The organism is Rahnella sp. GSA61A, assembly GCF_019969905.1.
GTDB lineage: Bacteria > Pseudomonadota > Gammaproteobacteria > Enterobacterales > Enterobacteriaceae > Rahnella > Rahnella aceris.
Map to the genome: position 1 here is coordinate 1 of NZ_JAHXYO010000013.1, position 57,671 is coordinate 57,671.

General features: G+C 53.4%; 55 protein-coding genes, 1 tRNA gene and 2 pseudogenes (1 of these 58 running past the window's edge). 44 read left to right on the plus strand and 14 right to left on the minus strand.

The features are described 5' to 3' along the window. Positions 1-115: 115 nt before the first annotated feature. The 4 genes and pseudogenes from LC431_RS16505 to LC431_RS16520 form a co-directional block, all read right to left on the minus strand. A pseudogene (locus tag LC431_RS16505) lies at positions 116-235 on the minus strand (transposase); the annotation flags it as partial. 71 nt (positions 236-306) lie between these two features. After that, positions 307-1,272: pseudogene (locus LC431_RS16510) on the minus strand (tyrosine-type recombinase/integrase); the annotation flags it as partial. 179 nt (positions 1,273-1,451) lie between these two features. Then, a tRNA-Arg gene (locus LC431_RS16515) sits at positions 1,452-1,526 on the minus strand. Between the two features lie 90 nt (positions 1,527-1,616). Then, entirely contained in the window at positions 1,617-2,534 is a 918-nt protein-coding gene (locus LC431_RS16520) for a formate/nitrite transporter family protein (protein WP_013574521.1), read from the minus strand. Between the two features lie 248 nt (positions 2,535-2,782). On the opposite strand from LC431_RS16520, the gene ccmA reads away from it, so the two are divergent. From ccmA to mlaA, 10 genes are all read left to right on the plus strand, one after another. Beyond that, a complete protein-coding gene (gene ccmA, locus LC431_RS16525; RefSeq protein ID WP_013574522.1) occupies positions 2,783-3,424 on the plus strand; it encodes a cytochrome c biogenesis heme-transporting ATPase CcmA in 642 nt (213 codons plus the stop codon). Between the two features lie 21 nt (positions 3,425-3,445). After that, positions 3,446-4,105, plus strand: coding sequence for a heme exporter protein CcmB (gene ccmB, locus LC431_RS16530; protein WP_013574523.1), 660 nt, complete (start codon positions 3,446-3,448; stop codon positions 4,103-4,105). Between the two features lie 217 nt (positions 4,106-4,322). Then, a complete protein-coding gene (locus tag LC431_RS16535) occupies positions 4,323-5,060 on the plus strand; it encodes a heme ABC transporter permease (protein ID WP_013574524.1) in 738 nt (245 codons plus the stop codon). Continuing rightward, positions 5,057-5,317 (plus strand): heme exporter protein CcmD, encoded by a 261-nt coding sequence (gene ccmD, locus LC431_RS16540; protein ID WP_013574525.1) that lies wholly within the window; start codon positions 5,057-5,059, stop codon positions 5,315-5,317. Before LC431_RS16535 ends, ccmD begins: the two co-directional genes overlap by 4 nt. Continuing rightward, on the plus strand, positions 5,314-5,808 hold the full coding sequence (gene ccmE / locus LC431_RS16545) for a cytochrome c maturation protein CcmE (protein ID WP_013574526.1): 495 nt from the start codon (positions 5,314-5,316) through the stop codon (positions 5,806-5,808). The genes ccmD and ccmE overlap by 4 nt, the downstream gene beginning before the upstream one ends. Beyond that, on the plus strand, positions 5,805-7,778 hold the full coding sequence (locus LC431_RS16550; RefSeq protein WP_223510099.1) for a heme lyase CcmF/NrfE family subunit: 1,974 nt from the start codon (positions 5,805-5,807) through the stop codon (positions 7,776-7,778). The genes ccmE and LC431_RS16550 overlap by 4 nt, the downstream gene beginning before the upstream one ends. Next, complete coding sequence (locus tag LC431_RS16555; protein WP_223510100.1) at positions 7,775-8,326, plus strand: DsbE family thiol:disulfide interchange protein; 552 nt, start codon at positions 7,775-7,777, stop codon at positions 8,324-8,326. Before LC431_RS16550 ends, LC431_RS16555 begins: the two co-directional genes overlap by 4 nt. Further along, complete coding sequence (locus LC431_RS16560; protein ID WP_013574529.1) at positions 8,323-8,808, plus strand: cytochrome c-type biogenesis protein; 486 nt, start codon at positions 8,323-8,325, stop codon at positions 8,806-8,808. Before LC431_RS16555 ends, LC431_RS16560 begins: the two co-directional genes overlap by 4 nt. Next, complete coding sequence (ccmI, locus tag LC431_RS16565) at positions 8,805-10,019, plus strand: c-type cytochrome biogenesis protein CcmI (protein ID WP_223510101.1); 1,215 nt, start codon at positions 8,805-8,807, stop codon at positions 10,017-10,019. The genes LC431_RS16560 and ccmI overlap by 4 nt, the downstream gene beginning before the upstream one ends. A gap of 34 nt (positions 10,020-10,053) precedes the next feature. Next, positions 10,054-10,821: a phospholipid-binding lipoprotein MlaA gene (mlaA, locus tag LC431_RS16570; RefSeq protein ID WP_013574531.1), complete on the plus strand. Its 768-nt coding sequence runs from the start codon at positions 10,054-10,056 to the stop codon at positions 10,819-10,821. 67 nt (positions 10,822-10,888) lie between these two features. On the opposite strand, the gene fadL is transcribed toward mlaA, so the two are convergent. Further along, the gene (gene fadL, locus LC431_RS16575; RefSeq protein WP_013574532.1) at positions 10,889-12,166 is read right to left on the minus strand and encodes a long-chain fatty acid transporter FadL; all 1,278 of its coding nucleotides are present in this window, start codon (positions 12,164-12,166) and stop codon (positions 10,889-10,891) included. 416 nt (positions 12,167-12,582) lie between these two features. Here fadL and LC431_RS16580 point away from each other — a divergent pair, with 416 nt between their 5' ends. From LC431_RS16580 to sixA, 4 genes are all read left to right on the plus strand, one after another. Then, positions 12,583-12,915, plus strand: a complete 333-nt coding sequence (locus LC431_RS16580; protein WP_013574533.1) for a YfcZ/YiiS family protein — start codon at positions 12,583-12,585, stop codon at positions 12,913-12,915. A 319-nt stretch (positions 12,916-13,234) separates the two neighbouring features. Next, on the plus strand, positions 13,235-14,548 hold the full coding sequence (gene fadI, locus LC431_RS16585; RefSeq protein WP_013574534.1) for an acetyl-CoA C-acyltransferase FadI: 1,314 nt from the start codon (positions 13,235-13,237) through the stop codon (positions 14,546-14,548). After that, a complete protein-coding gene (fadJ, locus tag LC431_RS16590) occupies positions 14,545-16,746 on the plus strand; it encodes a fatty acid oxidation complex subunit alpha FadJ (protein WP_223510102.1) in 2,202 nt (733 codons plus the stop codon). Before fadI ends, fadJ begins: the two co-directional genes overlap by 4 nt. Positions 16,747-17,174: 428 nt before the next feature. After that, positions 17,175-17,663: a phosphohistidine phosphatase SixA gene (gene sixA / locus LC431_RS16595; RefSeq protein ID WP_013574536.1), complete on the plus strand. Its 489-nt coding sequence runs from the start codon at positions 17,175-17,177 to the stop codon at positions 17,661-17,663. 85 nt (positions 17,664-17,748) lie between these two features. On the opposite strand, the gene smrB is transcribed toward sixA, so the two are convergent. Next, a complete protein-coding gene (gene smrB / locus LC431_RS16600) occupies positions 17,749-18,288 on the minus strand; it encodes an endonuclease SmrB (RefSeq protein ID WP_013574537.1) in 540 nt (179 codons plus the stop codon). A gap of 203 nt (positions 18,289-18,491) precedes the next feature. Here smrB and prmB point away from each other — a divergent pair, with 203 nt between their 5' ends. From prmB to LC431_RS16630, 6 genes are all read left to right on the plus strand, one after another. After that, positions 18,492-19,424, plus strand: coding sequence for a 50S ribosomal protein L3 N(5)-glutamine methyltransferase (prmB, locus tag LC431_RS16605; RefSeq protein ID WP_013574538.1), 933 nt, complete (start codon positions 18,492-18,494; stop codon positions 19,422-19,424). A gap of 82 nt (positions 19,425-19,506) precedes the next feature. Then, a complete protein-coding gene (aroC, locus tag LC431_RS16610) occupies positions 19,507-20,592 on the plus strand; it encodes a chorismate synthase (RefSeq protein WP_013574539.1) in 1,086 nt (361 codons plus the stop codon). 8 nt (positions 20,593-20,600) lie between these two features. After that, entirely contained in the window at positions 20,601-21,452 is an 852-nt protein-coding gene (mepA, locus tag LC431_RS16615; protein WP_013574540.1) for a penicillin-insensitive murein endopeptidase, read from the plus strand. A gap of 45 nt (positions 21,453-21,497) precedes the next feature. After that, positions 21,498-22,298, plus strand: a complete 801-nt coding sequence (locus LC431_RS16620; protein WP_013574541.1) for a sulfite exporter TauE/SafE family protein — start codon at positions 21,498-21,500, stop codon at positions 22,296-22,298. A 102-nt stretch (positions 22,299-22,400) separates the two neighbouring features. Further along, positions 22,401-22,958: an elongation factor P hydroxylase gene (locus LC431_RS16625; protein WP_223510103.1), complete on the plus strand. Its 558-nt coding sequence runs from the start codon at positions 22,401-22,403 to the stop codon at positions 22,956-22,958. 24 nt (positions 22,959-22,982) lie between these two features. Then, a complete protein-coding gene (locus LC431_RS16630; protein WP_013574543.1) occupies positions 22,983-23,261 on the plus strand; it encodes a YfcL family protein in 279 nt (92 codons plus the stop codon). Positions 23,262-23,334: 73 nt separating this feature from the next. On the opposite strand, the gene mnmC is transcribed toward LC431_RS16630, so the two are convergent. Then, complete coding sequence (mnmC, locus tag LC431_RS16635) at positions 23,335-25,365, minus strand: bifunctional tRNA (5-methylaminomethyl-2-thiouridine)(34)-methyltransferase MnmD/FAD-dependent 5-carboxymethylaminomethyl-2-thiouridine(34) oxidoreductase MnmC (protein ID WP_223510104.1); 2,031 nt, start codon at positions 25,363-25,365, stop codon at positions 23,335-23,337. 169 nt (positions 25,366-25,534) lie between these two features. Here mnmC and fabB point away from each other — a divergent pair, with 169 nt between their 5' ends. The 4 genes from fabB (at position 25,535) to LC431_RS16655 (ending at position 30,174) form a co-directional block, all read left to right on the plus strand. Continuing rightward, entirely contained in the window at positions 25,535-26,755 is a 1,221-nt protein-coding gene (gene fabB / locus LC431_RS16640; RefSeq protein WP_013574545.1) for a beta-ketoacyl-ACP synthase I, read from the plus strand. 231 nt (positions 26,756-26,986) lie between these two features. Beyond that, a complete protein-coding gene (locus tag LC431_RS16645; protein WP_112151220.1) occupies positions 26,987-27,472 on the plus strand; it encodes a DUF2946 domain-containing protein in 486 nt (161 codons plus the stop codon). 85 nt (positions 27,473-27,557) lie between these two features. Further along, positions 27,558-29,030, plus strand: coding sequence for a PepSY domain-containing protein (locus LC431_RS16650; RefSeq protein ID WP_223510105.1), 1,473 nt, complete (start codon positions 27,558-27,560; stop codon positions 29,028-29,030). Positions 29,031-29,046: 16 nt separating this feature from the next. Continuing rightward, positions 29,047-30,174: an SLC13 family permease gene (locus LC431_RS16655; protein ID WP_121019548.1), complete on the plus strand. Its 1,128-nt coding sequence runs from the start codon at positions 29,047-29,049 to the stop codon at positions 30,172-30,174. Here the strand turns inward: LC431_RS16655 and LC431_RS16660 are convergent. Beyond that, a complete protein-coding gene (locus LC431_RS16660) occupies positions 30,167-31,654 on the minus strand; it encodes a PLP-dependent aminotransferase family protein (protein WP_223510106.1) in 1,488 nt (495 codons plus the stop codon). The two genes, LC431_RS16655 and LC431_RS16660, sit on opposite strands and share 8 nt — an antisense overlap. A 100-nt stretch (positions 31,655-31,754) precedes the next feature. Here LC431_RS16660 and LC431_RS16665 point away from each other — a divergent pair, with 100 nt between their 5' ends. Beyond that, positions 31,755-32,207, plus strand: coding sequence for a rhodanese-like domain-containing protein (locus LC431_RS16665; RefSeq protein WP_013574550.1), 453 nt, complete (start codon positions 31,755-31,757; stop codon positions 32,205-32,207). An 18-nt stretch (positions 32,208-32,225) separates the two neighbouring features. Here LC431_RS16665 and flk read toward each other — a convergent pair whose 3' ends face one another. Together flk and LC431_RS16675 are read right to left on the minus strand one after the other, a co-directional pair. Further along, complete coding sequence (gene flk, locus LC431_RS16670) at positions 32,226-33,275, minus strand: flagella biosynthesis regulator Flk (RefSeq protein WP_112151216.1); 1,050 nt, start codon at positions 33,273-33,275, stop codon at positions 32,226-32,228. 254 nt (positions 33,276-33,529) lie between these two features. Then, complete coding sequence (locus LC431_RS16675; protein WP_134705595.1) at positions 33,530-34,426, minus strand: DMT family transporter; 897 nt, start codon at positions 34,424-34,426, stop codon at positions 33,530-33,532. 128 nt (positions 34,427-34,554) lie between these two features. Between LC431_RS16675 and LC431_RS16680 the strand changes: the two genes are divergently transcribed. From LC431_RS16680 to hisP, 15 genes are all read left to right on the plus strand, one after another. Beyond that, positions 34,555-35,346, plus strand: coding sequence for a helix-turn-helix domain-containing protein (locus LC431_RS16680; RefSeq protein WP_037036224.1), 792 nt, complete (start codon positions 34,555-34,557; stop codon positions 35,344-35,346). A 100-nt stretch (positions 35,347-35,446) separates the two neighbouring features. Then, complete coding sequence (gene pdxB / locus LC431_RS16685; protein ID WP_112151215.1) at positions 35,447-36,580, plus strand: 4-phosphoerythronate dehydrogenase PdxB; 1,134 nt, start codon at positions 35,447-35,449, stop codon at positions 36,578-36,580. A gap of 111 nt (positions 36,581-36,691) precedes the next feature. Then, complete coding sequence (locus LC431_RS16690) at positions 36,692-37,702, plus strand: aspartate-semialdehyde dehydrogenase (RefSeq protein ID WP_013574555.1); 1,011 nt, start codon at positions 36,692-36,694, stop codon at positions 37,700-37,702. Between the two features lie 2 nt (positions 37,703-37,704). After that, the gene (gene truA / locus LC431_RS16695; protein ID WP_013574556.1) at positions 37,705-38,535 is read left to right on the plus strand and encodes a tRNA pseudouridine(38-40) synthase TruA; all 831 of its coding nucleotides are present in this window, start codon (positions 37,705-37,707) and stop codon (positions 38,533-38,535) included. Between the two features lie 59 nt (positions 38,536-38,594). Further along, complete coding sequence (locus LC431_RS16700; RefSeq protein WP_013574557.1) at positions 38,595-39,263, plus strand: DedA family protein; 669 nt, start codon at positions 38,595-38,597, stop codon at positions 39,261-39,263. Between the two features lie 262 nt (positions 39,264-39,525). Further along, on the plus strand, positions 39,526-40,440 hold the full coding sequence (accD, locus tag LC431_RS16705) for an acetyl-CoA carboxylase, carboxyltransferase subunit beta (RefSeq protein WP_013574558.1): 915 nt from the start codon (positions 39,526-39,528) through the stop codon (positions 40,438-40,440). Between the two features lie 188 nt (positions 40,441-40,628). Then, the gene (folC, locus tag LC431_RS16710) at positions 40,629-41,915 is read left to right on the plus strand and encodes a bifunctional tetrahydrofolate synthase/dihydrofolate synthase (protein ID WP_013574559.1); all 1,287 of its coding nucleotides are present in this window, start codon (positions 40,629-40,631) and stop codon (positions 41,913-41,915) included. Continuing rightward, positions 41,905-42,678, plus strand: a complete 774-nt coding sequence (gene dedD / locus LC431_RS16715) for a cell division protein DedD (RefSeq protein ID WP_013574560.1) — start codon at positions 41,905-41,907, stop codon at positions 42,676-42,678. The genes folC and dedD overlap by 11 nt, the downstream gene beginning before the upstream one ends. 346 nt (positions 42,679-43,024) lie before the next feature. Further along, positions 43,025-43,516: a colicin V production protein gene (cvpA, locus tag LC431_RS16720; RefSeq protein WP_013574561.1), complete on the plus strand. Its 492-nt coding sequence runs from the start codon at positions 43,025-43,027 to the stop codon at positions 43,514-43,516. Between the two features lie 30 nt (positions 43,517-43,546). Next, complete coding sequence (gene purF / locus LC431_RS16725; protein ID WP_013574562.1) at positions 43,547-45,064, plus strand: amidophosphoribosyltransferase; 1,518 nt, start codon at positions 43,547-43,549, stop codon at positions 45,062-45,064. 130 nt (positions 45,065-45,194) lie between these two features. Then, entirely contained in the window at positions 45,195-45,767 is a 573-nt protein-coding gene (locus LC431_RS16730) for a UbiX family flavin prenyltransferase (protein ID WP_013574563.1), read from the plus strand. Positions 45,768-46,089: 322 nt separating this feature from the next. Further along, positions 46,090-46,872: a lysine/arginine/ornithine ABC transporter substrate-binding protein ArgT gene (gene argT, locus LC431_RS16735; RefSeq protein ID WP_013574564.1), complete on the plus strand. Its 783-nt coding sequence runs from the start codon at positions 46,090-46,092 to the stop codon at positions 46,870-46,872. A gap of 106 nt (positions 46,873-46,978) precedes the next feature. After that, positions 46,979-47,665, plus strand: a complete 687-nt coding sequence (locus LC431_RS16740; protein WP_013574565.1) for a histidine ABC transporter permease HisQ — start codon at positions 46,979-46,981, stop codon at positions 47,663-47,665. Beyond that, entirely contained in the window at positions 47,662-48,375 is a 714-nt protein-coding gene (locus tag LC431_RS16745) for an ABC transporter permease (protein WP_013574566.1), read from the plus strand. The genes LC431_RS16740 and LC431_RS16745 overlap by 4 nt, the downstream gene beginning before the upstream one ends. Before the next feature lie 27 nt (positions 48,376-48,402). Continuing rightward, a complete protein-coding gene (gene hisP, locus LC431_RS16750) occupies positions 48,403-49,176 on the plus strand; it encodes a histidine ABC transporter ATP-binding protein HisP (RefSeq protein ID WP_013574567.1) in 774 nt (257 codons plus the stop codon). 47 nt (positions 49,177-49,223) lie between these two features. Here hisP and pepT read toward each other — a convergent pair whose 3' ends face one another. Continuing rightward, positions 49,224-50,456, minus strand: a complete 1,233-nt coding sequence (gene pepT, locus LC431_RS16755; protein WP_223510107.1) for a peptidase T — start codon at positions 50,454-50,456, stop codon at positions 49,224-49,226. Between the two features lie 159 nt (positions 50,457-50,615). On the opposite strand from pepT, the gene LC431_RS16760 reads away from it, so the two are divergent. Then, complete coding sequence (locus tag LC431_RS16760) at positions 50,616-52,211, plus strand: ABC transporter substrate-binding protein (protein ID WP_223510108.1); 1,596 nt, start codon at positions 50,616-50,618, stop codon at positions 52,209-52,211. Positions 52,212-52,865: 654 nt separating this feature from the next. Here the strand turns inward: LC431_RS16760 and LC431_RS16765 are convergent. Together LC431_RS16765 and yfcG are read right to left on the minus strand one after the other, a co-directional pair. Continuing rightward, positions 52,866-53,762 carry a TIGR01777 family oxidoreductase gene (locus LC431_RS16765; RefSeq protein ID WP_112197091.1) on the minus strand — a complete coding sequence of 299 codons (897 nt, stop codon included), beginning with the start codon at positions 53,760-53,762 and terminating at the stop codon, positions 52,866-52,868. 142 nt (positions 53,763-53,904) lie between these two features. Then, positions 53,905-54,534, minus strand: a complete 630-nt coding sequence (gene yfcG / locus LC431_RS16770; RefSeq protein ID WP_013574571.1) for a GSH-dependent disulfide bond oxidoreductase — start codon at positions 54,532-54,534, stop codon at positions 53,905-53,907. Positions 54,535-54,850: 316 nt separating this feature from the next. Between yfcG and yfcD the strand changes: the two genes are divergently transcribed. Next, on the plus strand, positions 54,851-55,483 hold the full coding sequence (gene yfcD, locus LC431_RS16775) for an NUDIX hydrolase YfcD (protein WP_112151210.1): 633 nt from the start codon (positions 54,851-54,853) through the stop codon (positions 55,481-55,483). A gap of 38 nt (positions 55,484-55,521) precedes the next feature. Here the strand turns inward: yfcD and LC431_RS16780 are convergent, their stop codons facing one another. After that, a complete protein-coding gene (locus LC431_RS16780) occupies positions 55,522-56,538 on the minus strand; it encodes a LacI family DNA-binding transcriptional regulator (protein WP_223510109.1) in 1,017 nt (338 codons plus the stop codon). A 354-nt stretch (positions 56,539-56,892) separates the two neighbouring features. Between LC431_RS16780 and LC431_RS16785 the strand changes: the two genes are divergently transcribed. Continuing rightward, complete coding sequence (locus tag LC431_RS16785; protein ID WP_223510110.1) at positions 56,893-57,336, plus strand: PTS sugar transporter subunit IIA; 444 nt, start codon at positions 56,893-56,895, stop codon at positions 57,334-57,336. A 137-nt stretch (positions 57,337-57,473) separates the two neighbouring features. After that, positions 57,474-57,671 carry the 5' portion of a PTS sugar transporter subunit IIB gene (locus LC431_RS16790; protein WP_104921260.1) on the plus strand. Its footprint extends 84 nt past the window's final position, so 198 of the gene's 282 nt are visible here — the first part of the coding sequence; the start codon lies at positions 57,474-57,476; its stop codon lies off the right edge, out of view.

The window sequence follows — 57,671 nt, forward strand, 5'->3', positions numbered from 1 at the left end:
GTTGTTGAGGCGATTGTGTGCGGATTACCCATTTGGGCACAGGTATTCCTGATGCCGGATAGATGTAAGCAACAACCTAAAACCTGATTCAGTGCTTGCAAAACGGAGGTAGTCCATAGATGTAAAAGGTGGCGTCGGAAATGGCGTGCTTACGGCAGAGCTCACGGGCAGAAACCCCGGCTTCAGCCTCGCGGAGGATACTGATGATCTGTTCGTCGGAAAAACGCTTCTTCATGGGGATGTCCTCATGTGGCTTATGAAGACATTACTAACATCGTGGTGTATTAATCAACGGGGAGCAGGTCAAGTGTTTTCGCTGATTGGTTTGTCATCACGACTAAAACCTATGAACATAAGTTCTTTATCGCCACTGATAGAATGAAGTTTCTCGAGCAGACTTTTGGCTTGTTTGCTCAATGGCACAAGGTGAGGGTTTTTCATTTTCGAGCCTCTGCCAGAATACTTAACTCCATCCAACTCTTGACGTTGTCCTGGGATCGTCCACAAGGAATTTTCGAAATTCACTTCGGACCAACGTGCGAACCTAAGTTCACTTGAACGGATGAAAGTCAGCAGAGTTAACTGGACTGCGATTTGCGTTATGCCTTTACCTTTATAAGCTTCAATTCGTCTTAGAAGCTCAGGTAGCTGTTCGAAGGGGAGAGCAGGGCGATGAGTGCTTTTAGGTGTTGTCACGGCACCCGAAAGGTCATAGGCGGGATTTTGGTCGATCAAAGCGTTATGGACGGCATATCGCATTATGGCTGTTATGCGTTGTTGTAAACGCGAAGCCACTTCAAGATGTCCGCTTTTCTCAGCGTTTTTTAGCGGAAGCAATAAATCACGGGTTTTGAGTTCAGTGATGTTCCGTTTACCAATAACTGGAAACAGATGAGTGATTAAGCTGTTTAACACTGTTGTTCTGTGACTATCAGACCATGTCCTGTTGCTCGAATGCCAATCTCTGGCAACCGTTTCGAATGTGAGCAAACCTTTTTCTTCAACCTTTTCAGATTTTCGCTTCTCACTAGGATCTATGTTGTTTGCGATTAGCTTTCTTGCTTCGTCTCTTCTAAGACGTGCAGTGGCAAGAGAGATTTCAGGAAAAACACCTAACGCCAACATTTTTTGTTTACCGGCAAAACGGTATTGCAGACGCCAATATTTCGAACCGCTGGGCTGAATCAGAAGGTGCATACCACCACCATCAGTCAGCTTTACCGGCTTCTCAGCAGGTTTAGCATTTCTTACTTTTACCTCAGTGAGTGCCATAGAAAACCTCCCATACTGATGGTATCTGCATTATCGAACTTACCATACCAACTGTTATACCAACAAAATGTGCAGGATGTTGATAAAAGTTATTGGAATTTGGTAGACGAAGTGATGGGGTTAACTTGCTGAATTTAGAGAATAAAATAGACTTGAGTGGACGTTTGTAGACATTAAAATGGTGTCCCCTACAGGAATCGAACCTGTAACTAGCCCTTAGGAGGGGCTTGTTATATCCGTTTAACTAAGGAGACACGGGCGCCTGTGGAAAGCGCCCGCGTAGTATACCCATTTTTCTCGTAATAATAAGGCATCAGGCTGCCGTTTGGTCGTTTCCTCGCCACTCAGGGCTTCGCGGCCTCTTTTTTCGCTGCTTCCTGCTCCTCTTTTTTCGCCTTCGCTTTCTTCTGATTACTCATATCGTTGCGGATCTGCGCGTGGCTTATCAGCGCGAAGATAAAGGTGCCGCCGAAGATGTTGCCGGCCAGTGTCGGCAGGGCGAACGGCCAGATAAATTCGTACCAGGGAATGGCGCCCGAGAACACCAGATACAGCACTTCTACCGATCCGACGACGATGTGCGTCAGGTCGCCAATTGCCACCATGTAGGTCATCAGCATGATCACCCACAGTTTGGCGGTCCCGGCAGAAGGGATCATCCAGACCATGGTGGCAATCAGCCAGCCGGAAACCATACCGCCGACAAACATACCTTCGGGGTCTTTTTTCATGATATCCATGCTGATGGTGCGAAACGCCTCGTCGGTTGCGGTATCGAAAAAGGGCACCAGATGAAACACCAGCGCCGCCAGTCCGCCGCCGATGACGTTACCCGCCAGCACGATGCCCCATAAACGCAGCAACAACAGAATGTTTCTGCCGGTCGGTTTTTGCATGATGGGTAACACGGCAGTAACGGTGTTTTCGGTAAATAACTGCTGGCGCGCCATGATCACAATAATGAACCCGACGGTATAACCGATATTTTCAATGAAGAAACGTTCCGGTGTATCGGGCAGGCGGGCGTGAAGAATGCCTTTTGCCATCAGCGAGGCGCTGATCGACAATCCGGCGGCAATTGCCGACCACAGCAACGCCTGTCCGTCGCGCTCAAGCTCTTTTTCACCTTCCATGCGGATAACTTCGTGAACGGCGGCTGCTTTCGACGGCAAGTTCTCTTCACCGGTCTCGATTTCCTTTCCCTGTGTATGTTCGTCACTGTCAACATCCTTGTCATTGTGATGCTGTTTTTCTCCGGCCATCGTTGTTCCCCAAAAGTAAAGCAAAGTGATTGCAGATATGTTCATGAGTAAGCATAGGCGAGGCAGGTGAATTATGAGCAGGTATACAAAAAAGTTACAAACCGTTAACCCATGAACCTGATGGAACATTTCAGAAGATGTTTGCCGGATTTCAGGCTTTTCAGCCGGGTAAACTGTGCCTCCCTGAGCTGCGTCGCGCCTGACGCCTGTGATATGATGCACACTTGTGAAAAATAAGAGACATCACCATGTTTGAAGCCCTTGATCTGAGCTGTGTTCGTGATGAACGAACCCTGTTTAGCGGCTTAAGTTTCACTATCGAACCGGGCGAAATGGTGCAGATCGAAGGCCGTAACGGTGCCGGTAAAACCAGTTTACTGCGTATTCTTGCCGGGCTGTCCTCTCCGGACGCCGGTGAAGTCCGCTGGCAGGGTGTGAGTACCCGCCGTCAGCGCGATATTTTCCATCAGCAGCTTCTGTACCTCGGCCATCAGCCCGGCGTAAAGTCAGTGCTTACTGCGTTTGAAAACCTTGCCTTTTATCTGTCTGTGAATGGCCCGATGGTCAGAGGTAATGCCAGCGCGGAAGCGATTTATCAGGCGCTGGAAAACGTCGGATTGCTGGGTTATGAAGATGTGACGGTGGGGCAGATGTCCGCCGGGCAGCAACGCCGCGTCGCACTGGCGCGTCTGTGGCTGAGCGATGCGCCGCTATGGATCCTCGATGAACCGCTGACCGCCATTGATAAACAAGGCGTTGCCACACTGATTGCGCTGTTTGAACAGCATGCGCAGCAGGGTGGAATGGTGTTGCTGACAACGCATCAGGATTTGCAGGGTGTTAACCGCGACGTGCGAAAACTTCGTCTGACCAGCGCAGAGCCGGTGTGACGCGAAGGGGATATAAAAGGAATGTTTACGAAAGTCCTGCGCCGCGAGCTGAAAATTGCCTTTCGCAAAAGCGCTGAAATTATCAATCCGCTGTGGTTTTTCCTGATTGTGATTACGCTGTTCCCGTTAGGGATCGGCCCTGAGCCTGAACTGCTGGCGCGCATTGCGCCCGGCATTGTCTGGGTCGCCGCGCTGTTATCTTCCCTGCTGGCGCTGGAAAGATTGTTCCGTGATGACTATCTCGATGGCACGCTCGAGCAGCTTCTGTTATTGCCTTCGCCGCTGGCACTCACGGTTCTGGGGAAAGTATGTGCTCACTGGGTGGTGACGGGGTTGCCGTTACTGATCCTTTCACCGCTGATTGCGCTGCTGCTTTCGCTGGATTTTGAGACCTGGAAAGCCGTCGCACTGACGATTTTACTGGGCACGCCGACGCTGAGTTTTATCGGTGCGATTGGTGTGGCGCTGACCGTCGGGCTGCGCAAAGGTGGCGTTCTGCTCAGTCTGCTGGTATTGCCGCTGTATATTCCGGTGCTGATTTTTGCCACCGGCGCGATTGATGCCGCCTCGATGTCGATGCCGATCGGCGGTTATCTCGCCATTCTTGGCGCGATGCTGGCAGGCAGTGCAACGTTAGCGCCTTTTGCCACCGCCGCCGCTTTGAGAGTGAGTATCCACTGACACTTTTTGCCGGTAAAAGGCGATAGCACAGAATTATTTTACGTGTCGTTACAATAGAGAAGAAAAAACGCAACCTTTGACTAACATCACACTTCTCTATAGTGAACAATAGAGCTGCCAATAATAAGTGCGGGTGATTTAACACTGACCGCGCAAGAACCCACCGAGGTTTCACGGCATATCACACAGTGACATTTTAGAGTGAGCAACGATAACAATGTGGAAATGGTTACATCAACTCGCCAGGCCTGAACGGCTTTACCACGTCTGTGGCCGGTTCATTCCCTGGCTCGGGATTGTGGGGCTTGCCTGCCTGCTGATTGGCTGGGTATGGGGTTTTGGCTATGCGCCGCCGGATTACCAGCAAGGTAACAGTTACCGGATTATGTATATTCATGTCCCGGCGGCCATCTGGTCGATGGGGATTTACAGCGGGATGGCGATCGCCGCGTTTATCGGCCTGGTGTGGCAGATGAAAATGTCCGATCTGGCGGTAGCGGCAATGGCACCGGTTGGCGCTGTTTTCACCTTTATCGCGCTGGTCACCGGCTCGGCATGGGGCAAACCGATGTGGGGCACCTGGTGGGTGTGGGATGCGCGTCTGACCTCCGAACTGGTGTTACTGTTTCTGTATCTCGGTGTGATAGCGCTGTATAACGCCTTCGACGACCGGCGTCTGGCCGGGCGTGCCGCCGGTATTCTGGTACTGGTCGGCGTGGTGAACATTCCTATCATCCATTACTCCGTACAGTGGTGGAATACGCTGCATCAGGGTTCCACCAATATGCAGCAGACCATCGACCCGAGCATGCGTTATCCGCTGCGCTGGGCGATTTTCGGTTACCTGTTCTTCTTTATTACCCTGACGCTGATGCGGTTGCGAAACCTGATTTTGGTGCAGGAACGTCTGCGTCCGTGGGTGGCCGGTCTTGTGAATAAGGAGCGTCGCGGATGAGTCCTGCATTCTCAAGCTGGCATGATTTCTTTGCGATGGGCGGCTACGCCTTTTATGTCTGGCTGTCGGTCGCTGCCACGCTGCTCTCGCTGGTTGTGCTGGTGGCGCATACCCTGATTCAGCACCGGCAAATCCTCGGCGACGTCCGTCGTCGTCAGGCACGCGAAAAACGCATCAGTCAGTCTCAGTCTAAAAAACAGCCAGGCGCACAGACGTCACCGCTGGAACCGGACACTTCCCCGGAGAAGTTATTGTGAATCCACGTCGTAAAAAGCGGCTGTCGCTGGCGCTGGTGGTGCTGATCGGTCTTGGTCTGAGCATTTCACTGGTGATGTACGCGCTGCGCTCCAACATTGATTTGTTTTATACACCCGGTGAAATCCTGCAGGGCAAAGGCGAGGACCACGAAATGCCGACGGTGGGCCAGCGCCTGCGTATCGGCGGCATGGTGATGCCCGGCTCCGTGAAACGTGACCCGAAAAGTTTGCAGGTGAGCTTTAAAATTTATGATGCGCGTGGCGCGATTGCCGTGACCTACAACGGCATCCTTCCCGACCTGTTCCGTGAAGGGCAGGGCGTGGTGGCGCAGGGTGTGATGGAACCGGGGAATGTGGTGAATGCCATTCAGGTTCTGGCAAAACACGACGAAAAATATGTGCCGCCGGAAGTTGCCGACGCCATGAAAGAAAACCACAAAGGACCGGCTTCGGCCTACGTGGGTAACGATAAAGGAAACGACCGCTCATGATGCCGGAACTGGGAACATTTGCACTCTGTCTGGCATTAGGGCTGGCGGTATTGCTGAGTATTTATCCGCAGTGGGGCGCCGCACGTCAGGATGGCCGGATGATGGCGATGGCGCGCCCGTTGTCTTACGGCATGTTTGCCTGCATCGCGCTGGCGTTCATTATTCTGGTGCATGCGTTTGTGGTGAATGATTTCACCGTCGCCTATGTTGCTAATAATTCCAACACCCACCTGCCGGTGTATTACCGCGTGGCGGCGACATGGGGAGCGCACGAAGGTTCGCTGCTGCTGTGGGTGTTATTACTCAGTTGCTGGACGCTTGCCGTGGCGCTGTTCAGCCGCCGTATGCCGCAGGATGCGGTGTCGCGCGTGCTGGCGGTGATGGGCATGATCACCGGCGGTTTCCTGCTGTTTATTCTGCTGACATCCAACCCGTTCATCCGCTCGTTGCCGAATTTCCCGGTGGACGGCAGCGACCTGAATCCGGTGTTACAGGACATCGGCCTGATATTCCATCCGCCATTGCTGTACATGGGGTATGTCGGTTTCTCTGTGGCCTTTGCTTTCGCGATTGCTTCGCTGATGGCAGGACGTCTGGATACCGCGTGGGCGCGCTGGTCGCGTCCGTGGACACAAGCCGCTTGGGTGTTTCTGACCATCGGTATCGTGCTCGGATCGGCGTGGGCATATTACGAATTAGGCTGGGGCGGCTGGTGGTTCTGGGATCCGGTTGAAAACGCCTCCTTTATGCCGTGGCTGGCGGGTACGGCGCTGATCCACTCGCTCGCCGTCACCGAAAAACGCGGGACGTTCAAAGCCTGGACGGTGCTGCTGGCCATCACTGCGTTCTCGCTGTGTCTGCTCGGGACTTTCCTGGTGCGCTCCGGCGTGCTGGTCTCGGTTCACTCGTTTGCCTCTGATCCGGCACGCGGCATGTTTATTCTCGCGTATCTGGTCATTGTGATCGGCGGTTCGCTGCTGCTGTACGCCTTTAAAGGTAACTCGGTGCGTGCTCCGAGCCGTCACGAACTGCATTCCCGCGAAAGTTATTTGCTGGGCAATAACGTATTGCTGGTAGCGGCGATGCTGGTGGTGCTGCTCGGTACGCTGCTGCCGCTTATCCACAAACAGCTCGGGCTGGGCAGTATTTCTATCGGTGAACCCTTCTTTAATACGATGTTTACCTGGCTGATGGCGCCGCTGGCGCTGTTGTTAGGCATCGGACCACTGGTGCGCTGGCGTCGTGATGAGCCCAGCAAACTGTGGCGTCGTCTGGGCGTGGCGCTGATCGTCACGCTGGTCTTGTCGATTCTTCTGCCGTGGTTGTTGCAGGATAAAATCGTCGGTATGACCGTGGTGGGGATGCTGATGTCGGTGTGGGTGATTGTACTGACGCTGATGGAACTGCACGAACGCGCCACCCATCGTCACTCATTCTGGCGCGGTCTGACCAAACTTTCCCGCAGTCACTGGGGCATGGTGCTCGGCCATCTCGGCGTGGCGGTGACGGTGATCGGCATCGCGTTTAGCCAGAATTATAGCGTTGAACGTGATGTGCGCATGAAGTCCGGCGATACCGTGGATATTCATGATTATCACTTTATCTTCCGCGACGTTCGCGACATCACCGGCCCGAACTATACCGGCGGTGAGGCGAATATTGATGTGACGCAGAACGGCAAGCAAGTCACCACGCTGCACGCCGAAAAACGCTTCTACAGCGTGGCGCGCAGCATGATGACCGAAGCGGCTATCGACGGCAATCTGGCGCGTGACCTGTATGCGGCGCTCGGCGAAGAGATGGACGATGGCTCGTGGGCGGTGCGTTTGTACTACAAACCTTTTGTCCGCTGGATCTGGCTCGGTGGCCTGTTTATGGCGGCCGGTGGCGTGCTGTGTATTCTCGACCCGCGTTATCGCATGAGTAAAAAGCTTAAGAAGCAAGGTCTGACGGAGGCTGAAGAAGCATGAACCGTAAACTTCTCTTTATTCCGCTGATTTTGTTCCTGGCGCTGGCCGCGGCTTTTCTGGTGCAACTGACCCGCAATGCCAACGGCGATGCTCCGACGCTGCTGGAATCAGCCCTGATTGGCAAACCGGTGCCGGTGTTCAAACTGGAATCGCTGGCGCAGGCGGGCAAAACCTACGATCAGTCGGTGCTGCGCGATGGCAAACCGATGCTGCTCAACGTCTGGGCGACGTGGTGTCCGACCTGCCGCGCCGAACATGATTATCTCAATACGCTGGCGGCAAAAGGTGTCCGTGTGGTCGGCCTGAACTACAAAGACGACCGGCAGAAAGCGGTCAACTGGCTGAACACACTGGGCAATCCTTACATGCTGAGTCTTTACGACGGCGACGGCATGCTGGGGTTAGATCTGGGTGTTTATGGCGCGCCGGAAACCTTCCTGATCGACGGGCAGGGCATTATCCGCTATCGCCATGCCGGTGACTTAAATGAAAAAGTCTGGCAGACCGAAGTTCTGCCGCTGTACAAAAAATACGGAGGCAATGTATGAGACTGATTTCATCGCTGCCTGCGTTGTTGCTGGGCATGCTGCTGAGTGTCAGCGCGTTCGCCTCCATCGACACGTATCAGTTCAAATCGCCGGAACAGGAACAGGCTTACCGGGACATCACGGCGCAGTTGCGTTGCCCGAAATGTCAGAACACCAATATTGCCGCGTCGGATTCGATCATCGCCGCCGATATGCGTACCAAGGTGTTTCAGTTGCTTAATGAAGGGCAGGACAGACAGCAAATCGTCGCGTATATGGTGGCGCGTTATGGCAATTTCGTGACTTACGAACCGCCGGTCACGCCCTCTACCTTTATTTTGTGGCTCGGGCCGGTGCTGGTCATTGTTATCGGCGCAGGCATGATTTTTATGCGTTCCCGCCGGGGTGCTGCGCGCACTGAAAACACGGCCACATCAATGTCAGAACAAGAGAGACAGCGCCTGGCGCAGTTACTTAAAGACAGCGACAGGAAAGGATCATGAGCATTTTTTGGCTGTGCATTGTAGTGATGCTGGTTATTGCACTGGCGCTGTTTATCGTGCCGGTTATCCGTGGCGACCGCGCGGAACACACTTCCCGCGATGCGCTGAATAAAGCGTTTTATCATCACCGTTTGACTGAGCTGGAAGAAGACGAAGCGCAGGGCGTGGTGGACGAACGTCCGGCGCATATTCAGGAATTGCAGGAAAACTTACTGACTGATATTCCGGTGGGTCAGGTGTCCGCCGCCATTCAGCCGATTGGTCGCTGGACGCTGGTGCCCGGTGCTATTTTGCTGGTGATGATCACGCTCGGTTTGTATCTCTACGCCGGTGGTCTGGGGCAGGTGAGTGCGTGGAATCAGGTCATGCAGCGTATGCCCGATTTACGCCATCGCATTGCTGATGACCACGGCGCGCCGCTGACCGCCACCGACGTGCAGGATTTAGGGCTCGGATTGCGTACCGATTTGCAGGCAAATCCGCATAATATCCAGGACTGGGTGATGCTTGGCCGTGTAGGGATGGCGCTCAATAATGCCGCCACCGCCACGCAGGCTTATGCCCACGCTTATCAGCTCGCGCCGGATGATATGTCAGTCAAACTCGGTTATGCCGAAGTGTTAACCCGTTCGTCCGATCCGCAGGATAACCTTACCGGCGGCAACCTTTTGCGCAGTATGCTGGAAAAATCTCAGGGTGATCTGCGTGTATTAAGTCTGCTGGCCTATAATGAATATGAACAGGGACACTACCCGCAAGCCATTGGCGCGTGGGAAGTTATGCAGAAAATCCTGCCAGCCGGTGACAAACGCCTGGAAATGGTCAACGCCAGCATTGCGCAGGCAAAACAAAAAGCGGGGCTGGATCAGGTTAAACTGGCGGTCAATGTCACGCTTTCTGCTGAGGCTCAGGTGAAACTTCCGCAGAATGGCACGGTCTTTATTTCGGTGACAGATGGCAGCAGTCCGGTGCCGGTTGCGGTGAAAAAGCTGCCGCTGAGTCGCTTCCCGCTGGCGATCACTGTCGATGACAGCAACGCAATGATGCCGGAACGCTTGCTTTCTTCGCTGCATCAATTAAAAGTACGCGTTCGTATTTCACAAAATGGTCTGGCAACGCCAGCCTCAGGTGACTGGTACGGCGACAGTCCGCTGACTGATTTTTCCGGCAACGGTCAGGTCAGCATTGAGATTAATCAGCAGGTTCCTTAATCAGGAACCGACGATCAAAAACAGGGAGATATCCATGAACTTACGCCTGACTGGGCTGGCGTTTGCGACAGTTTTACTGGTCGGTTGTGCCGGCACATCCGGATCATCGGACAGCGAACAGCAGGGACGTTCTGATCCGCTCGAAGGTTTCAACCGGGTGATGTTCGACTTCAACTATAACTATATGGATCCGTATCTTGTGCGCCCTGTCGCGGTGGCGTGGCGTGATTACGTGCCGCAACCGGCGCGTAACGGTACCAGCAACTTCCTGAGCAACCTGGATGAACCGGCCAGCATGGTTAACTCCTTGCTGAAAGGCGATCCGTACCGTGCAGCGATCCACTTTAACCGCTTCTTCCTGAACACCATTTTAGGGATGGGGGGACTGATCGACGTCGCCGGGATGGCGAACCCGAAACTGGCGCGTGAAGAGGCGCAGGGCTTTGGCAGCACGCTTGGCCATTACGGCGTGGGTTACGGCCCGTATGTGGTTCTGCCAGGTTACGGCAGCGCGACAATTCGTGATGAAGGTGGTGATCTGGTTGATGATTTGTATCCGATGCTCAGCTATCTGACATTCTGGATGTCAGCCGGTAAATGGGTACTGGAAGGGGTGGAAACCCGTGCAGAACTGCTCGATTCTGATGGCCTGATCCGTAACTCTTCTGATCCGTATCTGTTTATACGTGAGGCTTACTTCCAGCGTCATGATTTTCTGGCAAGAGGCGGTCAGCTGATGCCGCAGGAAAACCCGAACGCCGCACTGATTCAGGGCGACCTGAAAGATATCGACTCGGAATAACCGTTCCGGACACACAAAAAAAGCGCCTTCTGGCGCTTTTTTTATATCAGGCGTATCACTCAGTTCATCAGAAGCTGTAGTTAAAGTTCGCGCCGTACAGCATGGCGGTCCCTTTGGCCTGGTATTCGTAATTCGGTACACCATCAGCGACTTTCTCACTGATGTTCACCGTCTGGCCATGCATATAGGAGACACCGACGTCCACAGATGCGTCTTTATTGAAGGCGTAAGTGGTACCGGCTGAAATCCAGAAGCGATCCTGATCCGGGATAGAAATGGTGCGGTTATCTGCCGGAACCGGGCTGTCATCAAAGGCGATACCGGTACGGAACGTCCAGTTATCGTCGTAGTAGTAGGTGGTACCCAACGCGATGCGGTAAGCATCATGAAAGCCTTCATCTTTCTGGAACAGCGTCTGGCCGTTAGAACCGGTGGCTTTCAGCTCCTGGAACTGGCTCCAGCTGGTGTAAGCCAGGCTGTAGTGAATCGCCCATTTTGGTGCCACACGGTTATAACCGGACACTTCCCACATTTCTGGCAGGTTCAGGGTCAGGGAACCCGGAACAGTTTGACCGCCAGTCCCGCCTAAGGCTTTTGGAATGCCGTTGCGGTATTCGCCATCGAAGTCAATTTTGACTTCAGAACGGTAGGTGAAGCCGTAGCGGTTATTATCATCCACTTCATACAGGATACCGGCGTTCCAGCCGTAGCCCCACTCATTGCCTTTCAGCTTGGCGGCTTCCGTATCCGCAGGCAGCCGGCCACCGGTTTGAATTGGCACCAGTTCACCGGCGGTACGACGGAATTTAGCTTTCGCGTAAACGGCATCAAAGCCCAGGCCGAAGCTGAAATGCTGGTTCAAACGGTAAGCAACGCTTAAGTTAGTGTTGACGGTAGTGAGGTCAGTTTCGCCGCCGATCGGGCCTGCCGGATAATTATCGCTGAATTCTGTCGCCAGACCATAGTTTGACGTAGCTGATGCACCGACGGCCCATTGATCATTGAGCGGCATAATAAAGTGCAGGTTCGGTACCCACTGATTCGGTGCAATGTTATCCGCATCAGTGCTCTGACCTGTAACCGGCGAGTTGCCCGTCACTTTGACATCCGGGTCGATATAAATCGCGCCCGCGGAGAAGGAAGGACGATCAAACATGGTCATGGTTGCCGGGTTACGGCTCCCGGATGCCGCGGTGTCAGCGATGGCACCTTCACCCGAGAAAGAGCGACCTAAACCCGCAGCGGTATATTCATTTAACTGAAAACCTGCTGCATATACGTTGGAGGAAACAATTGCCACTGCAGCTGCCAGAGCTGATCTTTTAAACAGGTTTTTCTGGTTCATGACCAAAACCTCAATTTTATGTTTTTTATCAAACAATGTTACATGGAGTAACAATGAGCGCGGGATTGTAGGGTCCGTTATCAGTCTGACAAATCAGACCAGTGAGCGAAGTATAGGTCTGACCTGTGGTGAAGTTGCAATAATGTTTCGTTGATATTTCTTATTTGATGCAAGAAATTGGATCTGCTTAACAAAAAACAAACAATAAAAGTTCAATTAAGAAACGTTAAAGTGAGAACAATAACGCTGTAATCATCGATTACTTACATATACGTGATCTGGATCACCTGAAAGGCACATAATAAGTAAGTGCTAGTGTGTTGTCAGAGAGGTGGCGTAAAATACAGGCTGGAAATAAAACTTTATTCGCAAACAGGCCAGACGGTGGATGTTGCCGTTGGTGCCGGGGAGAAATTATGTCTGACGTAACCATGTCCTCTAAATCCACTCAACCTCTGCATTCCATCAACAAATGTGGTGCGGAAGAAACCGCAGCCTGCTGTTGTGTAGATGTGGGTACCATCATGGACAACACTGATTGCACTGCTTCTTACAGCCGCGTTTTCGAAACCGAAGCCCAGGCGAAAGAAACCCTGCAAGCCCTGACCGAACGTGCCCGCGGCGTAGAATCTGAGCCGTGCGAAATCACCAGCCGTATCGAAAAAGTGGCAGGCGGTGTTGAACTGAATATCGATTTTACTTTCAGCTGTCAGGCTGAAACGATGATCTTCCAGCTCGGGCTGCGTTAATCCCCGTCATACTTTGAGCCGCAGATGCGTTGGCTGCACTCAGTAACCCGAATCACTGACTTATGTCAGCTCATCGGGATTACTTCGATTGCCGCCTTCCTGCGACTCAAATTATTTAGGGGAAGTTGTAATACCGCTTAAATAAGCGGTATTTTTTTGTCTGCTATTTCTGCCTGCCGCCTTTCTTCTCATTCTTATTTCAGAAAAATTTGCTGTTGCTCGCACTTCATTGCCTTTCACTTTGCCAAATGTAAATACATAGTTAAAACTGAGTTATCAGGTCTGACCTCTTAGGACCCTATTTTTCTCAGGAGCTCGTATGAATAACGTTATTCCACTGGTGACGCGTGAGGGTGATCGCATTGCGATTGTCGACGGCTTGCGCACGCCGTTTGCCAAACAGGCCACCGCTTATCACGGCATTCCTGCTGTCGATCTCGGCAAAATTGTGGTCAGTGAGCTGCTGGCAAAAAGTGGGATAGACCCGAAGCACATCGACCAGCTGGTTTTCGGCCAGGTAGTCCAGATGCCGGAAGCGCCGAATATCGCCCGCGAAATTGTGCTCGGCACCGGCATGAATGTGTCGACCGATGCGTACAGCGTTTCACGTGCCTGCGCCACCAGTTTTCAGGCGGTCGCCAACGTGGCCGAAAGCATTATGAGCGGCATGGTGCAGGTCGGGATCGCAGGCGGAGCGGATTCTTCTTCAGTACTGCCGATTGGCGTCAGCAAACGTCTCGCCCGCGCCCTGGTGGATGTTAATAAAGCGCGCACTCTGTCGCAGCGCCTTTCCATTTTCAGCAAACTGAAACTGCGTGATTTATTGCCGGTGCCGCCGGCAGTAGCCGAATATTCTACCGGTCTGCGCATGGGGGATACCGCTGAGCAGATGGCGAAAAGCCACAATATCAGCCGTGCGCAGCAGGATGAGCTGGCGCACCGTTCCCATACGCTGGCTGCACAGGCGTGGGAGCAGGGTTATTTAAGCTCGCAGGTGATGGCAGCGCAGATTCCGCCTTACCGCGAAGTGCTGCAAAAAGACAACAACATCCGCCTGAATTCTGAAATCAGCCAGTACGCCAAATTACGTCCGGCGTTTGACCGCAAACACGGCACTGTTACCGCTGCCACCAGCACGCCGCTGACTGACGGTGCGGCGGCGGTATTAATGATGAGTGAATCCCGTGCGCGTGAACTGGGCCTTGAACCTCTCGGCTACCTGAAAAGTTTCGCATTTGCTGCCATCGACGTCTGGGAAGATATGCTTCTCGGGCCTGCTTATGCCACGCCGCTGGCGCTGGACCGCGCAGGGCTGACGCTGGGTGATTTGGATCTTATCGATATGCACGAAGCGTTTGCCGCGCAGACGCTGGCGAATATCAAAATGTTAGCCAGTGATGAATTCGCCCGCGAAAAACTCGGGCGCAGTCAGGCAGTTGGCGAAATAGACTGGGATAAATTCAATGTTCTGGGCGGTTCACTGGCCTACGGACATCCTTTTGCGGCCACCGGCGCACGCATGATTACGCAAACGCTGCACGAATTACGCCGTCGGGGAGGCCGTTACGGGCTGACGACGGCTTGCGCAGCGGGCGGCCTGGGTGCGGCAATGATTCTGGAGGCCGCGCAATGAGAGATAATATGGAAAATCTGAATCCGGCAGATACGGAAGCTGCCGAACCGGCTTCTGCTTTTTCGCTGATGTTTACTGCTGAACACGTGGGGATTATCACTATCGATGTTCCCGGTGAAAAAGTGAATACCTTAAGGGCTGAATTTGCTCAGCAAATCTGTGCCATTTTGCAAAAAGCGCAGCAGTATCCCAATCTGAAAGGTCTGGTGCTGATTTCCGGCAAACCGGACTCGTTCATTGCCGGTGCGGATATCACGATGATTTCCGGTTGCCGGACCGCTGCCGAAGCCAGTGAACTGGCGCAAAAGGGCCAGACGGTGATGTCGCAGATTGCGTCCTTTTCCGTGCCGGTGGTGGCGGCCATTCATGGTAGCTGTCTCGGCGGTGGTCTGGAACTTGCGCTGGCGTGCCATGCCCGCGTGTGTTCGCTGGATGAAAAAACGCAACTCGGCCTGCCGGAAGTACAACTGGGTTTACTGCCGGGTTCCGGGGGTACGCAGCGGCTTCCGCGGCTTATCGGCGCGCCTAAAGCGCTGGAGTTGATGTTAACCGGTCGCAGTGTTCGCGCGAAGCAGGCGCTGAGAATGGGGCTGGTGGATGACGCAGTACCGTATTCTATTTTGCTGCAAACGGCGCTGGAACGTGTGGCAAAAGGACGTAAATCACGTCCGCCATTGCCGTGGCAGGCACGTCTGGCCGGTGGCCCGTTGGGCAAAAGTTTGCTGTTCCATTTTGTGCGCAAACAGACGCGGGCAAAAACGCACGGCAATTATCCTGCCACCGAAAAAATCATAGATGTGGTGAAAACCGGGCTGGATCAGGGCAGTGGTAGCGGCTATCAGGCGGAAGCTAAAGCCTTTGGGGAGCTGGTGATGACGCCGGAATCTGCGGCATTGCGCGGCCTGTTTTTCGCTTCCACCGCGCTGAAAAAAGAAAAGGGTGGCGATGCCGAACCCTTGCCGGTTCGCCGTGCAGGTATTCTCGGTGGTGGCCTGATGGGCGGCGGTATCGCGAATGTGACTGCCACCAAAGCCGGTCTGCCGGTGCGTATTAAAGACATTAATCACGAAGGCATCCGTCATGCCCTGAAATACAGCTGGGATTTGCTGGAGAAAAAGGTGCGAGGCCGCAGGCTGACCCGCAACGAACAGCAACGGCAGATGATGCTGATTTCCGGCACCACGGATTACAGCGGTTTTGCGCAGATTGATATCGTGGTGGAAGCGGTGTTTGAGGATTTATTGCTCAAGCAAGCCATGGTGGCAGAAATCGAGCAAAATGCTGCCCCCCATACGATTTTTGCCTCAAACACTTCTTCTCTGCCCATTCATAAGATTGCAGAGCAGGCTGACAGGCCGGAACAGGTGATCGGACTGCACTATTTCAGCCCGGTGGATAAAATGCCGCTGGTGGAAGTGATCCCGCATGCGGGCACCAGTGCGCAGACGATTTCGACAACGGTCTCGCTGGCCAGGAAACAGGGGAAAACGGCGATTGTGGTGGGCGACAGTGCCGGATTCTACGTAAACCGCATTCTTGCGCCTTACATCAATGAAGCGGCGCGTTGCTTACTGGCTGGTGAACCGGTCGATCACATCGACAAAGCGCTGGTGAATTTTGGTTTCCCGGTCGGGCCCATCCAGTTGCTGGATGAAGTGGGCATTGATGTCGGCACAAAAATTGGTCCGATTCTGGTGGACGCTTTTGGTGAGCGTTTTGCCGCACCCTCCGGTTTTGATGCAGTGCTGAAAGACGACCGAAAAGGGCGTAAGAACGGTAAAGGTTTCTACCTTTACGGGCAGAAAGGGCGGGCGACGAAGAAGAAACAGGTCGATCCGGCGATTTACCGTCTGCTGAATGTCACGCCAAAAGTGCAGCAATCAGAAGATGAGATCGCCCACCGTTGTGTGATGCTGATGCTCAACGAAGCCGTACGTTGTCTGGATGAAAACGTGATCCGCAGTGCGCGGGATGGCGATCTTGGTGCCGTGTTCGGAATTGGCTTCCCGCCATTCCTTGGGGGACCGTTCCGTTACATGGACCAGTTGGGCATCGCCAGTGTGGTGAAGACACTGGAGCGACTGGCGCATCAGTATGGTGAGCGCTTCACCCCATGCGAAGGGCTATTACGTCGGGCGCATCAGGGAGAACTGTTCTGTTCAGATAGCGGGACAGGCGATAAGGTCAGTAAAGTGTGATTGTGGTCACTGCTTATTGCTGAGTTTCGCGAGAATCTGGAACGGATCATGCTTCATGCTTCATGCTTGCAGTCAGACAAATGCCCGCGGGATCTTTTTTATGGTGGGAATGACTTTGTACAGAAACAATCCCAAGCGATTGATCTACAACCTGAGTGGTTAAAAAATCGCCTGAATAGTTTACAAGCGGTAAGGGTTGGTGTAAAAAACAGCGTTTTCTTTACGTGAAGTTTCAGGCAAAATGCCCGACCGCTGATGCTTACCATGCAAAGCATGTGGGCACAGCGCGTTAAGTGGATGTACTGCCTGACAGCTATCTTGTAATGAGAGACATCAATCAGACAGTGATTGAAATGCTGGGCAATGGGTAATACAGCACGCAAGGCGTTTCTGTATGGCGCTATTTTTGTTAACAAAAGCGGTGCAATATGCAAGTTGTAATCATGCGTCACGGTGATGCAGTTCTCGAAGCTGCAAGCGATTCAGTTCGCCCCTTAAGCGAATGCGGATGTGACGAATCAGTACATATGGCTGCCTGGCTGAATGGCCGTGGCGTCAAAATTGACCGCGTTCTGGTCAGTCCGTACCTGCGTGCGCAGCAGACGCTTGAAAAAGTGCGCCAGTGTCTGGCGCTGCCTGAAAACGTTGAGATTGATATTCTGAAAGAACTGACACCGGGCGGAGATCCTGCTGTGGTCGCCAGTGAACTGCAGCATCTGGCGCTGACCGGCGTCAGCGCGGTACTGGTGGTATCTCACCTGCCGCTGGTCGGTTATCTGGTGGCAGAGCTGTGTCCGGGTGTTTGCCCCCCGATGTTCGCCACTTCCGCGATGGCAAGTGTTGAACTGAACGGTGAAACCGGGCAGGGGACTTTCGACTGGCAGTTCAGCCCATGCCAGGTGATGGCTAAGGTTTAGTTTTCCGGGACGGAAAACTAAACAAAGAAAGGCACAGCTTCTGCTGTGCCTTTCTCGTTTCTGGATATCGGTGTTGAGTTCGCGGTCAGCTGATTTTGTCGTCCAGCTCCACCAGCACCAGCAAAGCGGCGTTGCCGCCGAACTCTTTTGGGGCCTGATGGAAGGCTTCGACATCAGGATGCTGTGCCAGCCACAGCGGAGTTTGCTGCTTGAGAATATGTTTGCCGTGACCGTGCATTACGCAGGCGCAATGCACATGCTCGCGGCGGCAGGCGGCGATCAGCGCGCCCAGTTCCTGCTTAGCTTCTTTCTGTGTTAAACCATGTAAATCCAGAAACAGTTCGGGCGAATAATCCCCGCGGCGCAATTTTTTCAATTCGAAATGACTGACGTCAGGCCGGATATGGCGAACCGGGCCTTCTTCCTGCAACATCGGCTGGAATTCATCGGAAAAATAATAACTCGCGTCCACCTGTTCCTGAATCAGCTTTTTAGGCGACAGTTCTGATACCTTTTTCCGTAGCGGGCGGTGAGTAATCGTATCGTTTTTCAGGCGCTTGATGCCCGGAACAGCCTCGCGGAATAACGCCGCTTCCTCGGGGCTGAGCAGGTGTTTTTTCTTCATTTTTTTATCGTCATTTTCGTTCAATACAGACAGTGTACCTTCCGTCCCCCTGCGGTTTAAAGAAAACTCAGGGTTAAATTCTTCGAGACATCGCGCAAGTGCGTTGACTAGCTGCTGATTTGTGGCAGGCTTCGTGGCAAACTATGCGGCAAATAATGGGTTAAACGTCTGTTAAAAACCCGTGCACTGCCTGGAGAATAAAATTGGACAAAATTTTCGTCGACGAAGCTGTCAGTGAACTGCATACCATTCAGGATATGCTGCGCTGGACCGTCAGCCGCCTGAACGCGGCCAATGTCTATTACGGTCACGGCACCGATAATCCGTGGGACGAAGCAGTGCAACTGGTCTTGCCAAGCGTGTTTTTGCCGCTGGACATTCCTGAAGATATGCACACCGCGCGCCTGACATCCAGTGAGCGCCACCGCATTGTTGAACGAGTCATCCGCCGCGTTAATGAGCGTGTTCCGGTTGCCTATCTGACTAACAAAGCCTGGTTCTGTGACATGGAATTCTATGTCGATGAACGCGTACTGGTGCCCCGTTCGCCAATTGGTGAGCTGATCAGCAACCGTTTTTCCGGCATTCTTAGCGAACAGCCCCAACACATTCTGGATATGTGTACCGGCAGCGGCTGCATTGCCATTGCCTGCGCTTACGCGTTCCCTGAAACCGAAGTCGATGCCGTCGACATTTCTGCCGACGCGCTGGCCGTGGCGGAGCGCAATATCGACACGCACGGTATCGAGAACTGGGTCACGCCAATCCGCTCTGACCTGTTCCGCGAATTGCCGCCGCTGCAATACGACCTGATTGTCACCAATCCGCCGTATGTGGACGAAGAAGACATGTCAGATTTGCCGCAGGAATACCGCCACGAGCCGGTTCTGGGTCTGGCTTCCGGCAGCGACGGTCTGAAACTGACCCGCCGCATTCTGGCCTGCGCGCCGGATTACCTGACCGATAACGGCGTACTGATTTGCGAAGTGGGCAACAGCATGGTGCATCTGATGGAACAGTATCCTCAGATCCCGTTCACCTGGCTGGAATTTGAAAACGGCGGCGACGGTGTCTTTATGCTGACTAAACAGCAGCTCGTCGATTGTGCCGAAGAGTTCCGCGCATACCGCGACTGATATACCCGTCATCGCTGACAATCATGACCGGAGTTGTGCCGGTCATTCAGAAAACAATCAACATAATGGTTAAGGAGCCGTGATGGCAGGGAACAGTATTGGGCAGTTTTTCCGCGTCACTACTTTTGGCGAATCCCACGGTGTGGCACTGGGCTGTATTATTGACGGCGTGCCGCCGGGTATTTCGCTGACCGAAGCAGACCTGCAACACGATCTCGACCGTCGTCGTCCGGGCACCTCGCGTTACACCACGCAGCGCCGCGAAGCCGACGAAGTGAAAATTCTTTCGGGCGTGTTTGAAGGCGTGACCACCGGCACCAGCATCGGTCTGATTATCCAGAATACCGATCAGCGTTCGCAGGATTACAGCGCGATCAAAGACGTGTTCCGTCCGGGACATGCCGATTACACCTACGAGCAAAAATACGGCGTGCGCGATTACCGTGGCGGCGGTCGTTCGTCTGCCCGTGAAACCGCGATGCGCGTGGCCGCAGGTGCGGTTGCCAAGAAATATCTGCTGGAAAAATTCGGTGTTAAAGTGCGCGGATATATGTCGCAAATGGGCGATATCACCTGCGAACTGAAAGACTGGGATCTGGTGGAAACCAACCCGTTCTTCTGCCCGGATGAAAGCAAGCTGGAAGCGCTGGATGAACTGATGCGCGCGCTGAAAAAAGAAGGCGATTCGATTGGTGCCAAAATCACCGTCGTGGCGGATCACGTGCCGGTCGGTCTTGGTGAACCGGTGTTTGACCGTCTGGATGCCGATCTGGCGCACGCGCTGATGAGCATTAATGCGGTGAAAGGCGTTGAAATTGGTGACGGTTTTGCGGTTGTCGCAAAACGCGGCAGCGAAAATCGTGACGAAATCACGCCGAAGGGTTTCGAAAGCAACCACGCTGGCGGCATTCTTGGCGGGATCAGCAGCGGCCAGCCGGTCGTAGCGCATCTGGCGCTGAAACCGACTTCCAGCATTACCGTTCCCGGCCGTACGATTAACCGCGAAGGCGAGCAGGTCGAGATGATTACCAAAGGTCGCCATGACCCGTGTGTCGGTATCCGCGCTGTGCCGATTGCCGAAGCAATGATGGCGATTGTGCTGATGGATCATTTACTGCGTCAGCGTGCTCAGAACGGCGACGTCCACTCCACAGTGCCACGCTGGTAATTTATCTGATGAATCCTTTACGCACGCTACCTGCGTTTCGTGCTGTTTGCGTCAGTTTTCTGGCGCTTGCACTTTGCGCACCTGCCATAGCCGTAACGCCGTGGCAGAAAATCACCCAGCCCATTTCCGGCACGCCGCAAGCGATTGGCAGTTATGCCAATGGTTGTCAGGTTGGCGCACAGCCGCTGCCGCTGAACTCTCCGGCCTATCAGGTAATGCGTACCGATCAGCGTCGCTATTTCGGCCAGCCGGATTTACTGGCGTTCATCACCCGTCTGGGCACACAGGCTCAGCAAAAAGGGCTGGGCACCATGCTGGTCGGGGATATGGCGATGCCGGCTGGCGGGCGCTTTAGCAGTGGTCACGCCAGTCATCAGTCCGGGCTGGATGTGGACATCTGGCTGCAACTGCCGCGTCAGCGCTGGAGCGAACAGATGTTGCTCAAGCCGCAGCCTATCGATCTGGTCAGCGCCAACGGTAAATCCATTGTGCCAGCTCAGTGGCAGCCACGGATCGAAACGCTGATAAAAATGGCAGCGCAAGATAAAGACGTGGTACGGATCTTCGTCAATCCGGCCATCAAACAACAGCTTTGTCTGGATGCCGGAACGGATCGTGAATGGCTGCATAAGGTGCGTCCGTGGTTTGGTCATCGCGCGCACATGCACGTTCGTCTGCGTTGTCCGGTCGGTAACCTCGAATGTGAAAATCAGGCACCGCCGCCTCCGGGTGATGGCTGTGGCGCTGAGCTGCAAAGCTGGTTCCTGCCACCCAAGCCGGGCAGCGGAATCCCTGTGAAAAAAGAGCCGCCTCCGTTGCCGCCTTCGTGTCAGGCGCTGCTGGATAAACACGTTCTTTAATACGTTTTACTCACCCTTCGCCACGCATAGCGAGCTGACAGAAAAATGGACTGGTTGATTGTTGCCCCGTGGGTTTTGGTTGTTTTATTTTTCGTTGCACTGTTTGCCGGTTTCATTGATTCCATTGCAGGTGGCGGCGGGCTGATCAGCCTGCCAGCGCTGCTGGCGGCAGGTGTGTCACCGGCGCAGGCCATTGCCACCAATAAGCTGTCATCGATCGGCGGATCTTTCTCTGCCAGTCTTTACTTTGTGCGGCGTGGCGTGGTGGATCTCAACGATCAGAAGCTGAACATTGCCTGTACCTTTACCGGTTCGGTGATCGGCGCGATCCTTATCCAGCATCTGCGCGCCGACATATTGCGTCAGGTTTTACCGCTGCTGATCATCTGCATCGGTTTGTATTTTTTACTGACGCCACGGCTGGGTGAAAGTGACCGGGCAAGGCGCTTAAATGCTCTGCCGTATGCACTGGTAGGCGGCGGTTGCGTGGGTTTCTACGACGGCTTTTTCGGCCCCGGCGCAGGGTCTTTCTACGCACTGGCTTTTGTGACGTTATGCGGGTTTAATCTGGCAAAAGCCACGGCACATGCGAAAGTCCTGAATTTCACCTCAAACCTGGGCGGGCTGATCTTCTTTATACTGGGCGGCAAAGTGATCTGGGTGCTGGGATTTGTCATGGCCGCCGGACAGTTTATCGGCGCACGACTGGGCGCACGTATGGTGCTCAGTAAGGGGCAGAAGATGATCCGCCCGATGGTGGTTATCGTTTCCGTGGTGATGAGCTGCAAGCTGATTTACGACAATCATGGTGCCGAAATTCATCAGTGGTTAAGCCTGCATTTATAATGTCCGGAGCAGCAGAATGCTTGCCCAAAGTCATGAAAACACGCGTTTAAACAGGGGTATATTGTCGCCCCTGATCTTACTTTAACGAGTTTCACTGCAATTATGTCTTATTCGACTGCAACACATAACTATCATCAACTGATCGACATTTTTGATTCCTGCTTCTTTGAGGAATTCAACGTTCGCTTAGTGAAAGGCGACGACGAACCGATCTATCTGCCTGCTGATGAACAAGAACCGTTTAACCGTATTGTGTTCGCACACGGTTATTACGCCAGCGGCATGCATGAAATTTCCCACTGGTGCGTGGCCGGGGCCGAACGCCGTAAACGGGTTGATTTCGGCTACTGGTATTGCCCGGATGGCCGCGATGCGCAAACACAAAGTGAATTCGAGAAAGTGGAAGTCAAACCACAATCTTACGAATGGTTGTTCTGTGCGGCGGCAGGTTTCCGTTTCAACGTTAGCTGTGACAATCTCAGCGGCGATTGCGAGCCGGACCGCGTGGGTTTCCAGAACAAAGTACGCGAAGAAGTGCTGCGTATGCTGGAGCAGGGTATCCCTGAAAGACCGGCGCGCTTTATTAAAGCGTTACAATCGTTTTACAATACGGCCCCGTTGACGCCTGCAGATTTCCCTGCATTGCAGCCGATCGAATAAGAACTGAACACGAGAGGAAGAGTAATGATCGCAGAATTTGAAACGCGAATTTTAACGCTAATCGACGATATGGTCGAAAGCGCCAGCGACGATGAGTTATTTGCCAGTGGCTATCTGCGAGGCCACCTGACCGTCGCGGTGGCGGAAGCGGAAGAGAACGGTGAACACACCGCCGAAGCGTTGAAACTCCGTGTTCAGGACGGTCTGGACAAGGCCATCAAAGCCGGTGAACTGTCGCCGCGCGATCAGCTTCTGGTGCAGGGGATGTGGGAAAATCTGTATCAGGCATCTCTCCCTCAGTAATCTCTTTTCAGTAAAAAAAAGCGCAGCGACGGATTAACCGGCTGCGCTTTTTTATTGCCTGAAAAGTGGCGGGTTAATGCGATTCGACCGGGCGGCCTTTCAGCAGTTTTCTGACCCACATCCGGTTCGGATTCAGTGCCGCCAGCGTGTCACTGTCGAGCGGCAGCGGTTCACCGGCAATCTGCGCCGCCAGAATTTCCGCACCCAGCGGCGCTGAACTCAGACCGCGTGAGCCGAGCGCGCCAAACAGAAACAGATTTTCATACACCGGCGCTTCTGCAACCGGGCGATGACGCTGAATATCCAGATCCAGTTTTTTATAGCTTTCCAGCAATGCGTCGTAATCTGACACCGAGCCGATCATCGGCAGATGATCCCGTGTCGCGCAACGTACGCCGTTTCGCGCTTCGCCTTCACTCACATCCACGTCATGCGGCCATTGCTGATCCGGCAAACAGTTGAGTAAACGCTGGCGGTTTTCCTGCTGATCCTCCTCAAGGTAATCCGTGCATTTGTCGGCGCGGTGATAGCTTGCGCCAATACAATGATGCTGATTCTGCGGGCTGACCGGCGTCATATAGCCGTCGTAACACAGTACCTGTTTAAGCTTGCTCAGCGCCGGTGTGGTCGGAATATGCGAAACCTGACCGCTGACCGCGTAAACCGGCAGTTTTTCGGTCTGGCTGAAATCTGTAATGTCCGCACCGTTCGCCAGGACTACCGCCTGATGACGGGCAACATGGCCATCGGCAAAGGTCAGCGCCCACTGCGAATCTGCGTCAAAATTTAATGCGGTCGCGCGCTGGCGATAATGCACCGTTAAGCCCTGCGTTTCGGCCAGCGCAATCAGCGAAGCCGTCAGTTCTGCCGGACACAGCCACGCGCCGAGCGGATACGTCACGCCGCCGCTGCCGCATGGCAATCCGCACAACGCTTCCACATCTTCTTCACTCAGCCCTTTCGCCAGTGCTTCCGGCCAGCCGCCTGTGAGAATGCCGTCAATTTTGCCCTGACTTTTTTCGTCATAACCCAGTTGCGTGACGCCACTCCAGCCGTGATCGAAAGGCACATCCCGCTTTTCAAGCTGTGCATACTGGCGGCGGGCGAAGGTGAAGGCATGGGCAAAGAAGTTTTCCAGCGTGTCGCCGCGGCCATTGAGCAACGGATAAACCGCGCCCTGGCGGTTACCTGAAGCGCCGAGCGCCGGTTTTTCATCGGCGCAATACAGCGTGACCGCAAAGCCACGGCGAAGTAACGCCAGCGACAATACGGCGCTGGCGACGCCGCCGCCGAGAAGGGCGAATTCAGTGGCATTTTTCGCCGCCGGGCGCACATACCACGGTGCGGGATGAGGTACATCAATTTTTGCCGGCAGCACACCGGCTAACATATGCCGCTTTTCGCCGAATCCCGGCACCTTGCTGATGTCAAAACCTGCGTCCTGCAATCCGCGGCGGACAAAACCGGCCACGGTGAAAGTGGCGAATGTACCCTGCGGGCGGGTCATTTTCGCCATAGAACGGAATAACGCCTCCGTCCACATGTCCGGGTTTTTGGAAGGTGCAAATCCGTCGAGAAACCAGGCGTCGACCTGCTGATTCATACTGGTGTCACATGCCGGAAGCAGGGTAGTCACATCGCCGAACCACAGATCAAGCGTGATGCGCCCGTCCGCCAGCAGCAGCCGGTGACAGCCGGAAAAGGGCATCGGCCATTGTTCGCAAAGCTGTGCGGAATACGCAGCGAGTTCGGGCCACTGCGTGTGCGCAGTCGCGAGATCACGGGCAGACAGCGGGAATTTTTCGTAGCTGATGAAATGCAGGCGTTGCAGCACAGCGTCGGGGTGCGCCTCGCGGAACGCATCGAAGGCTTGCCACAGCGACAGAAAGTTCAGTCCGGTGCCAAAACCGGTCTCGGCGATGATGCACAACTGGCGGGGGTGAGCGGCAAAACGCGCCGGAAAATGATTGCCATTGAGAAAAACATGACGCGTTTCCAGCAGGCCGTTCTGATTGGAAAAATAGACGTCATCAAAATGTCGGGAAACAGGTGTACCCTGTTCGTTCCAGCTTAATTCAGCGGGTGTGATCGGGTTATGGCTCACGTGAAACTCTCTCAGTTCAAGGCGATGCCGGAGTTTAACGCTGCGTTTGCACCCGCGCAAATTTACCACGATTTACACAAGGAATTGCTGATCGGACTTGTTCGGCGTACAACTGTACGCTAGAGTGCGTGACGAAATCCCAAATGGTGAATAGTACAAGAGGTATTAAATGAAACGTGCAGTGATTACTGGCCTGGGTATCATCTCGAGCATCGGTAACAACAAGCAGGAAGTTCTTGCATCTCTGCAGGAAGGTCGCTCTGGGATCACCTTCTCGCAAGAGCTGAAAGATGCCGGGATGCGTAGTCACGTCTGGGGTGATGTCAAATTAGACACCGCAGGCCTCATCGATCGTAAGATTGTGCGTTTCATGAGTGATGCCTCGATCTACGCTTACCTTTCCATGCAACAGGCGATTGAAGACTCTGGTCTGACCCCTGAAATGGTTTCCAACGAACGTACCGGCCTGATTGCAGGTTCCGGCGGCGGTTCTCCGCGCAATCAGGTTGCGGGCTCCGACGGTATGCGTGCCAAAGGCCTGCGCGGCGTTGGCCCTTACATGGTGACCAAAGCGATGGCTTCCGGCGTGTCAGCCTGCCTTGCGACCCCATTCAAAATTCGTGGTGTTAACTATTCCATCAGTTCTGCCTGCGCCACCTCTGCACACTGCATCGGTAACGCGGTAGAAATGATTCAGCTGGGCAAACAGGACGTGGTGTTTGCCGGTGGCGGTGAAGAGCTGTGCTGGGAAATGGCGTGCGAATTCGACGCGATGGGCGCACTGTCCACCAGCTACAACGAAACACCGGACAAAGCTTCCCGTACCTACGACAAAGCGCGTGACGGTTTCGTTATCGCAGGCGGCGGCGGTATGGTTGTTGTCGAAGAGCTGGAACACGCTCTGGCACGTGGCGCACACATTTACGCAGAAATCGTTGGCTACGGCGCAACGTCTGACGGTGCAGATATGGTGGCTCCATCTGGTGAAGGCGCAGTGCGTTGCATGAAAATGGCAATGAACGGCGTGGATACCCCAATCGACTACGTGAACGTGCACGGGACTTCTACCCCTGTCGGCGACGTGAAAGAACTGGGCGCTATCCGTGAAGTGTTCGGCGATAAAACCCCGGCACTGTCTTCTACCAAAGCCATGACCGGTCACTCGCTGGGTGCCGCAGGCGTTCAGGAAGCGATCTATACCTTGCTGATGGCTGAATACGGCTTCATCGCGCCAAGCATCAACATCGAGAATCTCGATGAGCAGGCCGAAGGCATGGACATCATCACTAAACCCACTCAGCGCGAGCTGACGACTGTGATGTCCAACAGCTTCGGCTTCGGTGGCACCAATGCCACGCTGGTCATGCGTAAGCTGAAAAACGACAAATAATCTGTCGCTAAGTTAGTCAATAAAAGCCTGCTTCCGAGCGGGCTTTTTTACATCCATCATCCTTCGGGCCGCCTCTGCGTTGGCTTCGTTCATTCACCTCAGTCACTTACTTTTGTAAGCTCCTGAGGATTCATTCTCTCGCCGCCTTGATGCAACTCGAATGATTTTGGATATGTTTATCAACAATTCAGGTACAATTTCGCCGCTTCTTATTTTCACCTTGTTGACATAATGCTCTCACTCAGACACATCCATCATCGACATCTGCATGTTCCGGCCTGGCTCGGGATAGTGGCGATCCTGATGTTGTTTATTGCGCCGGTGATTTCTAAATCGCTGGTGGCTGAGGGTGCGCAGCATATGATGATGTCCGGCATGGTGATGTCCGATATGGACATGGATATGCCGGATGCAGATATGGCTGACATGAATATGTCAGGTCATCACGCATCATCGATGGAACATTGTCAGAAGCAAGCCTGTAAATCAGCGCCGCAGGATGCGGTGAAAGCTATGCTTTCCGGTGAAATGAGCGATGCTGCCTGCGGTTATTGCGTGCTGCTGGTGCATTTACCGATGCTCGATTTACAGGCCATGCCGATGCTGTGGTCGCTGGATTTTTCCAGCCGTGCCCCTCCGCGCGCTGTTATACAACGTCTTATCCCTTCGCTGTTTTTCACGGATTCCCAACCCCGCGCACCGCCTGTTTTTCTGTAACTGCCTCTGAATCAATTTTTTCAAGTTAACTGCGATTGTTATCGCTGTTGACGGCGTGCTATTTGAAATTCAGGAAATCAGATTTATGAATCAACCTGCAAACCTGCCTGCCAGCGCGGGAAAAAAAATGCCTGCACAAGCGGCCTTTCTGGCGTTGCTGCGCCGTGTGCATTTTTACATTGGCCTGTTCGTCGGACCGTTTATTTTTGTCGCTGCACTCACCGGTACGTTGTATGTGCTGACCCCTCAGTTCGAAAATTATCTCTATTCTGATGCGCTCTTCACCTCCTCACACGGTGAACCGCAGCCGCTTTCCCGACAGATTGATGCGGCGCTAAACGTAACCGGTCAGGATAAACAGATTTATGCGGTCAGACCGGCACCTTCTGCCGGTGAGACCACCCGGGTCATGTTTTCTGATCCGCAACTGGGCGCCTCCAAAAGCCGGGCGATTTTCATCGATCCGGTGACGCTGGCGGTGAAAGGGGACATGACGGTGTACGGCACCAGCGGCATTTTGCCGTTCCGCACCTGGCTGGATGATTTACATCGCGGCTTACTACTCGGTGATGCGGGGCGTATTTACAGCGAACTTGCCGCCTCCTGGTTGTGGGTAGCGGCATTGGGCGGCGTCGTGCTCTGGTTCACTGGCCGCCGTCAACCCCGCCAGTTGCGTAAGGTCAGCGGGAAAGCGGAAAAACAGCAGCACAGCCGCCGCTGGCACAGCACGCTCGGCCTGTGTTTACTGGCTGGCTTACTGTTCTTCTCCGCCACCGGCCTGACGTGGTCGCAATGGGCGGGTGACAATATCGGTGTGCTGCGCGCGTATATGGGCTGGATGACGCCTGCCGTGAAAACCAGTCTGGATCCGCAGGCGGCCGCCGCACCTGCGGATGAACATGCGGAACATCATGCGCAGATGGCAGACATGCCTGATATGCCGGGTATGGATATGTCTGCGCATAAAATGCCTGCTGTGCCGCAAGCCGTCGCTGTTTCTGCACAGACTTTTGATGCAGTGGTACAGGCGGCGCGTGAGTCTGGCATTGCGGCGAACAAGATTGAAATCCGTCCGACGTATAGTGCGGAGAAAGCCTGGACGGTGACGGAAGTTGATCGCCGCTGGCCGACGCAGGTGGATGCGGTGTCCGTCGATCCCCGTTCCATGCAGATTGTCGATTACGTGCGTTTTGCTGATTTCCCGTTGCTCGCCAAACTCACCCGCTGGGGCGTGGATGCACATATGGGGATTCTGTTCGGCGTCTGGAATCAGGCCATCCTGGTGATTTTTGGTGTCGGACTTTGCGTGATGATTGCCTGGGGATATCGCCTGTGGTGGCTGCGCAGAACTGTCAGCAATGACGGTAGTCATCCGGTTGTTACTCTGCTACAAACCTGGACGTCGGTGCCGTTCAGCCTGCAATGCCCGATTTTGGTGATCACGCTCGGTCTGGCAATTTCATTGCCAGTAATGGGCGCGAGTTTACTTATTTTTATGCTGATCGATGTTATCCGCTGGCAGCGGCGAAATTCTTCGGGTAACGTCAGCGCATTCTGATCAGAGAAGAAAAAACATGTTGATGGCGGCATCTGGCTCTGTATTGAAGCCTTTTTTACGTGACAGATTTTTGCATCTGTTAATCCTGCTTGGCGTCATTCTGACCCTGTTCCAGCCGGAGAAAATCAGCCGGTTCCCGCAGTTTGTGGACTGGGACACGATCGTCACTTTGCTGGGTTTGCTGATGCTGACCAAGGGCGTTGAGGTCAGCGGTTATTTTGATTTTGTTGGCCGTAAGATGATTAACGCCATCGACAATGAGCGGCGGCTGGCGCTGTTTCTGGTCACTGCGGCGGCGCTGCTGTCCACGTTTATGACCAATGACGTCGCACTGTTCATCGTGATTCCGCTGACGATCACGCTGAAGAAACTGACGTCGTTGCCGGTGACGCGGCTGATTATATTTGAAGCGCTGGCGGTGAATGCCGGTTCGCTGCTTACGCCGATCGGTAATCCGCAAAATATCCTGCTATGGAATAAATCCGGTCAGTCGTTCCTGCATTTTATCGGGCAGATGACACCGCTGGCGCTGATAACCCTGGCTGCATTATTGCTGGTGACCTGGTTTTGTTTTCCGTCGCATAGCCTGAAAAAGATTGAGAACAATCAGGGATACCCTTTCCGCAAGCGTCTGCTGGTAAGCTGCGTCGTCCTTTACGTGGTGTTTATTGCCTGTGTCGATCTGGGGCTGGCGTTGTATGGGTTGCTGGCGGTGATCCTGTGCTTTTTATTGCTGGCGCGGAATGTTCTGCTGCGTATCGACTGGCCGCTGATCCTGGTGTTTATCGTGATGTTTATCGATGTGCGTTTACTGGTCGGGTTGAATGCCCTGCAGCCTGCGTTTACCCACATTCATAGCTTGCCAGATTACGGACATTATCTGCTGAGCATCGGGCTTTCTCAGGTGATCAGCAATGTGCCTGCGACGATCCTGATGATCAACTATTTACCTTCCGGGCCGCTGCTGGCTTATGCCGTCAATGCCGGCGGTTTCGGGCTGGCGATAGGCTCACTGGCCAATCTCATAGCGTTACGCATGGCGAATGACAAAAAGATCTGGCTGCGGTTTCACTATTACTCTTTCCCGTTCCTGCTGTTCAGCGGCATCACGGGCTGGCTATTGCTGACGCTGTTTGTTAAATGACAGGCACCTGCAGCGAAGCCAGACGGTTCACGGCGGCGGTGATTTCAGCGGGGGTTAATGCTGAAAACCCCAGCAGCCAGCCGTCCTGATGTTGTGTCATTACACCGGCGCTGGCGGTAAACAAAGGTGAAAGCCGTGGCGTCTCAACGCCAGCCTGTGCGGCAAGGGCGCTGAAATGCGGTTCCTGCCCGGCAGGCAGACGGGCAGCGAGCTGTAGCCCTCCGGCTGCCACCTGAGGTGTCAGCCATTCAATCTTTTGCTTAATTTGCGCCAGCAGATGATCACGGCGGCTATGGTAAAGCTGACGTGACAAGCGCAGATGTGAAGCGAAATGCCCGGCCTGCATAAATTCCGCCGTGACGGCCTGCATCAGTTGCGAAGAATGGCCGTCATTCACGGTGCGCATCATCACCATTGGCGCCACCAGCGCAGGCGGTAATACGGCATAGGCCAGCCGCAAAGACGGAAATAAAACTTTCGAGAACGTCCCCACATAAAGAACCCGCTGATGTTTATCCAGCCCCTGCATGGCCGGAAGCGGCCGCCCGTCGTAATGCAGTTCGCTGTCATAATCATCTTCGATGATCCAGCTGTTGTGACGTTTCGCGTATTCGAGCAGGTGTAAACGGCGTGACAAACTCAGGCTGACACCGGTCGGGTAATGGTGTGATGGTGTCAGGTACATAAGGCGTGGCACGGGTGAATCAGCTCCCGGCGCCATTCCCTGCTCATCCACCGCAATGGCGCAAATGTCGGCTCCGGCACTGGCAAACGCGTTGCGGGCGCCCGGATATCCCGGCTGCTCAACCCAAACCCTATCCGCCGGATCAATCAGCAGCATCGCCAGCAGTTGTAATGCCTGCTGAGAACTGGTGGTGATCAGGATGTGTTCAGCGCTGCAAATGACCCCGCGTGACTGTTGAAGATAGCTGGCCAGCACCTCGCGCAAAGGCAAATACCCTTGCGGGTCGCCATATCCCAGCAGACGTTCGCCCTGGGTCCGCAGTTGTCTGGCGGTGATTTGCTTCCAGATTTTCAGCGGGAAGGCGCGCAGATCAGGCGAACCGGCTGCAAAGGCGACGGGCGATTGCGGATCACGACAACCGCCGGTCGCGACAATTTTCTCTCCGCGCGCTGACAATCCCGCCAATCCCGGTGGGATGACTTTACTGTTTCGGGAGGACGGGGCGCGGGGCAGTGACTGGCTGACAAAGGTGCCTTTGCCGGTATGGCGCTGAAGATAACCCTCCGCTTCTGCCTGCGCGTAGGCGGCTTCCACGGTCACCCGTGAGAGTTTCAGATCACAGGCCAGAATGCGGGAAGAGGGCAAGCGTTCTCCGCCAGCCAGCGCGCCGGAATTGATGGCCTGCCGCAACGCAGCACACAGCCGGTCACGCAAACCTGCCGCAGCGCCTGAACCGTTGGTCGCTGTGTTTTCGAAAAGCGTAATCAGTGCAGAGGGCTGAGACAGTGCTGGCATAATGGGTCTTATCATCGGCTTGAAATTGGCATTAATCATAAGACCAAAAACAGCGATGATGGAACTGTTTTCAGCCATATCACTTAATGAGGAAGCGTTTATGCAACAAGAGTCTTATGTTTTGGGATTCGCACCACCGTCACCTGAAATCAGTGCTGCGTATTTGTTGTCGAAACTGAGTTTTTATACTGATGCCGCCGATGTCGCGGCGGATTTACAAAACGGTGTGAGCGCAATTGTGGTTATTGATACCCGTTCTGCTGAACATTATGCACGCGGCCATGTGCCGGGCGCGGTCAGTTTTCCGCATAAACTGATGACAGCAGAAAGCACCCGCGAACTTAGCAAAGACGTGGTGTACGTGACGTATTGCGACGGAATCGGCTGCAACGGTTCAACGCAGGGCGCGTATAAACTGGCGAAACTTGGATTCAGGGTAAAGGAAATGATTGGCGGGCTGGATTTCTGGATCCGCGATCAGCACCCGGTTACGCCAGGTGAAGAACGCGGACAGTACTCACGGGAACAAATGCCGCCAGATTGCGGTTGTTGATAAGGCGTTATTGCAGGATTAAAACAGCAACCACAACAGCAGTACGACCACCACGAACGCGATAAACAACAGCGGCTTGCCGCCCATCGCCTGCATGGACGGCGGCAACATCGCGATAAACGGATTCATGATCGGTTGAGGATCGGTCCGTGTCACGGTGGTGAATGTATCGTCTGTATCATCGGCGCGTGGAGAACGGTCAACCCGCTGGCTGAACAGCACACCAATCAGATCACTGACCTGAACCTGCGTCAGCGGCGTGGAAAGCGTCGCAGTGAAACGGTTTTCGGCGTATTCCGTTAGCTGATGAATTTCATGGGTGCTGGCCGGTTGCTTGAGCACGCTCAGCAATGTGGTCAGCGTTGGTGCGGTGGTCTGCTGGCTCAGTGACGCTTTCACCTGCATAAACTGGCTGAGCACCTGAAAATGCTTCGCCGGTATAGGTTCGCCCACTTTCACGCCAACCAGCGTAAACAGTTCCTGCCAGACTTTCACCGGGGCTTCGCCAGTGGCTGCACTGAGGCGGGTGACAAGCTGTTGCAGGCTGTTGTGTTCGGCAGGCAGCAACGGACGATCGGTGACCGGCGTCTGCTGGGGCTGCGGGATATTCATCTGACGGGTCTGGATCAGATCCAGCACCTGTTGCAACTGCGGATGCGTCAGCTGACTCAGCACGGTATGACCGAAATTCTGGCGGATAAAATCGCTCACCGCCTGCCGGTTATTACCCTGTGGCAGCAGCTCAGTCAGTTGCAGCATCAGCTGGCGCGAGGCATGGCTGTCCTGCGCCTGCGAGAGTTTTCCCTGCAACAGCGCTTCGGCCTGCGGGAATTGCTGCGAGGTGATTTCTGCACCGTGAGGCAACGCAAGATCGTGGCGCAAATTGGCCCAGATCTCAGCAGATTTGATTGGCGTCAGTGCCATCAGTTTGACGATCAGTTTTTCCAGCGTGGTGCGCTGTACCGGCGTTAATGGCAGCTCAGTACCTGCTTTAGCCGGAACGGTCTGACCCTGGGGTTGTGTTCTGTTGTCGCCAACCGGCATGCCCGGGCCGCTCAAAGGTTGCATATCACCGTCCTTCGCTGGAAATTTAAAACGTCGCTTAAACTCAATGATAAGTAAAAAGCACGGCGCAGAGCGCGGAAGCGCCTCATCATACCTGCAAAGTGTTTTAATCGACACAGTGAATAGCAGGCTGAGAAAGATTCTTCAGGATATTGTTTCCTAAAACAGCCGCTAAAAACGTCTGGCGGGGCACGAAAGCAGAAAGTGGAGGGAAGGCACCACCCTCTTCAGTGAGGATGGCATACGATTGAGAGAATTTATTTTTGTTCCGCGGACGCGCTACGGGTGAACAGCGGCTTTCGCAAACGCTGTGCCAGAATGACCCCGGCAAGCGTGATACCTCCGCCAATCAGATGGTAGCTGTGCAACTGTTCGTGCAGAAACAGTACGGCGATGACCGCAGTGAAAATCGGCGACAGATTCATGAAAATCGACGCTTTATTGGCACCCAAACGGATCACACCCTGGATCCACAAAAACGGCGCAATGATTGACGCCGGGATCCCGGCGAAAAGCACCAGCGGAATATTATGTGCCGTCAGGCTGACATCCTTCGCGAGCAGGAAGTTGGGCAGCAACAATAAAACGCCGAAAATGATCTGCACATACAACGACTGCCAGTTCGGCAGCGGGATCGCCCAGCGTTTGGTGAGCACGCCATACAGCGCGTAGGAGGCCGAAGCCGCAAACATCATCAGTTCGCCCGTGCCGATGCCGTGTTGCAGCAACTGCGCCGGATCCCCGGCACTGACCAGCCAGACTAAACCGCCGAGGGAAATAATACTGCCCAGCGCCACACCTACTGTCGGGACCACACTGAGCACAAACAGGCCAATCAGCACGGTCAGCAGCGGGATGAGTGAATTCAGGATACCCATAAACAGTGCGCTGACGCTGTGTGCGGCGTAGTAAGCCAGACTCTGATACAGCACCATGCCCAACAGGCCGAGGATCAGCAGTTTCCACCCGTATTGTTTCACCACCTGAAGGTTGCGCAGCATGCCGGGCAGAACGAAAGGCGTTAGCGTCAGCAATGCCAGAAGCCAGCGGTAGAACGAAATGGCGGCAGGATCAATCGCGCTGGCCGAGGCTTTGCTGACAACAGCATTCAGCGACCAGATCAGGACGGCGAGCAGGGGAAAGAGCACATTCATTGAATATTATTCCTGAGTAAATCGTCACGTCAGTGTACGGTTGTCTTATTTGTTATATATAACGATAATCAGACAACTGATCGCGTAATTCAGACAATCCTCGTGTTGCTCACAGACAAAAGGTATTTATGCCCGCGCCCCGTAGTTCTTTGCCCCGATATTACCCGCCGTTACCGGAAAAGATGCCGGTGACCCTGCTTTTTCGCGGGGAAATTGTGGAGGGGAATTCTGAGTATGTTGAGCATTCACATCCGTGGAGCCAGATTATCTGCGTGAAATCCGGCGTTCTTGCCATGCGCGTGGCGGGACAGCGTTATCTGGCCCCGCGTGAATTCGCTATCTGGGTGCCCGCAGGGGTTGAGCATTCAAGCTATAACCGTAAAACCACGCGTTTTTGCGTCATTGATATCGCGCCTGAGCTGGATACCCATCTGCCCGCCGGGCCTTGCCTGCTGACGCCGACGGCCATTTTTAACGCCATTGCTGATGACTGTTTCTCACGGAATATGACCGAGCCGCAGAGTGAAACGGATCTGCGTATGTGCCGCGTTTTACTGGATCAAATCAGTCTGGCACCCCGTCAGAACACTTATTTACCCACATCGGAAAATAAATTACTGGCCCCCGTTCTGAGCGCACTGGAGAAAAACCCGGCGGATAATACGTCGCTGGCGCAATGGGCGAAGCAGGTGTATACCACCGAACGAACATTGTCGCGGCGTTGCCAGCAGGAACTGGGGATGAGTTTTGCCCAATGGCGTCAGCGGTTGCGTTTCCTGCATTCGGTCTCATTGCTGGAGCAGGGGAAAACGGTGCAGGAAGTCGCGCTTGATCTGGGCTACAGCTCGTCTTCGGCATTTATCGCCATGTTCCAGCAGGTTTCCGGCACCACGCCGCAGCGTTTTCGTAACGACAGGTAAACCTGTGCCCTGAAAGTTGGGATCTGGCCCGGTATCGTGGCAAAATCAATGCCCTCTTTATTTTCTATTCTTTCTTTAGGCCATGCTGCCGGAGACAAACGTGAAAATCCTGGTTGATGAAAATATGCCGTATGCCGTCGAGCTTTTTAGCCGGTTGGGGAACGTGCAGGCCGTACCTGGCCGTCCTATCCCGCAAGATGCCCTGAATGATGCCGATGCGTTGATGGTGCGGTCTGTGACCAAAGTGAACGAAAGTTTGCTGGCGGGAAAACCGGTGAAATTTGTGGGTACCGCCACGGCGGGCACCGATCACGTTGATGATGCATGGCTTGCCAGCGCAGGGATTGGTTTCTCGGCCGCGCCCGGCTGTAATGCCATTGCCGTGGTGGAATATGTTTTCTCATCCTTGCTGATCCTTGCTCAGCGCGACGGTTTCCATCTGCGCGATAAAACGGTCGGGATCATTGGTGTCGGTAACGTCGGTTCACGTCTGAATACCCGCCTTGAAGCGCTGGGTGTACGCACGTTATTGTGCGATCCGCCGCGAGCCGATCGGGGTGATGCCGGTGAATTCTGGCCGCTTGAGAAGCTGGTCGCTGAAGCCGATATCCTGACGTTCCATACGCCGCTAAATATGTCCGGCCCTTATGCCACACATCATCTGGTGGATGCGGATTTACTGGCGCGTCTGCCCGCTGACCGGATCCTCATTAACGCCTGTCGTGGTGAGGTGGTGGATAACGCCGCGCTGCTCGACGCACTGAATGGCAGCAAAAAACTGACGGCTGTGTTGGATGTCTGGGAACCGGAACCTGATTTGTCGTTAGCGTTGCTGGATAAAGTTGCTATCGGCACGGCACATATCGCCGGTTACAGCCTGGAAGGGAAAGCACGCGGCACCACACAGGTGTTCGAAGCATTCAGTCAGTTTATCGGTCAGCCACAAACGGTGCCGCCGGAATCATTACTCCCTGCGCCTGAATTTGCCGAAGTGACGCTGAGTGGCGCGCTGAGCGAAGCCAAACTGCTGCGTCTTATTCACTTAGTGTATGATGTGCGCCGCGATGACCGGCCTTTGCGCCGTGTCGCCGGAAAACCGGGCGAATTCGACAAGCTGCGTAAGTTCTATGAAGAACGTCGTGAGTGGTCATCTTTACGGGTGATTTGCGACGATGCGGCGACCGCCGGTGTGTTGAAAAAACTGGGCTTTAACAGCCAGTTAGCCACTGCTTAAAACGGCCTTAAGTTTTTTCGCCGCGAGTGGTGCGATAACACGTTTGCAAACAGGGCGGTGATCATCATCGCCCCTTGTATTTTGTACTTTTATTTTCTGGAGAATACCAACATGTCTGATGGCTGGAATATTGCGCTGCTTGGCGCAACGGGCGCAGTCGGTGATGCGTTACTGGAATTATTGGCTGATCGTCAGTTCCCGGTTGGTGAGCTCTTCCCGCTGGCAAGTGAACGCAGCGCCGGTAAGACCGTGCGTTTTAACGGCAAAAGTCTTCGCGTACAACAGGCATCTGAGTTCGACTGGTCGCAGGTCCAACTGGCGTTCTTTGTTGCGGGTTCTGAGGCTTCTGCCTTGTATGCCGAAGAAGCGGCAAATCAGGGCTGTCTGGTCATCGACAGCAGCGGCCTGTTCTCTCTTGAACATGATATTCCTCTGGTGGTGCCGGGCGTGAACCCTGACGCACTGTCTCATTACCGCAACCGCAATATCGTGGCCGTGGCCGACAGCCTGACCAGCCAACTGCTGACCGCCATCAAACCACTGACCGAACAGGCCGGTTTGTCGCGTCTGCATGTCACTTCTTTGCTTTCCGTTTCTGCGCTGGGTAAAGCCGCGGTTGACGATCTGGCCGGGCAAAGCGCCCGTCTGCTGAACGGCATTCCGGCAGAAGAAGGCATTTTCAGCAAACAACTGGCGTTTAACCTGTTACCGCTGGTCAGTGATGAAGAGGGCAGTGTGCGTCAGGAACGCCGTCTGGTGGATCAGGTTCGCAAAGTGTTGCAGGACGATGGGCTGCCGATTTCTGTCAGTTGCGTGCAGTCGCCGGTGTTTTACGGTCACGCGCAGGTGGTTCATATGGAAGGTTTGCGTCCGCTGTCAGCGGAAGAAGCGCGCGCTGAACTCGAACGCATTGATGATATTAATCTGAGCGATGAAGATGATTTCCCGACGCAGGTCAGTGATGCGTCCGGTAATGCCAATCTGAGCATTGGTTGTATCCGTAATGACTACGGCATTCCTGAGTTACTGCAATTCTGGTCAGTGGCTGACAACGTCCGTTTTGGCGGCGCACTGATGGCGGTGGAAACTGCCGAGAAGCTGATTAACGAGTACTGGTACTGATTATGTCCGATGAAGTGATCGCTGACGTCAGCACCGCACCGGTTGCCGGACGTGTGGCGTTAGGCATTGAATATGACGGCAGTGCCTATTTTGGCTGGCAGCGTCAGCAGGGCGTCGCCAGCGTGCAGGAGTGTCTGGAAAAAGCACTGAGCCGTGTGGCCAATGCACCGATCGTCGTGTTTTGCGCCGGGCGTACAGACGCAGGCGTCAGCGCAACGGGGCAGGTGGTGCATTTCGACACGCCGGTGCTGCGCAAAGACGCGGCATGGACGATGGGGGTGAATACCCATTTGCCCAAAGATATCGCTGTGCGCTGGTGTGCGAATGTGGGCGAGGATTTTCATGCCCGTTTCAGCGCCACCGCCCGCCGGTATCGATACGTTATTTATAACAACCGTTACCGTTCAGCGATTTTGCATGCCGGCGTGACCCATGTTCACATGCCGCTCGACGTCGAAAAAATGCAGCTTGCCGGTCAGGCGTTGCTGGGTGAGAACGATTTCACGTCTTTTCGTGCATCACAGTGCCAGTCGCGTACGCCATGGCGTTATGTGATGCATGTGAATGTGAGCCGTCACGGCAGCTATGTGGTGGTCGATATCAAGGCTAATGCGTTTGTTCATCACATGGTGCGCAACATCGTGGGTAGCCTGGTGGAAATCGGTGCCGGTAATCAGCCTGTTGGCTGGATGGGGGAGCTACTGGCAGCGAAAGATCGCAATCTTGCGGCAGCTACGGGCAAGCCTGAAGGGTTATATCTGGTCTGCGTGGATTACCCTGAGAAATTTGCGCTGCCTCAGGTGAATATGGGACCCCTGTTCCTCGAAGATTAAGGAACGGATCAAGCGATTGTTTAAATGGGCTGTTAAACCGGAAAGAGGTGGAAAATCAAATGGGTTTTATTCACTTTGTCATTGATTTTATTTTGCATATTGATGTGCATTTAGCGGAGCTGGTTGCGCAGTATGGCATCTGGGTTTACGGCATTTTATTCCTGATTTTGTTCTGCGAAACCGGTCTGGTGGTGACACCTTTCCTGCCGGGTGACTCATTATTGTTCGTAGCAGGTGCGCTGGCGGCGTTGCCGGGCAACGACATGAACGTTCATCTGATGGCGTTCCTGATGGCGATTGCGGCGATACTCGGCGATGCGGTGAACTACACTATCGGACGGGTATTTGGTGAACGTCTGTTCAGTAATCCTGATTCAAAGATTTTCCGTCGCAGTTATTTGGACAAGACGCATAAGTTTTACGAGAAACATGGCGGCAAAACGATTATTCTTGCGCGCTTCGTGCCGATCGTCCGCACGTTTGCACCGTTTGTGGCCGGTATGGGGCATATGTCTTACCGCCATTTCGCTGCGTATAACGTGATTGGTGCACTGGTTTGGGTGCTGTTATTTACCTATGCTGGCTACCTTTTCGGCGATCTGCCGATTGTTCAGGAAAATCTGAAATTACTGATCGTGGCAATCATTGTGGTTTCCATCCTGCCGGGTGTGATTGAAATCTGGCGGCACAAACGCGCAGCGGCCAAAGAAAAGCGTCAACAGGATTAATTCCGTACGTTTTTTACGCAAGCGCTTTAAAATTTAAGGCATTAAACCTGAGGGTAGGACCAGTTTTTTATCCACAGTGTCTGGCCGTTATGGTTTAATGAGCGACAATTTATGGTCTGTTCCTGCGAACAACCCTTCTGTGGCGCGGTGTGTGAGGTTTTTTATCACCCCGTACACAGGCGATTTTGGGTAGGTTTCAGGGGACTTGTTACAGCATGAACAGCGGACTGGCTTCGGCCGGGTTCAAACAGAAAGGTTATCGATGAGCTGGATTGAACGAATTCTTAGTAAGAGCACTGACTCGCAAACCCGTAAGGCAAGTATTCCTGAGGGCGTCTGGACTAAATGTGACAGCTGCGGGCAGGTCCTTTACCGCGCCGAGCTTGAGCGCAATCTCATGGTGTGCCCTAAGTGCGACCACCATATGCGCCTTACCGCGCGTATGCGTCTGTCCACTTTCATGGACGAGGGCAGTGAGATTGAGTTAGGCAGTGAGCTTGAGCCTAAAGATGTTCTGAAGTTTAAAGATTCCAAGAAATACAAAGATCGTCTGGTTGCAGCACAAAAAGAAACCAACGAAAAAGACGCCATGGTCGTCATGAAAGGTACGCTGTTTGGCATGCCAATCGTGGTCGCATCGTTTGAATTTGCTTTCATGGGCGGTTCAATGGCGTCCGTCGTGGGGGCACGTTTTGTGCGTGCCGTTGAGCAGGCACTGGAAGATAACTGCCCGCTGGTCTGTTTCTCTGCCAGTGGCGGCGCCCGTATGCAGGAAGCGCTGATGTCGCTGATGCAGATGGCGAAAACCAGTGCAGCACTGGCGAAGTTACAGGAACGTGGCCTGCCATACATTTCTGTACTGACTGACCCTACGATGGGCGGTGTTTCTGCCAGTCTGGCAATGCTGGGTGACATTAACGTCGCGGAGCCGAAGGCGCTGATCGGTTTTGCCGGTCCACGTGTTATCGAGCAAACCGTTCGTGAAAAACTGCCGCCGGGCTTCCAGCGCAGTGAATTCCTGATCGAAAAAGGTGCGATTGATATGATCGTACGTCGTCCGGAAATGCGCGCCAAACTGGGCAGCGTTCTGGCGAAACTGACCGGGCAACCGGAGCCGAAAGTGGCTGACGTCCATGTTGCTGTCAACGGTTCTGCCGCTGACAACCAGGATGCCTGATCGAACAGGGTAAACGCCGGTCAGTTATTCGGGCGGCCACCGCGTGTTGTGCCGCCCACACTGTTTTTCTGCAAAACAGACAGCCGTGCTTTTACTCTGTTGGTGTGATCTGACAAAGAGGGCATTGCCTGCTGTCACAGTCTGGTGATGTAGTGTCGAAGTGAACCTGACAAGGTTGAACGGGACTCATGCAAAATCAACTTATTCCCCAAGCCACGTCGCCTTTGGCCACGTGGCTTTATTATCTTGAACATCTCCACTCTCAGGCTATTGAGCTTGGCCTTGACCGGGTCAAAGCGGTTGCCGCCAAACTCGACTTACTGACGCCAGCGCCGCTGGTTTTCACCGTGGCCGGAACCAATGGTAAAGGCACCACCTGCGCGACGCTGGAATCCATCCTGATGGCGGCGGGTTACCGTGTGGGCGTTTACAGCTCCCCGCATCTGGTGCGCTACACTGAACGTGTCCGTATTCAGGGGGAAGAATTAGCGGAATCTGCGCATTGCGAATCTTTTGCGGGGCTGGAGGCTGGCCGTGGCGATATCTCGCTGACCTACTTTGAATACGGCACATTGTCGGCGTTGCAGCTGTTTAAACAGGCTAAGCTGGATGTGGTGATACTTGAAGTCGGGCTGGGCGGTCGTCTGGATGCGACTAATATTGTCGATGCCAGCGTGGCTGTCGTCACCAGTATTGCGCTGGATCATACCGACTGGCTGGGATCTGACCGCGAAAGTATTGGCCGCGAAAAAGCCGGTATTTTCCGCGCCGGTAAACCGGCCGTGGTGGGTGAGCCGGATATGCCACAATCCATTGCTGCGGTTGCGCAGGAAAAACATGCGGATTTACACCGCCGCGATGTGAACTGGCATTTTTCTGCGGATGCCGGACAGTGGCGCTGGGCAGCGCGGGAAGAAGGTAATGAGGTTAACGTGCTGGAAGGTTTACCGTTGCCGAATGTACCGCTGGCTAACGCCGCGACCGCGCTGGCTGCACTGCATTATTCAACACTGGATATCCCTGAAGCCGCGTTGCGCAGCGGTTTACAGCGCGCTGCTTTGCCGGGACGTTTCCAGACGGTGAGTGAATCGCCAAGGCTGATCCTGGATGTCGCGCACAATCCGCATGCGGCAGCGTATCTGGCCGGACGTCTGGCGGAACAGCCGCGAAAGGGTGGCAAAGTGCGTGCCGTCGTCGGAATGTTGAAAGACAAAGATATTGCCGGTACGCTGGCTTGCCTGTCGCCGCAGGTGGATGAATGGTATTGCGCGCCGCTGGAAGGCCCGCGCGGGGCCAGTGTCGAAGAACTGACCGTCCATCTGCCGCAGGCGCGCCAGTTTGATGATGTGGAGTCTGCCTGGAAACAGGCTATGCAGGAGGCGGCTCCTCAGGATATTGTGATTGTCTGCGGCTCGTTCCATACCGTAGCTCACGTAATGGATGCTATAGACACGGGGAAAACCAGTGGCAAGTAAGTTTCAAAATCGTCTGGTCGGGACGGTCATTCTGGTGGCACTGGGTGTCATCATTTTGCCTGGTTTACTCGACGGCAAGAAAAAGCATTACGAAGACGAATTTGCGTCTATTCCATTGGTGCCAAAACCGGGTGATGTTGAGGAACAGGACTCGGTGCCACCGGTCACGCAATCTTTGCCTGCTCAGCCGCCGGAAGGTGCCGATCAGATGATGAATGGTGAACAGGACGATACAAGTCCTGCCAATAACACCAACGCCGCCAATCATGGCAATGTGGCGCCGGGTAATACCACGATAGAAGCGCCGCCGGTCACCACACTGCCTGAGCAGAAAAAACCGGTGCAGCCTGCTCCTCAAAAACCCAAAGTGATCGAACCGAAACCGATGGTGGAAGCGAAGCCAACGGTGAAACCTAAGCCGGTCGAACAGCCAAAACCGGTTGAACAACCGAAGGCCGTTGCTGAACAGCCAAAACCGGTTGAACAGCCGAAGGCTGCGCCGGCAGAAAAAGCGCCGACAGGGCAGTCTTATGTGGTGCAGCTTGGCGCATTGAAAAATGCCGCCAAAGCCAATGAGATTGTGGCGAATCTGCGGTTGTCTGGTTTCCGTGCTTACACAGTGCCTGCAACACCGGTACAGGGGCAGATCACGCGCCTGTACGTCGGCCCGGATGCCTCGAAGCAGAAACTCGAAGCGTCACTTCCGCAACTGCAACAGCTGAGCGGATTGGGTGGGCAGGTTCGCGCTTACTCCGCACACTGACTTTGCTCCTCCCCCTGCGAAGGGGGAGGCGGGGAGGGGGTTTAGCGGGCAACGCCAGATTCAACGTTGCCATTAATACCCCACCCCAACCCTCCCCTTCGCAGGGGAGGGAGTCGTTAAAACATAAAAAATACCACGGAGGGCACAAGCGATTTGTGCCCTTTTTCTATAAGATCCTCTGGTTGGATTTTTATAGGTTTTGCTGCGATTGAGGTTTTTTTAATCGCTATTATTAATTTGTCTGACCGGCTGATTTCCCCTACGCAAACGTTTTCTTTTTCTGTTAGAATTCGCCGCGAACTGGATGCCGGGGCAGATGTGACTGGATTAGACACTGGAATAGTTAATGGTCTGGATTGATTACGTCATTATTGCGGTTATCGGATTTTCTGCTTTAGTCAGTTTGATCCGTGGCTTTGTTCGTGAGGCTTTATCGCTGGTAACCTGGGCTTGCGCCTTTTTTGTTGCCAGCCATTATTACCCTTACCTCGCCATCTACTTCACACGTTTCGAAGATGAGTTAGTTCGAAACGGGATCGCAATTGCCATCTTGTTCATCGCGACGTTGATCGTAGGTGCAATTGTCAACTATGTGATTGGTTCACTGGTTGAAAGAACCGGGTTGTCCGGCACTGACAGGGTGTTAGGTGTGTGCTTCGGCGCACTGCGCGGGGTGTTAATTGTCTCCGCGATGCTGTTCTTCCTCGATACTTTTACCGGTTTTTCGCAAAGTGAAGACTGGAAACAATCCCAGTTGATCCCACAGTTCAGTTATATCATCAGGTGGTTCTTTGACTACCTGCAGAGCACGTCGAGTTTCTTGCCAAAACATATTTAGTTTTGGCAGCGCTGAAGAGGAAAAGACAACATGTGCGGTATTGTCGGTATCGCCGGTTTCATGCCGGTAAACCAGTCGATTTATGACGCGTTAACGGTGTTACAACACCGTGGTCAGGATGCCGCAGGCATCACCACCATCGACGCGAATAATAACTTCCGTTTACGTAAAGCGAATGGCCTGGTGAAGGATGTTTTCGAAGCCCGCCATATGCAACGCTTACAGGGCAACATGGGTATCGGCCATGTGCGCTACCCGACGGCTGGCAGTTCCAGCGCTTCAGAAGCTCAACCCTTTTACGTCAACTCTCCGTTCGGCATTACCCTTGCCCATAACGGCAACCTGACCAATGCTCACGAATTGCGCAGCAACCTGTTCGAAGGCCAGCGCCGTCATGTGAACACCACGTCCGATTCTGAGATCCTGCTCAATATCCTGGCGAGTGAACTGGATCGTTTCCAGCATTACCCGCTGGAAGCTGACAACATTTTTGCTGCGGTTGCCGCAGTGAATCTGAAAATCCGTGGTGCCTACGCGTGTGTGGCGATGATTATCGGTCATGGCATGCTGGCGTTCCGTGACCCGCACGGTATCCGTCCGCTGGTTATTGGTAAACGTACGCTGGAAGATGGCCGTAATGAGTACATGGTGGCTTCTGAGAGTGTGGCACTCGATACGCTGGGCTTTGAGTTCCTGCGCGACGTTGCGCCGGGTGAAGCGGTGTATATCACCGAAAAAGGTCAGTTGTTCACCCGTATGTGTGCCGAGAACCCGCAGTACAATCCGTGCCTGTTCGAATACGTGTATTTCGCGCGTCCGGATTCCTTCATCGATAAAATTTCCGTCTACAGCGCCCGTGTTCGTATGGGTGAAAAGCTGGGCGCGAAAATTGCCCGTGAATGGGAAGACCTGGATATTGACGTGGTGATCCCGATCCCGGAAACCTCCTGTGATATCGCGCTGGAAATCGCTCGCATCCTGGATAAACCGTACCGTCAGGGATTTGTGAAAAACCGCTATGTCGGCCGTACCTTTATCATGCCGGGCCAGCAGGAACGCCGTAAATCTGTACGCCGTAAACTGAATGCTAACCGCGCTGAATTCCGTGATAAAAACGTGTTGCTGGTGGATGACTCCATCGTGCGTGGCACCACCTCTCAACAGATTGTTGAGATGGCGCGTGAAGCCGGAGCGCGACGTGTTTATCTGGCGTCTGCGGCACCGGAAATCCGTTTCCCGAACGTGTACGGTATCGATATGCCAAGCGCGAACGAGCTGATTGCCCATGGCCGTGAAGTCAGTGAAATCAACCAGATAATTGGTGCTGATGCCTTGATCTTCCAGGATCTGAGCGACCTGATCGCCGCAGTGAAAGAAGACAATATGGATATCGAGAAATTCGAATGTTCAGTTTTCGACGGTGTTTACGTCACCAAAGACGTTGACCAGAACTATCTGGAATACCTCGAAGCCCTGCGCAATGACGACGCTCAGGCGTTGCGTGGCCAGCAGGAAGCTGAAAACCTTGAGATGCACAACGAAGGCTGATTAGCCGGTTGCTGACATCCGCATAAACGCGCCCCTCCGGTGAACACCGGGCGGGCGCGTTTTTTTATGCCTGAATTTATGTCAGTATTGGCACCACCGGGTCCGGGTTCATTTTTCTAAGGCAGTGTTCATGAAACGACTTATCGTCGGTATTTCCGGCGCCAGCGGCGCAATCTATGGTGTCAGGCTCTTGCAGGTATTGCAGAGCGTACCTGATATCGAAACACATCTGGTGATGAGCAATGCGGCCCGCCAGACGATGACACTGGAAACCGATCTCACACTACGCGACGTTCAGGCGCTGGCCGATGTGGTGCATGATTCCCGCGATATCGCGGCCAGCATTTCTTCCGGTTCTTTTAAAACTGCCGGAATGGTGATTTTGCCCTGCTCGATCAAAACGCTTTCCGGCATCGTAAACAGTTACACCGACGGTCTGCTGACCCGTGCAGCCGACGTGGTGTTGAAAGAGCGCCGCCGTCTGGTGTTGTGTGTGCGTGAAACGCCGCTGCATCTCGGCCATTTACGGCTGATGACCCAGGCCGCTGAACTGGGTGCTGTCATTATGCCGCCGGTTCCGGCGTTTTATCATCGCCCGGCCTCGGTGGAAGATATCATCGATCAGACGGTAAACCGGGTGATTGATCAGTTTGATATCGAACTGCCGGAAGACTTATTTGTTCGATGGCAGGGCAGTCGTTAAACTTTCACGTCCCAATACGCACTCATTTCGCGCACTTCAGTTACATTGCACCAACAATGATCACAATTTGATTCATTGGGGTGCAGTGTTAAACCTCCCTTCAGCTATCCTTCCCTCAGACCTTTGAAAACTTTCATTATCCCGATGCTTTTTTGACCGGTTTTCACTCTCTCGCTGCGGAAAGTCGCGATGCGGAGAAACGGCACGAAAAGTGCATGAGAAAATCTGGCAAAAAGCCATTTGCATCGTTCAGCAAACTATAAAAAGACGTTCATTCACGCACACACAACCACAACAGATGAATAATCACTGAGGCTAATGTATGAAAAAGTTGTTCAAGGTTCTCCCGCTGGTTCTGGTCTTAGCCAGTGCAGGTAGTGCATTTGCTGCCGTGCCTAAAGCAATTAATATCGGTACTGATCCGACTTACGCCCCATTTGAATCAAAAGACTCCAGCGGCAAGCTGGTTGGTTTTGATATCGACCTGGCCAACGAGATGTGCAAACGTGCAGCCATTAAATGCACTTACGTTGAAAGTGATTTTGATGCGCTGATCCCGTCCCTGAAAGCGAAAAAGATTGATGCGATTATTTCCTCATTATCCATCACTGAAAAACGCCAGCAGGAAATTGATTTCACAGAGAAACTTTACGCCGCTAACGCCCGTCTGATCGCGCCTAAAGGTTCTAAAGTTCTGCCTACTCTGGATGCGCTGAAAGGTAAAAATGTCGGCGTTCTGCAGGGTTCCACTCAGGAAGCTTATGCCAACGCGATGTGGCAGCCAAAAGGCATCAACGTAGTCGCTTACCAGAACCAGGATCTGATTTATGCGGATCTGGCTTCCGGTCGTCTTGACGCGGCATTCCAGGATGAAGTAGCAGGCAGCGAAGGCTTCCTGAAACAAGCTGCAGGTAAAGATTACGCGTTTGCTGGCCCGTCAGTTAAAGACGATAAATTCTTCGGCGTGGGCACCGGCATGGGGCTGCGTAAGACGGATACTGACCTGAAAGACGCACTGAATAAGGCATTTGACAGCATGCGTAAAGACGGGACTTACGACAAACTGGCGAAAAAATACTTCGACTTTGATGTTTACGGCGGCTGATACGCGTCGTGAGATGTGCCAAAGGGGGCGGTGTGCCGCTCCCTGCGGTTCTGACGCTGGCTGTCTTTTTGTCTGCGCAGGGATCCACTAAAGACAGGAAAAAACCATGCTGTATGGGTATTCCCAGGTAATTATCCAGGGCACGTTAGTGACACTGGAGCTGGCGATTTCGTCAGTCATTCTGGCGCTGGTGATAGGGTTAATCGGCGCGGGCGGGAAACTGTCAAAGAACCGGATCGTGTCTGGTTTTTTTGGTTGCTACACCACGCTTATTCGCGGCGTACCTGATCTGGTATTAATGTTATTGATTTTCTACGGGTTGCAGATTGCGCTTAACAGCGTCACCGAATCACTGGGATTGACGCAAATTGATATCGATCCGATGAGCGCCGGTATTATCACGCTGGGCTTTATCTACGGGGCTTATTTCACTGAGACGTTCCGTGGTGCGTTTATGGCGGTCCCGCGTGGACAAATCGAAGCTGCGACGGCTTTCGGGTTCAGCGGTTCACAGATTTTCCGACGAATTTTATTTCCGGCCATGATGCGCTTTGCACTGCCGGGTATTGCCAACAACTGGCAGGTTATTCTCAAAGCCACCGCGCTGGTGTCCTTGCTGGGTCTGAATGATGTGGTCAAAGCCACGCAACTGGCCGGGAAAGGCACTTATCAGCCGTTCTATTTTGCGATTGTGGCGGGAGTGGTTTATCTGATTTTCACCACGCTGTCGAACGGCGTGCTGGTATGGCTTGATCGCCGTTATTCGCTGGGTGTGAAGAGGGCTGATCTATGATCGAAATTTTACAACAGTACGGTATGTCTTTGCTCTACAGCGATGGCTACCGTTTTACCGGTCTGGCGATCACCCTGTGGTTACTGATCAGCTCCGTGGTGATAGGCGGATTACTGGCGGTACCGATGGCGGTGGGGCGCGTGTCTTCTAACAAATTCCTGCGTTATCCGATCTGGCTGTACACCTATATTTTCCGCGGAACGCCGCTGTATGTTCAGTTGCTGGTGTTTTATTCGGGGATGTACAGCCTGGAAATCGTGCGTGGTACCGACTTCCTCAATGCCTTCTTCCGCAGCGGGCTTAACTGTACGATTCTGGCGCTGACGCTCAACACCTGTGCCTACACCACCGAGATTTTTGCCGGTGCTATCCGCGCAGTACCGCACGGCGAAATCGAAGCGGCCAATGCCTACGGTTTCTCACGCTTTAAACTGTACACCTGCATTATTTTGCCGTCGGCATTACGTACGGCGCTGCCTGCTTACAGTAATGAAGTCATTCTGATGTTGCACTCCACCGCGCTGGCATTTACCGCCACGGTACCGGACGTGCTGAAAATAGCCCGCGACATCAACTCGGCGACGTATCAGCCGTTTTATGCTTTCGGGATTGCAGCAGTGATTTATCTTTGTGTTTCTTTTGTCCTGATCGGGCTGTTCCGCAAGGCGGAAAAACGCTGGCTGGCTCACGTAAAGCCCCAAGCTCATTAATAAGAATTATTTTTGCGGAATAACTTTATGCCAGAAAACAAATTAGCGGTTCTCGATCTCCACAAGCGCTATGGCGACCACGAAGTGCTGAAAGGTGTTTCGTTGTCGGCCAATGCGGGTGATGTGATCAGTATTATCGGTTCATCAGGTTCCGGAAAAAGTACCTTCCTGCGCTGCATTAACTTCCTCGAGAAACCAAGCGAAGGCTCGATCAGCGTTAATAATCAGGATATCCGCATGGTGCGCGACACCGACGGTCAGCTGAAAGTGTTTGATAAGAAGCAACTGCAGCTGCTGCGTACCAAACTGACGATGGTGTTCCAGCATTTCAACCTGTGGAGCCACATGACGGTGCTGGAAAACGTCATGGAAGCGCCGGTGCAGGTGCTGGGGCTGAGCAAAGCCGAAGCGCGTGAACGTGCGGTGAAATACCTCGATAAAGTGGGCATCGACGCCCGTGCACAAGGTAAATATCCGGTGAACTTGTCAGGCGGTCAGCAACAGCGTGTGTCTATTGCCCGCGCGCTGGCGATGGAACCCGAAGTGCTGCTGTTTGATGAGCCGACTTCCGCGCTGGATCCTGAACTGGTCGGCGAGGTGCTGCGTATCATGCAAAAGCTGGCGGAAGAGGGAAAAACCATGGTGGTGGTAACGCATGAGATGGAGTTTGCCCGTCATGTCTCCAGCCATGTCATCTTCCTGCATCAGGGCGTGATTGAAGAACAGGGCGATCCTGCTGAAGTCTTTGGCAATCCGAAAAGCGCCCGTCTGCAACAGTTCCTTTCCGGTGCGCTGAAGTAACATCTGTACGCGCCTTCCCCTCACATGAGGGGAAGGTTTAAAGCAAATCAACCTTTCGCGGCCAGCAGGCACAACTGAACGGTCAGTTCATAGGACTTCACAAACGAATTCACCGGCAGGAACTCAAACTTCGAGTGGAAATTGTGCGCGCCGGTAAAGTAGTTCGGCGTCAGTAATCCTTTGGCCGATAATGCTGCGCCGTCGGTGCCGCCACGCATCGGGATCACTTTCGGCTCCACGCCAATTTCTTTCAGGCCGGCAAAGATCAGGTCGATCGCCCGGCGATCTTCGCCGATGGCGCTGCTGATATTGCTGTAGGTATCGCTGATCTCAACTGAGACTTTTGCGGTCGGATACTGCGCGGCTATCTCTTTCGCCACATCCTGAATTTTCTGCTTACGGGCGGCAAAACTGGCGCTGTCGAAATCGCGAATAGAAGCTTTCAGTTCCGCGCCTTGCTGCGAAGCGCTCATGCCGTTGAACCAGATATAACCTTCCCGGCCTTCAGTGTTTTCAGGGGTTTCAGCGCGGTCAAAATGACTGATGAAATCCTGCGCCATCAGCAGCGGATTCACCAGCACGCCTTTGGCCGACATCGGATGTGCTGTCACGCCGGTGAAGGTAATTTCTGCCGCTGCCGCATTGAAGTTTTCATACACCACTTCGCCGAGTTCGCAGCAGTCGATGGTGTAAGCAAAATCGACATCAAAGCGGGCGAGATCCAACGCCTTGGCACCGCGCAGACCAATTTCTTCGTCAGGCACAAACGCCACCACGATATCGCCGTATTCCTGCTCAGCCGTCAGGTTTTCCAGCAACGTCATCACGACAGTGACCGCCGCTTTATTATCCGCGCCCAGCACGCTGGTACCGTCGCTGAAAATAATATCCTCACCTTTGTAAGGTAAGATTTCCGGGCGTTCCGCAGGGCGCAGCCAGATATCCAGCGCCTTGTTCAGACACACATCCTCACCGGTAAAACGCAATGTCTGCGGATGAATATCCGGGCGCAGGCCGACATCCACGGTATCGATATGCGTGATAAAACCGATACGCGGCCCCCCTTTTTTGGTGCCGGATTTGACTGCCGTCACGGTGGCATATTCATCGATCTGAATATTTTCTAGACCCAGCTGATGCAGTTCTTCAGCCAGCAACCGCGCCATGTCGTGCTGGCCCGGCGTGCTCGGTAAGGTCGTCGCGCTGGCATCACTTTGTGATGTCACGGAGAGATAGCGGTAGAAGCGTTCGGTAAGCTGTGTTGCGATTGTTGTCGACATCTTAACCTCTGAATGTGCGCAAATATTGTTCCCTGTTATAAGATTTTCATATATAACAAAGTATTACTACGTGTTATCCAGATGTTAATCTGTTTTTGCTTTAGGTTCCACGATGAAGAAGATCTAAACACTCTCCGGACAGGGAAAATAGGGAAAAGAATGAAACACAACATCTTAAAAATAAGCACAGGTTTACTGGCGTTAACCATCACCAGCGGCGTTTGTGCTAAAACGCTGGTTTACTGCTCCGAAGGCTCGCCTGAGCAATTCAACCCGCAACTTTATACATCGGGCACTTCCGTGGATGCCAGCGCTGCGCCAATTTATAACCGTCTGGTGGATTTCAAAATCAGTACTACAGAACTGGTGCCGAGTCTGGCGGAAAGCTGGGAGGTCAGCGCAGACGGTAAAACCTATACCTTCCACCTGCGTAAAGGCGTGAAATTCCAGAGCAGCAAGTTGTTCAAACCCACCCGCGACTTCAACGCTGACGACGTGATCTTCTCGTTCATGCGCCAGAAAGACGAGAATAACCCTTATCATAAAATTTCCGGCGGCACTTACCTTAACTTCGACAGCCTGAAAATGGGCGATCTTATCGGCAGCATTGATAAGGTGGATGATTACACGGTGCGCTTTAACCTGACACGTCCCGAAGCGCCGTTCGTGGCCGATCTGGCGTGGTATTTTGCTTCCATCCTCTCGGCGGAATATGCCGATCAGATGCTTAAAGCCGGTACACCGGAAAAATTGGATCAGGATCCGATTGGGACCGGGCCGTTTGAGCTGGTGCAGTACCAGAAAGATACGCGCCTGCTGTACAAAGCGTTCCCGGACTACTGGCAGGGCAAATCCAAAATTGACCGTCTGGTGTATACCATTACGCCTGACGCCTCAATGCGCCTCGCCAAACTCGAGAAAAACGAATGCCAGGTGATGCCGTTCCCGAATCCGGCTGATCTGGATCGTATGCGCGCCAATAAAGACATCAACCTGATGAGCAAGGCTGGCCTGAACACGGGTTTCCTGTCGTTCAATACGCAGAAAGCGCCGCTGGATAATGTGAAAGTGCGTCAGGCGCTGACCATGGCTATTAACAAACCACAGATCATTGAAGCGGTGTTCCACGGTACGGGAACCGTCGCGAAAACGCTGCTGCCGACGGGTGTCTGGAGTTACAACGACAAACTGGTGGATTACGATTACTCACCGGAGAAAGCCAAAGCTCTTCTGGCCGAAGCCGGGATGCCGAACGGTTTTGATATCGATTTATGGGCGATGCCGGTACAGCGTCCGTATAACCCGAATGCCCGGCGTATGGCGGAAATGATCCAGGCGGACTGGGCAAAAATTGGCGTGAAAGCGCATATCGTCAGTTACGAATGGGGTGAATACCAGACCCGTATCCGTAACGGCGAACATATGGCAGCGCTGATGGGCTGGACAACGGCGAACGGTGACCCGGATAACTTCTTTGGTCCGCTGTTTACCTGTAATGCCGCGAAGGGCGGTTCGAACTCAGCGAAATGGTGTTACGCGCCGTTTGACCAGTTGATCACCGAAGCGAAAGAAACCACCGATCATGCGAAACGTGTGGCGCTTTACGAGCAGGCCCAGCAGATGATGCACGATCAGGCACCGGCGGTGATGATCGCCCACTCGACCATTTTCGAACCGGTACGCAAAGAAGTGAGCGGTTATGAAGTGGACCCGTTTGGGAAACATGTGTTTTATCAGGTGGATGTGAAGGAGTAGAACCTGAGGGGGGGAAATTGAATTGTGAAAGTTTCGGTTTCTCAATAACAGTTCTCACACGAGATATTTCGCCGAAACCGAGCAGAGGGGAAAGGCTTTTCCCCTCTGCACTCCCCTCGCTTTTTCACTGCGCGCTGTCGCTGGAACGAAGGACATGTTCTGATCGTTCTGAGTGTGGCGCAAAATGTCATCGCTCCGCGATTCCCTCATTTCAGGCTTCGAGCCATAGGTCTCGAACCGTTCATTCGGTGCCATTTTTGAGCACGCCAATCAACATTTCTAAAAGATAAAACCTCTCTGTTTTTGAATTTAAGAACGTGCGGGCGATTCAGAAATCTTGCTGAACGGAGCGGCCTGAAGACCAAGGCTTCAGGACCGAGAGAAGGCACCGCGCAGCGGCAAGATTTCCAGCCTGTCGCAGTGATAGCTGAAACATAGCCAGCGAGCGAAGCGCTTGTTGAAAAAGCGAGGAGGAATCCAAAGGAGGAAAAGCACTTTCCTCCTTTGGGCGGTTTCGGTGCAGAAAGTTAAGTAATCTCAGTTATTGAGAAACCGAAACATCCCCCCGATCAGTTTTTAAAAAGCGCCAGTACCGCGCCATTGTACCTATGAGACCCCAATCTGGTTGAGCAGGGTGAAGGGCTGCAAGACCCTTCATCCCAGCAAATCCTCCAGCGTTTCCTTTAACTCCTGATGCTTAAACACAAACCCTGCTGCTTCCAGCCGGCGCGGCACTGCCCGCTGACCACCCAGCACTAATACAGCTGATTCGCCCATCAGCAAGCGCACCACAGGCGCGGGTGCCCGCATAAACGCCGGGCGGTGCAATACTTCGCCGAGCAGGGCACTGAATTGCTCGTTGCGCGCCGGATACGGCGACACCATATTGAACGGGCCGGAAAGTGTTTCGTGTTCCAGCAAGAACAGAATCCCGTCAATCATGTCGTTGATGTGGATCCATGGCATGTATTGCTGACCATCACCGAGCGGGCCACCGAGACCGGCGCGGTAGGGCAGAACTATTTTGGCCAGCGCACCGCCTTTTTCAGCCAGTACGATGCCGGTGCGCAGCAAACAAACACGCGTCGCCGCGCTTTGTGCTGACATCGCCAGTGCTTCCCAGCGGGCACACAATTGCCAGGTAAACTGCTTGTTAGGCGGCTCATCTTCAGGCACCAGAGCCTGGCCCTGATCGCCGTAATAGCCGACCGCCGAACCGGAGATAAACACGGCAGGGGGCTTTTCACTGGCGTTAATCAGCGTTGCCAGCTTTTCTGTCAGCTTCCAGCGGCTCTCGCATAACAACGCTTTGTGTTCTTTGGTCCAGCGTTTGTCGGCAATGGGTTCACCGGCAAGGTTAATTACGGCATCGAAACCGTCGAGCGAGGTTTTTCCTTCCAGCGTTTCCCAGACGGAAACCTGCGACCCGAGTATTTTCGCCGCGCGTTCAGGGGCACGGCTCAGGGCGGTGATCTGATGAGATTGCTCAAGAAGCCGTTCGGTCAATTTTCTTCCGATGAGGCCGGTGGCGCCGGTAATCAAGATCTTCATATCGGGATCCTTAACTGTCTGAATACGCGGATGAACTGTCTTTAATCATAGATGAGTCATCGCAATTAACTCGCGATATGGAGCACAGTTAAGGGTTTTTTATTCTGAGATATTCAGAACGCCTCCGGCAGGCTGAAGGGGCTTACTGAACCTGCGCCAGCGCGTAGGCTTTTTGTGTCGCCGGGCGGCTTTTAACCCGTTCGAACCAGTTGCGTACGGCAGGGTATCCAGCCAGATCAATACGCTGGCGTTCATGAGCCGCGACCCACGGATAAGTGGCCATGTCGGCGATACTGTAATTCTCCCCGGCGATATAGGCATTTTTCTCTAACTGGCGGTTCAGCACGCCATACAGACGCTGAGTTTCCTGTAAATAACGCTCAATGGCGTAAGGCACCGGCTGCGGCGCATAATGCGTAAAGTGGTGGTTCTGACCCAGCATCGGGCCAAATCCGGCAACCTGCCAGGTCAGCCATTCCAGTGTCACTGTGCGCTCACGCAACTCTTTGCTGAGAAATTTTCCGGTTTTTTCTGCCAGATATTGCAAAATTGCGCCAGACTCAAAAATACTGACCGGTGTGCCGCCGTCAACGGGCTGACTGTCGACAATGGCCGGGATTTTGTTGTTGGGTGAAATGGCGAGGAATTCAGGTTTGAATTGCTCCCCTGCGCTGATATCAATACGGTGGAGCCGGTATTGCAGGCCACTCTCTTCAAGAAAAAGAGAAACTTTATGGCCATTCGGTGTTGGTGCGTAATAAAGATCGATCATATTGCCTCCTGCGTTGTTTTAATCACTCTCCGCGAATGGCGGGGCGGGATGCGCTAATGTGGAACGGGTAATCACAAGCTTCTTATCCGATTGAGTAGGGTATCATAATGCAGATGTTTAGAAGTCTATGTCGGACTTGTCTGATGGCGAACTTTGCGGGGTAACATAGCTTTTAGGTTGCATCAACGCATCCATAGCTATTGAAGCCACCCAGCAGACCCAGATAGAATCTCCGGACATTATCGACGTGTTGCAAAATCACAGCGCACAGACTTATTGCGCACAGACCAGCGCTTAAAAGAGAAGGTTCCAGCGGATGTCAGAACAAGAGCAAAACATCAGTACGGATGAGTGGGTTGATATCGTCAACGAAGACAACGAGGTCATTGCCCAGGCCAGCCGACAACAAATGCGTGCTCAGGTCCTGCGTCATCGTGCCAGCTATATTGTGGTTCATGATGGAATGGGGAATATTTTGGTTCAGCGTCGGACTGAAACCAAAGATTTCTATCCGGGCTGGCTCGATGCAACGGCCGGTGGTGTGGTGCAAAGCGGTGAAAATATACTTGATTCAGCTCGCCGTGAAGCCGAGGAAGAGCTGGGTATTGCCGGTGTGCCGTTTGCAGAGCACGGTCAGTTCTACTTTGAAGAAGAGAACAAATGTCGCGTATGGGGGGCATTGTTTAGCTGTGTATCCCATGGCCCGTTTGCCCTGCAGGAAGAAGAAATTGATGCCGTCCGCTGGATGACACCGGAAGAAATCACTGCGCGTTGTGATGAATTTACGCCGGACTCCCTGAAAGCACTTTCTCTGTGGATGACGCGAAACAATGAGAAAGAACACGGTAAGCCGCTGACCCGTGAAGCCGTAGCCCCTGTGGCGGATGCGTCTGTCCCGGGTAATAAAGAAAACGATGAAGAAGAATCGTCAGCGAAAGATGATATCTGAATCACATCACGGGCGAACGCATATCGCCCGTTCTCTTTTTAGCAACTCTCCCGCTTGCACAACGACGAAGCGATCGTCACTTCTTCCCATTCCTCGTCATTAATCCTCGCCAGCAATGCCTGGGCAGCGCGCACCCCGATTTCTTTATGCGGAATAGCAATAGTGGTCAGCGGCGGCTGGCATACTTTACTGACATCGGCATTGCCGAAGCCGACCACGGCAAGTTCATCTGGCACTTTGATGCGTCTGCGCTGGCATTCATACAGTGCGCCACAGGCGAGATCGTCGGAAACACACACCAGCGCGTCAATTTCCGGCCAGGCAAGCAGGAACTCCGGCAGTTGCTGAGCGCCGGTGGAAAAGCTGGCAGGCTCGGCGGCGTTTATCACCCGGTGCGGGGAAATATGCGCTTTCAACATGGCCTTACGCCAACCCTGAAGGTGCTGCTGGAAAATCCACTGTTCCTGATTGGCACACAGCATGCCAATATTCTGATATCCCTTCGCCACCACCGTCTGGGTCAACTGAAACATCGCCTCGACATAATCAATGCCGATATTCATGTCGATTGGCGAATTGGTCAGCGCACCGATTTCCAGCACCGGGATGGTCAGGTTATCCAGCCATTGACGTACATTGGCGGAGTGTTCAACGGACAGTAAAATCGCCGCCGCCAGATTGTAGGAAAGCAGCGTTTCCAGCAGTTTTTCTTCCCGCTCAATACGATGTTGAGATTCCGCCAGCATGATCTGATAACCGGCCGGTTGCAGCACTTTCTGTAGCCCGGCAAACATCTCGGCGCAGCCCGCTTCGGAAAGGCTCGGTACAATCATCGCAATGGTATTTGAGGAGGCGGAAGCCAGGGAACTGGCGGCCTGGTTGGGCAGATATCCCAGCTGACTGACCGCTTCTTCGATCTTCTCCCGTAGCTTATCGGAGACCTGTTCGGGTGTGCGCAGCGCACGGGAAACAGTCATGCTGCCCACGCCCGCCAGTTGCGCGACATCAGCCAGCGTCACTCTTCCGGTACTGCGTCTTTTCTTGTTAATGGACATTCACGATCCTGACCTTAACTGCGCATCTTGCGCAAAATGTATACCCACAGGTATAGCGAAAAAAGCGGGCCGCAGCAGGACCGGTAAATCGGGAACCACGGCAGAATTCGGTAAATTATCGGCAATTTCCCGACAAAGTATACCGTTATTTATGCGATCCACGGGACGGCGATACCGCTGTGTGATTATTTTTGATAGCGCTATCACAGATCTCAATGATAGAAGTTTGGTAGCGCTATCTTTGAGATCTGCATCACAGATGTTAACGCTACCGCTGAAGTAGAGTCTGGATCGTTGGTGCGGTCTGGGGGAAATTTGACCGGCCATCTTTAAAAATAAAAACGGAGCATCACTATGCTGAATGATTGGCTGACATCTGAACGAATTCAGATCAGAACGGATATCACGGACTGGCGGCAGGCAGTGGAAGTGAGCGCTGAGCCACTGCTGAAAGAAGGGACAATTACCCCGGATTACCTGACGGCTATTTTTGCTCAACGGGAAAAACTGGGGCCGTATTTTGTTCTGGCGCCGGGCATTGCGATGCCACACGCCAGACCAGAAGAAGGGGCGAACGGGTTGGGACTCTCGTTGCTGACGCTGCCGCACGGCGTGGCGTTTAATTCAGAGGATAACGATCCGGTGTATACCGTGGTGATGTTATCGGCAGCAGATAAGCACAGCCATATTGAACTGATTTCTGAACTGGCAGAATTATTTTCCAGTGAAGAAGATATGCAGAAAATACATCAGGCAAAAACCATCAGAGAAATTCAGGACATTATATCCCGCTATTAATTTGACTTAATATTGTAAAGGGAGTGCGACTTAAATCTAAGGGTATTCTGACCATTCATATGCATTAATATGTGCAGATGGAGTACGGTTCTACATATTTTAATCGTTTAAAAACAGATAAAGGACAAGTGAATAATATGAAAATCATGGCGATTTGTGGTTCCGGTTTAGGCAGCAGCTTTATGGTTGAAATAAACATCAAAAAGGTCCTGAAGAAACTCAATATTCAGGCAGATGTTCAGCACTCCGATTTGTCCTCAGCCATTCCGGGTGAAGCCGACCTGTTCGTGATGGCAAAGGACATCGCTGCCAGTGCCAGCATTCCTGAAAACCAG

Coding starts and splice junctions, on each gene's coding strand:
- LC431_RS16520 (WP_013574521.1), bottom strand. CDS start 2,534: ATGGCCGGAGAAAAACAGCATCACAATGACAAGGATGTTGACAGTGAC.
- ccmA (WP_013574522.1), top strand. CDS start 2,783: ATGTTTGAAGCCCTTGATCTGAGCTGTGTTCGTGATGAACGAACCCTG.
- ccmB (WP_013574523.1), top strand. CDS start 3,446: ATGTTTACGAAAGTCCTGCGCCGCGAGCTGAAAATTGCCTTTCGCAAA.
- LC431_RS16535 (WP_013574524.1), top strand. CDS start 4,323: ATGTGGAAATGGTTACATCAACTCGCCAGGCCTGAACGGCTTTACCAC.
- ccmD (WP_013574525.1), top strand. CDS start 5,057: ATGAGTCCTGCATTCTCAAGCTGGCATGATTTCTTTGCGATGGGCGGC.
- LC431_RS16550 (WP_223510099.1), top strand. CDS start 5,805: ATGATGCCGGAACTGGGAACATTTGCACTCTGTCTGGCATTAGGGCTG.
- LC431_RS16555 (WP_223510100.1), top strand. CDS start 7,775: ATGAACCGTAAACTTCTCTTTATTCCGCTGATTTTGTTCCTGGCGCTG.
- LC431_RS16560 (WP_013574529.1), top strand. CDS start 8,323: ATGAGACTGATTTCATCGCTGCCTGCGTTGTTGCTGGGCATGCTGCTG.
- ccmI (WP_223510101.1), top strand. CDS start 8,805: ATGAGCATTTTTTGGCTGTGCATTGTAGTGATGCTGGTTATTGCACTG.
- mlaA (WP_013574531.1), top strand. CDS start 10,054: ATGAACTTACGCCTGACTGGGCTGGCGTTTGCGACAGTTTTACTGGTC.
- fadL (WP_013574532.1), bottom strand. CDS start 12,166: ATGAACCAGAAAAACCTGTTTAAAAGATCAGCTCTGGCAGCTGCAGTG.
- LC431_RS16580 (WP_013574533.1), top strand. CDS start 12,583: ATGTCTGACGTAACCATGTCCTCTAAATCCACTCAACCTCTGCATTCC.
- fadI (WP_013574534.1), top strand. CDS start 13,235: ATGAATAACGTTATTCCACTGGTGACGCGTGAGGGTGATCGCATTGCG.
- fadJ (WP_223510102.1), top strand. CDS start 14,545: ATGAGAGATAATATGGAAAATCTGAATCCGGCAGATACGGAAGCTGCC.
- sixA (WP_013574536.1), top strand. CDS start 17,175: ATGCAAGTTGTAATCATGCGTCACGGTGATGCAGTTCTCGAAGCTGCA.
- smrB (WP_013574537.1), bottom strand. CDS start 18,288: ATGAAGAAAAAACACCTGCTCAGCCCCGAGGAAGCGGCGTTATTCCGC.
- aroC (WP_013574539.1), top strand. CDS start 19,507: ATGGCAGGGAACAGTATTGGGCAGTTTTTCCGCGTCACTACTTTTGGC.
- mepA (WP_013574540.1), top strand. CDS start 20,601: ATGAATCCTTTACGCACGCTACCTGCGTTTCGTGCTGTTTGCGTCAGT.
- LC431_RS16620 (WP_013574541.1), top strand. CDS start 21,498: ATGGACTGGTTGATTGTTGCCCCGTGGGTTTTGGTTGTTTTATTTTTC.
- LC431_RS16625 (WP_223510103.1), top strand. CDS start 22,401: ATGTCTTATTCGACTGCAACACATAACTATCATCAACTGATCGACATT.
- LC431_RS16630 (WP_013574543.1), top strand. CDS start 22,983: ATGATCGCAGAATTTGAAACGCGAATTTTAACGCTAATCGACGATATG.
- fabB (WP_013574545.1), top strand. CDS start 25,535: ATGAAACGTGCAGTGATTACTGGCCTGGGTATCATCTCGAGCATCGGT.
- LC431_RS16645 (WP_112151220.1), top strand. CDS start 26,987: ATGCTCTCACTCAGACACATCCATCATCGACATCTGCATGTTCCGGCC.
- LC431_RS16650 (WP_223510105.1), top strand. CDS start 27,558: ATGAATCAACCTGCAAACCTGCCTGCCAGCGCGGGAAAAAAAATGCCT.
- LC431_RS16655 (WP_121019548.1), top strand. CDS start 29,047: ATGTTGATGGCGGCATCTGGCTCTGTATTGAAGCCTTTTTTACGTGAC.
- LC431_RS16660 (WP_223510106.1), bottom strand. CDS start 31,654: ATGCCAGCACTGTCTCAGCCCTCTGCACTGATTACGCTTTTCGAAAAC.
- LC431_RS16665 (WP_013574550.1), top strand. CDS start 31,755: ATGCAACAAGAGTCTTATGTTTTGGGATTCGCACCACCGTCACCTGAA.
- flk (WP_112151216.1), bottom strand. CDS start 33,275: ATGCAACCTTTGAGCGGCCCGGGCATGCCGGTTGGCGACAACAGAACA.
- LC431_RS16675 (WP_134705595.1), bottom strand. CDS start 34,426: ATGAATGTGCTCTTTCCCCTGCTCGCCGTCCTGATCTGGTCGCTGAAT.
- LC431_RS16680 (WP_037036224.1), top strand. CDS start 34,555: ATGCCCGCGCCCCGTAGTTCTTTGCCCCGATATTACCCGCCGTTACCG.
- LC431_RS16690 (WP_013574555.1), top strand. CDS start 36,692: ATGTCTGATGGCTGGAATATTGCGCTGCTTGGCGCAACGGGCGCAGTC.
- truA (WP_013574556.1), top strand. CDS start 37,705: ATGTCCGATGAAGTGATCGCTGACGTCAGCACCGCACCGGTTGCCGGA.
- LC431_RS16700 (WP_013574557.1), top strand. CDS start 38,595: ATGGGTTTTATTCACTTTGTCATTGATTTTATTTTGCATATTGATGTG.
- accD (WP_013574558.1), top strand. CDS start 39,526: ATGAGCTGGATTGAACGAATTCTTAGTAAGAGCACTGACTCGCAAACC.
- folC (WP_013574559.1), top strand. CDS start 40,629: ATGCAAAATCAACTTATTCCCCAAGCCACGTCGCCTTTGGCCACGTGG.
- cvpA (WP_013574561.1), top strand. CDS start 43,025: ATGGTCTGGATTGATTACGTCATTATTGCGGTTATCGGATTTTCTGCT.
- purF (WP_013574562.1), top strand. CDS start 43,547: ATGTGCGGTATTGTCGGTATCGCCGGTTTCATGCCGGTAAACCAGTCG.
- LC431_RS16730 (WP_013574563.1), top strand. CDS start 45,195: ATGAAACGACTTATCGTCGGTATTTCCGGCGCCAGCGGCGCAATCTAT.
- argT (WP_013574564.1), top strand. CDS start 46,090: ATGAAAAAGTTGTTCAAGGTTCTCCCGCTGGTTCTGGTCTTAGCCAGT.
- LC431_RS16740 (WP_013574565.1), top strand. CDS start 46,979: ATGCTGTATGGGTATTCCCAGGTAATTATCCAGGGCACGTTAGTGACA.
- LC431_RS16745 (WP_013574566.1), top strand. CDS start 47,662: ATGATCGAAATTTTACAACAGTACGGTATGTCTTTGCTCTACAGCGAT.
- hisP (WP_013574567.1), top strand. CDS start 48,403: ATGCCAGAAAACAAATTAGCGGTTCTCGATCTCCACAAGCGCTATGGC.
- pepT (WP_223510107.1), bottom strand. CDS start 50,456: ATGTCGACAACAATCGCAACACAGCTTACCGAACGCTTCTACCGCTAT.
- LC431_RS16760 (WP_223510108.1), top strand. CDS start 50,616: ATGAAACACAACATCTTAAAAATAAGCACAGGTTTACTGGCGTTAACC.
- LC431_RS16765 (WP_112197091.1), bottom strand. CDS start 53,762: ATGAAGATCTTGATTACCGGCGCCACCGGCCTCATCGGAAGAAAATTG.
- yfcG (WP_013574571.1), bottom strand. CDS start 54,534: ATGATCGATCTTTATTACGCACCAACACCGAATGGCCATAAAGTTTCT.
- yfcD (WP_112151210.1), top strand. CDS start 54,851: ATGTCAGAACAAGAGCAAAACATCAGTACGGATGAGTGGGTTGATATC.
- LC431_RS16780 (WP_223510109.1), bottom strand. CDS start 56,538: ATGTCCATTAACAAGAAAAGACGCAGTACCGGAAGAGTGACGCTGGCT.
- LC431_RS16785 (WP_223510110.1), top strand. CDS start 56,893: ATGCTGAATGATTGGCTGACATCTGAACGAATTCAGATCAGAACGGAT.